At 41.6% G+C, this 57,671-nt stretch carries 47 protein-coding genes and 1 riboswitch (1 of these 48 running past the window's edge); of the genes, 21 read left to right on the forward strand and 26 right to left on the reverse strand.

Translation table 11 applies throughout. The features are described 5' to 3' along the window. Nucleotides 1–387 precede the first annotated feature (387 nt). Entirely contained in the window at nt 388–1,677 is a 1,290-nt protein-coding gene (locus G327_RS0109875) for a DEAD/DEAH box helicase (RefSeq protein WP_019614608.1), read from the forward strand. 81 nt (nt 1,678–1,758) lie between these two features. Here G327_RS0109875 and G327_RS0109880 read toward each other — a convergent pair whose 3' ends face one another. Continuing rightward, nucleotides 1,759–2,178 carry a VOC family protein gene (locus G327_RS0109880; protein WP_019614609.1) on the reverse strand — a complete coding sequence of 140 codons (420 nt, stop codon included), beginning with the start codon at nt 2,176–2,178 and terminating at the stop codon, nt 1,759–1,761. A 29-nt stretch (nt 2,179–2,207) separates the two neighbouring features. Next, nucleotides 2,208–2,813: an NADPH-dependent FMN reductase gene (locus G327_RS0109885; RefSeq protein WP_019614610.1), complete on the reverse strand. Its 606-nt coding sequence runs from the start codon at nt 2,811–2,813 to the stop codon at nt 2,208–2,210. Nucleotides 2,814–2,908: 95 nt separating this feature from the next. Here G327_RS0109885 and G327_RS0109890 point away from each other — a divergent pair, with 95 nt between their 5' ends. The 3 genes from G327_RS0109890 (at nt 2,909) to G327_RS24405 (ending at nt 5,976) form a co-directional block, all read left to right on the forward strand. Continuing rightward, nucleotides 2,909–3,550, forward strand: coding sequence for a helix-turn-helix transcriptional regulator (locus G327_RS0109890; RefSeq protein ID WP_026339290.1), 642 nt, complete (start codon nt 2,909–2,911; stop codon nt 3,548–3,550). A gap of 415 nt (nt 3,551–3,965) precedes the next feature. Continuing rightward, nucleotides 3,966–4,529, forward strand: coding sequence for a dihydrofolate reductase family protein (locus G327_RS0109895; RefSeq protein ID WP_019614612.1), 564 nt, complete (start codon nt 3,966–3,968; stop codon nt 4,527–4,529). 598 nt (nt 4,530–5,127) lie between these two features. Then, on the forward strand, nt 5,128–5,976 hold the full coding sequence (locus G327_RS24405) for an AraC family transcriptional regulator (protein ID WP_019614613.1): 849 nt from the start codon (nt 5,128–5,130) through the stop codon (nt 5,974–5,976). A gap of 55 nt (nt 5,977–6,031) precedes the next feature. Here the strand turns inward: G327_RS24405 and G327_RS26495 are convergent, their stop codons facing one another. Then, nucleotides 6,032–6,400: a LysR substrate-binding domain-containing protein gene (locus G327_RS26495; protein WP_083938483.1), complete on the reverse strand. Its 369-nt coding sequence runs from the start codon at nt 6,398–6,400 to the stop codon at nt 6,032–6,034. 232 nt (nt 6,401–6,632) lie between these two features. On the opposite strand from G327_RS26495, the gene G327_RS0109910 reads away from it, so the two are divergent. Next, nucleotides 6,633–6,926 (forward strand): putative quinol monooxygenase, encoded by a 294-nt coding sequence (locus G327_RS0109910; protein WP_026339291.1) that lies wholly within the window; start codon nt 6,633–6,635, stop codon nt 6,924–6,926. 73 nt (nt 6,927–6,999) lie between these two features. On the opposite strand, the gene G327_RS0109915 is transcribed toward G327_RS0109910, so the two are convergent. Beyond that, nucleotides 7,000–7,347 carry an Imm51 family immunity protein gene (locus G327_RS0109915; protein WP_019614616.1) on the reverse strand — a complete coding sequence of 116 codons (348 nt, stop codon included), beginning with the start codon at nt 7,345–7,347 and terminating at the stop codon, nt 7,000–7,002. Between the two features lie 270 nt (nt 7,348–7,617). Between G327_RS0109915 and G327_RS24415 the strand changes: the two genes are divergently transcribed. Both G327_RS24415 and G327_RS0109935 read left to right on the forward strand, forming a co-directional pair. Beyond that, entirely contained in the window at nt 7,618–8,127 is a 510-nt protein-coding gene (locus tag G327_RS24415) for a TFIIB-type zinc ribbon-containing protein (protein ID WP_019614617.1), read from the forward strand. 965 nt (nt 8,128–9,092) lie between these two features. After that, the gene (locus tag G327_RS0109935; protein WP_019614620.1) at nt 9,093–10,661 is read left to right on the forward strand and encodes an alanine/glycine:cation symporter family protein; all 1,569 of its coding nucleotides are present in this window, start codon (nt 9,093–9,095) and stop codon (nt 10,659–10,661) included. Nucleotides 10,662–10,717: 56 nt separating this feature from the next. Here the strand turns inward: G327_RS0109935 and asnC are convergent, their stop codons facing one another. Further along, nucleotides 10,718–11,179 (reverse strand): transcriptional regulator AsnC, encoded by a 462-nt coding sequence (gene asnC, locus G327_RS0109940; RefSeq protein WP_019614621.1) that lies wholly within the window; start codon nt 11,177–11,179, stop codon nt 10,718–10,720. Nucleotides 11,180–11,341: 162 nt separating this feature from the next. Between asnC and asnA the strand changes: the two genes are divergently transcribed. Beyond that, entirely contained in the window at nt 11,342–12,343 is a 1,002-nt protein-coding gene (gene asnA / locus G327_RS0109945) for an aspartate--ammonia ligase (RefSeq protein ID WP_019614622.1), read from the forward strand. A 65-nt stretch (nt 12,344–12,408) separates the two neighbouring features. Here asnA and G327_RS0109950 read toward each other — a convergent pair whose 3' ends face one another. After that, entirely contained in the window at nt 12,409–14,073 is a 1,665-nt protein-coding gene (locus G327_RS0109950; protein WP_019614623.1) for an ElyC/SanA/YdcF family protein, read from the reverse strand. Between the two features lie 311 nt (nt 14,074–14,384). Here G327_RS0109950 and G327_RS0109955 point away from each other — a divergent pair, with 311 nt between their 5' ends. Then, complete coding sequence (locus G327_RS0109955; RefSeq protein WP_019614624.1) at nt 14,385–14,609, forward strand: hypothetical protein; 225 nt, start codon at nt 14,385–14,387, stop codon at nt 14,607–14,609. Here G327_RS0109955 and G327_RS0109960 read toward each other — a convergent pair. The 5 genes from G327_RS0109960 to G327_RS0109985 all read right to left on the reverse strand — a co-directional run bounded on the left by G327_RS0109960 (nt 14,586) and on the right by G327_RS0109985 (nt 20,619). Next, the gene (locus G327_RS0109960; protein WP_019614625.1) at nt 14,586–15,836 is read right to left on the reverse strand and encodes an SGNH/GDSL hydrolase family protein; all 1,251 of its coding nucleotides are present in this window, start codon (nt 15,834–15,836) and stop codon (nt 14,586–14,588) included. The genes G327_RS0109955 and G327_RS0109960 overlap by 24 nt on opposite strands. An 81-nt stretch (nt 15,837–15,917) precedes the next feature. After that, nucleotides 15,918–17,714, reverse strand: a complete 1,797-nt coding sequence (locus G327_RS0109965) for a hypothetical protein (protein WP_019614626.1) — start codon at nt 17,712–17,714, stop codon at nt 15,918–15,920. Between the two features lie 478 nt (nt 17,715–18,192). Beyond that, the gene (locus G327_RS0109970) at nt 18,193–18,672 is read right to left on the reverse strand and encodes an aminoacyl-tRNA deacylase (protein WP_019614627.1); all 480 of its coding nucleotides are present in this window, start codon (nt 18,670–18,672) and stop codon (nt 18,193–18,195) included. A 472-nt stretch (nt 18,673–19,144) separates the two neighbouring features. Then, on the reverse strand, nt 19,145–19,735 hold the full coding sequence (locus G327_RS0109975) for an FMN-dependent NADH-azoreductase (protein WP_019614628.1): 591 nt from the start codon (nt 19,733–19,735) through the stop codon (nt 19,145–19,147). A gap of 200 nt (nt 19,736–19,935) precedes the next feature. Next, nucleotides 19,936–20,619, reverse strand: coding sequence for a DUF3334 family protein (locus tag G327_RS0109985; protein WP_019614630.1), 684 nt, complete (start codon nt 20,617–20,619; stop codon nt 19,936–19,938). A gap of 302 nt (nt 20,620–20,921) precedes the next feature. Between G327_RS0109985 and G327_RS0109990 the strand changes: the two genes are divergently transcribed. The 3 genes from G327_RS0109990 to G327_RS26025 all read left to right on the forward strand — a co-directional run bounded on the left by G327_RS0109990 (nt 20,922) and on the right by G327_RS26025 (nt 24,369). Continuing rightward, nucleotides 20,922–22,352, forward strand: coding sequence for an ATP-binding protein (locus tag G327_RS0109990; RefSeq protein WP_019614631.1), 1,431 nt, complete (start codon nt 20,922–20,924; stop codon nt 22,350–22,352). Nucleotides 22,353–22,355: 3 nt separating this feature from the next. Next, on the forward strand, nt 22,356–23,039 hold the full coding sequence (locus tag G327_RS0109995; RefSeq protein WP_019614632.1) for a response regulator: 684 nt from the start codon (nt 22,356–22,358) through the stop codon (nt 23,037–23,039). A 178-nt stretch (nt 23,040–23,217) separates the two neighbouring features. Beyond that, a complete protein-coding gene (locus G327_RS26025) occupies nt 23,218–24,369 on the forward strand; it encodes an EF-hand domain-containing protein (protein ID WP_169337232.1) in 1,152 nt (383 codons plus the stop codon). Nucleotides 24,370–24,474: 105 nt separating this feature from the next. Here the strand turns inward: G327_RS26025 and G327_RS0110005 are convergent, their stop codons facing one another. The 4 genes from G327_RS0110005 to gltS form a co-directional block, all read right to left on the reverse strand. After that, the gene (locus G327_RS0110005; RefSeq protein ID WP_019614634.1) at nt 24,475–24,906 is read right to left on the reverse strand and encodes a hypothetical protein; all 432 of its coding nucleotides are present in this window, start codon (nt 24,904–24,906) and stop codon (nt 24,475–24,477) included. Nucleotides 24,907–25,002: 96 nt separating this feature from the next. Further along, nucleotides 25,003–25,305 (reverse strand): MGMT family protein, encoded by a 303-nt coding sequence (locus G327_RS0110010; RefSeq protein WP_019614635.1) that lies wholly within the window; start codon nt 25,303–25,305, stop codon nt 25,003–25,005. A gap of 24 nt (nt 25,306–25,329) precedes the next feature. Then, nucleotides 25,330–26,076 (reverse strand): substrate-binding periplasmic protein, encoded by a 747-nt coding sequence (locus tag G327_RS0110015; protein WP_019614636.1) that lies wholly within the window; start codon nt 26,074–26,076, stop codon nt 25,330–25,332. Nucleotides 26,077–26,228: 152 nt separating this feature from the next. Next, entirely contained in the window at nt 26,229–27,452 is a 1,224-nt protein-coding gene (gene gltS, locus G327_RS0110020; protein WP_019614637.1) for a sodium/glutamate symporter, read from the reverse strand. A 421-nt stretch (nt 27,453–27,873) separates the two neighbouring features. On the opposite strand from gltS, the gene G327_RS0110025 reads away from it, so the two are divergent. From G327_RS0110025 to G327_RS0110045, 5 genes are all read left to right on the forward strand, one after another. After that, nucleotides 27,874–28,074, forward strand: coding sequence for a hypothetical protein (locus tag G327_RS0110025; protein ID WP_019614638.1), 201 nt, complete (start codon nt 27,874–27,876; stop codon nt 28,072–28,074). A gap of 493 nt (nt 28,075–28,567) precedes the next feature. Beyond that, the gene (gltB, locus tag G327_RS0110030) at nt 28,568–33,085 is read left to right on the forward strand and encodes a glutamate synthase large subunit (RefSeq protein ID WP_019614639.1); all 4,518 of its coding nucleotides are present in this window, start codon (nt 28,568–28,570) and stop codon (nt 33,083–33,085) included. Then, the gene (locus tag G327_RS0110035) at nt 33,085–34,554 is read left to right on the forward strand and encodes a glutamate synthase subunit beta (RefSeq protein WP_019614640.1); all 1,470 of its coding nucleotides are present in this window, start codon (nt 33,085–33,087) and stop codon (nt 34,552–34,554) included. Before gltB ends, G327_RS0110035 begins: the two co-directional genes overlap by 1 nt. Before the next feature lie 350 nt (nt 34,555–34,904). Further along, nucleotides 34,905–35,083: riboswitch (Lysine riboswitch) on the forward strand. Nucleotides 35,084–35,292: 209 nt separating this feature from the next. Further along, nucleotides 35,293–36,861, forward strand: coding sequence for a Na+/H+ antiporter NhaC family protein (locus tag G327_RS0110040; RefSeq protein ID WP_019614641.1), 1,569 nt, complete (start codon nt 35,293–35,295; stop codon nt 36,859–36,861). A gap of 175 nt (nt 36,862–37,036) precedes the next feature. Further along, nucleotides 37,037–38,647 carry an NAD(P)/FAD-dependent oxidoreductase gene (locus G327_RS0110045; protein ID WP_019614642.1) on the forward strand — a complete coding sequence of 537 codons (1,611 nt, stop codon included), beginning with the start codon at nt 37,037–37,039 and terminating at the stop codon, nt 38,645–38,647. Between the two features lie 217 nt (nt 38,648–38,864). On the opposite strand, the gene G327_RS0110050 is transcribed toward G327_RS0110045, so the two are convergent. After that, nucleotides 38,865–41,054, reverse strand: coding sequence for a sensor domain-containing diguanylate cyclase (locus G327_RS0110050; RefSeq protein WP_169337233.1), 2,190 nt, complete (start codon nt 41,052–41,054; stop codon nt 38,865–38,867). Nucleotides 41,055–41,336: 282 nt separating this feature from the next. Here G327_RS0110050 and G327_RS0110055 point away from each other — a divergent pair, with 282 nt between their 5' ends. After that, nucleotides 41,337–42,266: a D-2-hydroxyacid dehydrogenase gene (locus G327_RS0110055; RefSeq protein WP_019614644.1), complete on the forward strand. Its 930-nt coding sequence runs from the start codon at nt 41,337–41,339 to the stop codon at nt 42,264–42,266. A 77-nt stretch (nt 42,267–42,343) separates the two neighbouring features. Here the strand turns inward: G327_RS0110055 and G327_RS0110060 are convergent, their stop codons facing one another. The 6 genes from G327_RS0110060 to queF all read right to left on the reverse strand — a co-directional run bounded on the left by G327_RS0110060 (nt 42,344) and on the right by queF (nt 51,560). Next, a complete protein-coding gene (locus G327_RS0110060) occupies nt 42,344–44,074 on the reverse strand; it encodes a hypothetical protein (protein ID WP_026339293.1) in 1,731 nt (576 codons plus the stop codon). 160 nt (nt 44,075–44,234) lie between these two features. Continuing rightward, on the reverse strand, nt 44,235–45,023 hold the full coding sequence (gene xni / locus G327_RS0110065) for a flap endonuclease Xni (RefSeq protein WP_026339294.1): 789 nt from the start codon (nt 45,021–45,023) through the stop codon (nt 44,235–44,237). Between the two features lie 89 nt (nt 45,024–45,112). Continuing rightward, on the reverse strand, nt 45,113–46,465 hold the full coding sequence (gene ppnN, locus G327_RS0110070; RefSeq protein WP_019614647.1) for a nucleotide 5'-monophosphate nucleosidase PpnN: 1,353 nt from the start codon (nt 46,463–46,465) through the stop codon (nt 45,113–45,115). 435 nt (nt 46,466–46,900) lie between these two features. Next, nucleotides 46,901–48,358: a GGDEF domain-containing protein gene (locus G327_RS0110075; RefSeq protein ID WP_019614648.1), complete on the reverse strand. Its 1,458-nt coding sequence runs from the start codon at nt 48,356–48,358 to the stop codon at nt 46,901–46,903. A gap of 91 nt (nt 48,359–48,449) precedes the next feature. Then, nucleotides 48,450–50,690 (reverse strand): tetratricopeptide repeat protein, encoded by a 2,241-nt coding sequence (locus tag G327_RS0110080; protein ID WP_019614649.1) that lies wholly within the window; start codon nt 50,688–50,690, stop codon nt 48,450–48,452. A gap of 12 nt (nt 50,691–50,702) precedes the next feature. Further along, nucleotides 50,703–51,560, reverse strand: a complete 858-nt coding sequence (queF, locus tag G327_RS0110085; protein ID WP_019614650.1) for an NADPH-dependent 7-cyano-7-deazaguanine reductase QueF — start codon at nt 51,558–51,560, stop codon at nt 50,703–50,705. 103 nt (nt 51,561–51,663) lie between these two features. Here queF and syd point away from each other — a divergent pair, with 103 nt between their 5' ends. The 3 genes from syd to G327_RS0110100 all read left to right on the forward strand — a co-directional run bounded on the left by syd (nt 51,664) and on the right by G327_RS0110100 (nt 53,314). Further along, nucleotides 51,664–52,218 (forward strand): SecY-interacting protein, encoded by a 555-nt coding sequence (gene syd / locus G327_RS0110090; protein WP_019614651.1) that lies wholly within the window; start codon nt 51,664–51,666, stop codon nt 52,216–52,218. A 447-nt stretch (nt 52,219–52,665) separates the two neighbouring features. After that, nucleotides 52,666–52,929, forward strand: coding sequence for a ubiquinone biosynthesis accessory factor UbiK (gene ubiK, locus G327_RS0110095; protein ID WP_019614652.1), 264 nt, complete (start codon nt 52,666–52,668; stop codon nt 52,927–52,929). Between the two features lies 1 nt (nt 52,930). Then, on the forward strand, nt 52,931–53,314 hold the full coding sequence (locus tag G327_RS0110100) for a DUF2750 domain-containing protein (RefSeq protein ID WP_019614653.1): 384 nt from the start codon (nt 52,931–52,933) through the stop codon (nt 53,312–53,314). Between the two features lie 91 nt (nt 53,315–53,405). On the opposite strand, the gene rraB is transcribed toward G327_RS0110100, so the two are convergent. The 4 genes from rraB to G327_RS0110120 all read right to left on the reverse strand — a co-directional run. Continuing rightward, nucleotides 53,406–53,771 carry a ribonuclease E inhibitor RraB gene (gene rraB / locus G327_RS0110105; RefSeq protein WP_019614654.1) on the reverse strand — a complete coding sequence of 122 codons (366 nt, stop codon included), beginning with the start codon at nt 53,769–53,771 and terminating at the stop codon, nt 53,406–53,408. A 27-nt stretch (nt 53,772–53,798) separates the two neighbouring features. Next, complete coding sequence (locus G327_RS0110110) at nt 53,799–54,542, reverse strand: 1-acylglycerol-3-phosphate O-acyltransferase (protein ID WP_019614655.1); 744 nt, start codon at nt 54,540–54,542, stop codon at nt 53,799–53,801. 15 nt (nt 54,543–54,557) lie between these two features. Then, nucleotides 54,558–56,825 (reverse strand): DNA topoisomerase IV subunit A, encoded by a 2,268-nt coding sequence (gene parC, locus G327_RS0110115; protein ID WP_019614656.1) that lies wholly within the window; start codon nt 56,823–56,825, stop codon nt 54,558–54,560. Between the two features lie 189 nt (nt 56,826–57,014). Continuing rightward, a protein-coding gene (locus tag G327_RS0110120; RefSeq protein WP_019614657.1) for an SLC13 family permease crosses the window boundary here: on the reverse strand, nt 57,015–57,671 show its final stretch. Its footprint extends 732 nt past the window's final position; the window shows 657 of its 1,389 coding nt (coding positions 733–1,389); its start codon lies beyond the right edge, outside the window — the gene reads right to left on this strand; it ends in the stop codon at nt 57,015–57,017.

Raw genomic sequence — 57,671 nt, forward strand, 5'->3', positions numbered from 1 at the left:
CGCCTAAGTATCTGGTCATTTTTGCTGGTTAAAATAGCGAATGCCTGTGTTGCACTCAATCGCGCGCCTTGACCTTAACTATTTTTCCTGCGCAAACTCTGATCACTTTATTAAGCGGAATGGTATAACAGATATTCAACGCAAATGAACTAATTAGGTGAGCGGGCTAACAGAGAATTTTTTACTGAGAAAATACTGAAAAAAGTCTGATTTAGTTGTGTAAAACAGTTCAGAACTTGGCCCTGTTGGTTTTACACAGAAGTCCCATAGCGGGTTGTCATATGTAATTTGAACTGATTTGATGATTTGATCGATTTCACTAACTTAACGAGGTATAAATACGTTAAAATAGCGGGCTATTATCTTTGCTTTGAGCCCTTTATATTAATGACCTCTATCACAACGCCAGCCAACTTTACAGAACTTGGCCTTATTCCTCCCTTGTTAGCTCGATTAACTGAGCTGGAATATCTGCAGCCAACGCCTATTCAAGCACAAGCTATCCCAAGTATATTAGCGGGAGGTGACTTAATTGCAGGGGCAAATACCGGTTCGGGTAAAACGGCCGCCTTTGCACTGCCTATACTGCAGCACTTACACACTCAAAAGCCATTGAGTAGTAAAAGCAGTAAAGGTAACTATGTTACTGGTCTGATTTTGGTGCCTACCCGTGAGCTGGCCAAGCAAGTTGCAGACAGCATTAAATCTTATGCGGTGCATTTTAACGGCGAGGTTAAAACGACTGCTGTTTTTGGTGGTGTATCTGCGAATACTCAAATGCTCGCATTACGCGGCGGTACTGATATTCTGGTTGCAACGCCCGGCCGATTACTAGATTTGATTTCAAGTAATGCTATTAAGCTCGACAGGGTTAAAACCTTAGTGCTTGATGAAGCTGATCGGATGCTAAGCCTGGGCTTTACTGAAGAGCTGTCTGCGCTGCTCGCATTATTGCCGAAGAAAAAACAGATTTTACTGTTTTCAGCGACATTTCCTGAGGAAGTACAGGCTTTAACCCAGGAACTGCTCAACGACCCTGTTGAAATACAATTGCAAAGTGCTGATGCCAGCACCTTAGTTCAGCGCGTTTTTACCGTTAACAAGGGGCAGAAAACAGCCTTGTTAGCGTCTTTGATAAAACAACATCAATGGCGGCAGGCGCTAATTTTCGTTAATGCCAAAAACAGCTGTAATCACTTAGCTGAAAAACTCTCTAAACGCGGCATTAGCGCACAAGTGTTTCATGGCGATAAAGGTCAGGCTGCTCGAACTCGGGTACTTGATGCGTTTAAAGCAGGCGAAATTGAAGTGTTAATTGCAACTGATATTGCCGCCCGTGGTCTAGACATCGAAAAACTGCCCGTGGTGATCAATTTTGACTTACCAAGAAGTCCAGCAGACTATATGCACCGTATTGGCCGAAGTGGCCGTGCCGGTGAAGTTGGCTTAGCATTATCACTTATCGATGTTGATGATTACCATCATTTCAAAGTAATCGAAAAAAAGAACAAGATCTGGCTTGAACGTGAACAAGTTGCCGGTTTTGAAGTCGCTGAAGTTATCAGTGGAGCATCTTCTGCTGCAGATAAACCGATGGCAAAGCCTGAAGGTAGTGCTAAGAAAAAACACAAAAATAAAGTGCAGATCAATGCACATATCTGGCGGAGAAATTCTTAACCTGAATAAAAAGCAAACCTAGTAAACAAGGCCGGCGGCTGGATTTTCCCTTTTTCTTCGCCGCCTTTTTTTATAAAATTTTTAAACTGTAGAATTTCTTTGTGCAGTCAGATCACTGAAATACTGAACAAACTCCACTTCCAGGCCGTCAGGGTCTAAATAATAAATATTATGACGAAACGGATTATCATCTCCGTGCGTATGATGTTTAAAACCAGCATTTTCTAAACGAGCTTGTAACGCTTTAATATTACTGCTTTCAAAACCAAGGTGTGCAATTCCTGCTTGGTGAGCGCTGCGCTCTCTAGCTGGTGAATCAGCATCATCATTTAAGGTGATATAAGTGCTGTTATCTCCAAAGTGCAGCCAGTTACGCGGTACTCCATACCACTCTGATTGTCCAGAGTCTCTGACTTTCCAGTCGGGAAAAGCAGCTTGATAAAAGGTTAAACTGTTTTGTATGTCTTTTACTACGATATTAATGTGCTCTAATCTGATCATATGTTGTTCCTCTTTATCGTTAGTTTGGCTTACATACCATAAGCATATTTTTGTTGTAACTGTTTTTCCTGCTCGTTGAACTGCGTGCGTACCGCTAACATGGCTTGGGCATAGTTATTTAACATATCCAAACAATAACTAATGCGATCGCGTAAGTTCTGGTCGTGTTGATCAACCGCTTGCTGTTCATTTAGTACCTGGTCGATATAGCGCACAATCAAATAATCGGGTACCGGAATTAATTTGGTGTTTTTTAATGCATTCATACGCAGTTCTGCCACGGGATAAGTGCCGCTGATACCGCTACTGGTGCCTACTAACATCACGGGTTTATGTGCGGTATCGGCCAGGTCACTCATTAATAATAAATTTTTAATTAACGGCGAAGCCGTACCTGCCCACTCCGGTGTCATTAAGATCAGCGCATCCGCTTCCTTAATTTGTGCCGCTGCTGCCTGCCATACAGGGCTGCTGTTTTTGTAGTCGGAAAGCGCATCCCAAAACGGTAAATCTAATTCGCATAAATCAATGTGTCTGCTCTGTTTAAAAGCGTTTTTATTGTTGTTGATGTATTTTGCCGCTTTAGCGGTTTGTGAGTTTTTCCGATGACTGCCGCTGATCACTAATAATTTCATCTGGTTTTCCTGCTGCTTATTTGCTGTGTTGTACTGTTTACTTATTAAGTAAAGAAAAAACTTTACTTAATGTTCTGGCAGGTAATAATACGGCTATGAATAAACATGAAAAAAACCGCCGAAAAACCACTGAAAATCTTTTTCAATTACTGAAAGAGAACGGGGCAATGACCGCCAAACAGTTATCTGAAATATTGAAGATGACTACCATGGGGGTGCGCCAACACCTGCAGTTATTAGAAGAAAATGAAGAGCTTGCTTTTTTCGACCAAAAAGCGCCGAGAGGGCGGCCGACCCGTTTTTGGAAGCTTACAGAAAAAGCTAATAGCCGCTTTGAAGACAGGCATGAAGAGCTAACCGTGCAGCTGCTTATCTCGGTACGCGAAGTGTTTGGCGAGCAGGGCCTGGATAAACTCATTAGCCAGCGTGAACAGGCAATGCTAAGCAGTTATCAGCAAGCGATGCAGGGGGCAGAAAGTATTGAAGCGCGCCTTATTAAACTAGTGGAATTACGCAGTGCAGAAGGTTATATGGCCAGCGTTGAACAGCAGGACGGCAGCTGGTGGTTTTTAGAAAACCACTGTCCAATTTGTGCTGCCGCCGTCGCGTGTGTTGGTTTTTGTCGTTCTGAGCTGGAAATATTTCAACAGCTATTTACGGGGCTTGCTAGCATTTCTCGTGAAGAGCATATTGTCGAAGGGGCAAGGCGCTGTGCCTATCAGGTTAAGCCTTTGTAAGCTGAGGGGGCTAGTTGCATTTTAAAGGTGCCTGAAAGTGCATCCATGTGATGCTGTAAAATACCGATCTACTGTGGCGGTTTTAAAGTTTAAATTCAATTATTTTTGTCCATTGGATAACGAGAGAAAATATATGTCAGGCGAAAGAATTACTCTTGATGGTGAAAGGTGAAGGTACCTTAAATGCGCTAAGGACTGAAGATTGTCCAGAAGTGAAAGTGGAGAGATTCGTTGAGCTATAGATATAGCAAATTCGCAGGCACGTAGGAAATACATTACATCAAAAGATCCGCAAATCAGTATATTTAGTTGTAAATGCAGCTGCTTCGCAGTAAACGTAGAATAGCAGCTGATTCACTCCGGTAACTGCTGGCTGCGTTATATATAACCTAAAATTAAGAGTAAATAATTACATATGAAATGTTCCGTATATATTGCAGCAAGCGCTGATGGTTATATCGCAGCACTGGATGGTGGTGTTGACTGGCTGCATACTGCTGGAAAACAAGATGCCGATATGAGCAGTAATCCCGATATGGGTTTTGAAAAATTTATCAGATCGGTAGACTGCATGATCATGGGGCGTAAATGTATGGAAGTCATTTCTAATATGAATTTAGCGCCTGAACAATGGCCTTACGGTGACGCTAAGATCTATGTGTTAAGTAACTCAGTGAAGAACCCGCCAGAAAACTTGAAAGAGAAAATCGAAATGTATTCTGGTGACATTCAGAAACTAATTAATAAGCTGGAAGTCGATGGTTTTAATCATGCTTACATTGATGGTAGAGCAACCATTACCTCTTTTATTAACCTTAAACTTATCAATGAAATGACGATCACCAAAGCCCCTGTACTGCTAGGGCAGGGAATTCCACTTTTTGGTCAAATCAAACAGAGTATTAAGCTTGAAAATTCACAAGCCACGGCATTTCCTAATGACTTCATACAAGTTAAGTACAGTGTCAATTACCTATAAAAAATAAGAATGTGTGTCGATCAGTCGGCACTTATTTATCGTTTTGGCTGTTTATTACTATTGCCCTTTAGTTTGTCCTGCATTATTCAACTTCTCTAAGCTTTTCACTGAAGTTCCATTTTAAATTATTGTGATACGATAATTGCTGCAGGGGCGGGGATTCTTGAGCCGTTTGACTTACGCCTGAAAGCTGAAAAAACATGTATAACACCCAAATATCTTCGGTATTGAGAGCATTGAGGACAGGTCTTTAATTTTGAGTTCTCACTCAAGGTGGGAATGTAGAGCTGCTTAACCAGTTTGTACTGAACAAAATAATAATTGGGCCTGCCTTGCTTCTAAACTAAAAGTATAAAAAGCAAGGCTCCTGCATATTGAGTAAAAAACTTTATTACTCACCCGTAGTGAAACAAGGTGATGTTGAATTGAACAATTCCTGTATGTTTTGTAATTTTTGATGACAGGGTGTGGAAATGTGATCTGCTTCACGGAATGTGTTTTAACTGCTTAGATGTATAAGAGTTGTCGATGTATTACCTTAATTTGCTTTAAACTATTTTTGTTTAAATTTTTTACAGCAAAGCAGTGGTGAGTTGAAATGCAGTGGCCGGAGTTGTGTGAGATTTCCAGTAAATGTAAACAGCATATACTGGAGCGGGAAGATGAAGCAAAATTAGCGACACTGGGTTATGCCCAGCTTGGCTCATGTGATGCCCTTGAAGCCTTCAGTCTGTACCGTCAGGATCCTAAATATCATATGCTGTTATATACAACACACGGGGTCGGGCTTCTGCATACGCAGGATGAGTCGTTTCGCCTTGAAGCCGGATCATTAATTGTGGTGCCGAAGGGCTGCGCAAATGGTTTTGAGATGGGCTGCTCGCACTGGTCTGTAACCTGGGTAATGCTTGACGGTAGATTAAAGTGGCCGCTGCTGAAAAACTCCGGTGCTTATCTGCAGTCCACCACCTATGGCGCAGTACTGCGCCATACCATTGAGTCTTTAGTGCTCAGCGGCAAATATTGCGAGTTTGATGATCCCTGTCTGCATAATATGCTGGTGGAGCAGCTGCAGCATATTGTGTCATCCAGTCTGCAGAAAAAAACGCAGTTATCAGCGGTGCAGATGCGCCTGCAGCATTTCACTTATCTGCTTAGTCAGCAGCTTCATAAAGACTGGACGGTCGAGCAGATGGCTGCTCTTATTTATTGTTCGCCGGCACACTTATACCGTTTAACTAATCAGTGGTTAGCGAAAACACCCATGCAGCACCTGCAGGATCTGCGTATTGAGCAGGCTAAACAGTCTTTAGCGCTGCAGCACTGGTCTATTCAGGAGATCGCGCAGCAGGTAGGTTTTAAGGAGCTGGCCAATTTCAGCCGTCGTTTTAAAACACTGGTGGGCAAAACACCCACAGCCTATCGGGCTGAAAAACGTGCTGAATAGGCCTGTGTTTAGCTGCGGAATTGTTTAACTTGTACAGCTTAAAACCTGTGAAATTTTACTGCGCAGCATATCCCGCAGTACTAACAGATTTACGGTTAGGGCAGACCATAAACAACTCTGTCTGAGTCCGGTATGGCGATAAGATTTCTACTGCATGGCTGAGTTTAAGGTCCGTGCTCATATCCAGCTGGGATTTATATGCGATGCCTCTGCCGGCTGCCACCCAGCGTCTGATAATATCCCCGTCATTACATAAGCGGTTGCTGTTCACTTGTATTTTACAGAGTCGGTTTTTCTGCTGAAACTCCCAGTTATCATAAACCCGGTTTCCAAGACAGTAGATTAAGCAGTTATGGTTGAGCAGATCCAGAGGAACTTTCGGGGTGCCGAACTGCTTTAAGTGTGCGGGGGATGCGCAGGTTATTCAGTTTATTTTAGTAATAGAGAAAGCCGCCAGTGAAGAGTCCTGCGACTGTAATATCAAGCTGTTGTGCTGCCAGGGTGATGCTTTGATTCTCTATTATAGGGATAAAAAGTTCAAGATCAGCAGTGTTCATTATCAAAATTATTTTGAAAGTGTAAGGGAGTTACCCCTGTTTATGTTTATTTTAGCACTGGCTATAATCACTGCAACTCAACAACAGAAGGTAAGTAAAATGAAAAATGTATTAACGATTGTCGCGCGAATAGAAGCAAAAGCAGATAAGGTTGAATTAGTTAAGAGCGAATTATTAAAACTGATTGAGCCGACCCGTAAGGAAGAGGGATGTATTCAGTATGATCTGCATCAAGATAGACTTAACCCTAGTGTTTTTGTATTTTATGAAAACTGGGAAAGCAGAGAGTTATGGCAGACGCATATGAATAATTCGCATTTAGCTGAATATATGCAGGCAACTGAAGGTGCGGTTGCAGACTTTACCTTAAATGAAATGCGTGTTATTGCATAATTTTCATTACTCCTCGTTCCGGTGTTTTTGCGGGAACGAGGGGAAACAATTTGTTATGACTGACGTAAGCTGTTTAAGCTGCATTTGGTTCAAAATCGTATTGCGCATACCGTGTAATATGCGCATCTAATAAATCCTGATCCTGGTAAAATTCAAACACCATTTCTGCAATTTCATGTAATGCATCTTTATCTTCGCTGCGGATGCAAAACATCATAGTTTCATCACCAAAGGTGAGTTTTGACAGCAGTTGTGGGTTTTTTTCTGTCAGCAGGTTTTCTATCAGCAGGGCCCAGTCTTCTCCATCCCCCAGAAAGTCATGGCGCTCAAATGCCGTCCATTTCATATCACTTAAAGTAAGGGTATGGTTTCTTTGGAAAGTTGAAATCAAGAAAGGCTGGTAAACGTTTATCTGCTTCATAATGTCTCTCTGAGGTAAATTAATTAAATCCTTGTATTTACAAGGGCCGCTGCTTGCTGTTCATCCTACTCAGGCATCATTTTTTTAATGGTGCATATATCAAGCTTTTGAATTTAAAAAGTAAAGTCTGTTAAATTAAGCTTCAATTTACTCAATTATGTGAACACCGCTGCTGGATATAAAAAGTGCTCGGGAGCTGATCCTTTGAATAAAAATCTATAAGTGACATAATTGAATTTTAAATGCTTTAATTTTGTAAAAGGAAGTCACATGAAATGTCCTAGAACAGGCGTCGACCTGAAACCCGTAAACATAGGGGGGATTACCGTCGATATTTCTGAAAAATGCGGCGGTGTTTTTTTTGATCATGATGAAATAGAAAAGTTCGATGAAAAAACCAAAATACGCGGCGGTTTATTAGTCCAGCATCTAAAACAGTTTACTCCACCACCATTGAATTTAAATAAACATGTTAATTGCCCCAAGTGTACGGGTACAGTGATGGATAGAAGTTTTTACAGCTCGAAAAATAAAATTGAAGTCGATAAGTGTCCGTCTTGTGCCGGTATCTGGTTTGATTTTGGCGAATTAGAAAAACTGCGGAATTTAATCCCGGTATCAAACGGCAGTTATAAAAGCGGCAGGCAGTTTGAAGAGCAGTTGTTAAACAGCCCTGCTTATCAAGAGTATAAATCAGCCCTTGATGATAATGCGGATGATACCGCTCGTCGTGAAAAAGCAGATCAACTGCATCTGTTTTTATTTAACTGTATTTATTAAAAAAATAGAGCTGATTTTTAAACTCCCTTTGTTTCAGATTCTCTAAACCCCTTATGCGGCACTGCTCTCCTGTTGTTTTATAAATAAGGCGCTGTTTACCACAAACAGCGCCTTTCTTTTTTAAGCGCATAGAAATAGATGACCCAAAATAGTGCGTCATGCACTTGTGTGGTGCGTTGCTTTGTATTTTTTGCATAAAATACGCTGTTTTTAAAATCTACTGCAGCTACAAAAAAGCATTCTAGGTGTTGATAATAGAGGCTTTTCTTACTCATTAATGAGTATTTGTTTTTGCTGGCATATAAATTGCTCTAAACAACAGTCTGCTGTGTCGAGATTGAATGATTTATAAATAAGAATGAGATTTAAACCGCTAATTTTTATCTTTATTTATTTTTCTGGCATGCAGTTTGTTAAAACTAAAGTCGGGATGGATATTTGTCATGCAGACTGGTTTTATCTGCAGGTACTGCCTGCGTATGCTCGTAAGGCTTTGTAAATGTTTGTTTGCATTTCGTATGTGATTGTTTATTAAATGTATTTTGTGTGGTTGTAGGTGTGCCTGATGCTTGGTTGTATGTAAAACGGCAAGTTATATCATGCTGTTTGTACTGAGGAAATCTGGCTGTTGTTACGCGGTTGTAAGATTATTGTTATTTTTGTCTAAAAAGTGACCTGCTCTGCAGTATGAAAAATAAACAATGACAAGCATCACTATTTGTATCTGCACGCTTATTTTTCTTGAAAATTCATCTGTATAAACAATTACCAGCAATTGCAGTGGGCATAAAATTTACTTTCAGTGACGTCTTTAGCCGAGTTTAATACGGATAAATGCGTGCCTGAAGCGGTTACAAAACGATTACATTATTAAGCAAGACGGCTTATCCGGCGTCTGTTTTCATACTAGTTAGTGGCTTTAGAAGCGTCAAAGCTTAGTCAATAAATAAATTATAAGGGTTTATATGCAGGAATTTGTTGGGTTTTTAAACGGTATAATCTGGAGTCCGGTGCTTATCTACCTTTGTTTAGGTGCTGGGTTATTTTATTCAATCATGACGCGGTTTGTACAGCTTCGACTTTTTAAAGAGATGCTGCGCTTACTGTTTTCTGGAAAAAGCTCCAGCAGCGGGATCAGTTCATTTCAGGCTCTAGCAGTATCTTTATCCGGCCGTGTTGGTACGGGTAATATTGCCGGTGTTGCCGCTGCTATTGGTTTCGGTGGGCCTGGTGCTGTTTTCTGGATGTGGGTGGTTGCCTTTTTAGGCGCATCAACAGCTTATGCAGAATCAACGCTTGCACAAATCTATAAAGAAAAAGAAGATGGACAGTTCCGAGGCGGGCCTGCTTATTATATTGAAAAAGCGATGGGACAGAAATGGTATGCATGGATTTTTGCCATTGCCACTATTCTAGCCTGCGGTGTGCTGCTTCCTGGTGTACAGTCAAACAGTATCGGTAATGCTGTTGAGAATGCTTTTGGTACAGGCGGCATGATTGAAACCGGTATTGGCGTATTTAGTTTTGCTAAAATTGTAACCGGTGCAGGTACAGCAATCATTCTTGGGTTTATTGTTTTTGGCGGTGTTAAACGTATTGCTAATTTCACTCAGGTTGTTGTTCCGTTTATGGCACTTGCTTATATCATTGTTGCTTTTATCATTATTTTACTGAATATCAGTGAAGTTCCCGGCATATTTAAACTGATCGTTTCTGATGCCTTTACACCAATGGCTGGTTTTGGTGCCGCTATTGGTTGGGGAGTGATGCGTGGTATCTATTCAAATGAAGCAGGGCAGGGAAGTGGTCCTCACGCAGCGGCTGCCGCCAACGTTGACCATCCAGCACAGCAGGGCTTAGTACAGGCATTTTCTATCTATATTGATACGTTACTGGTTTGTTCTGCAACTGCATTTATGATTCTTCTTACCGGTGCATACAATGTTCACGGCGCTGCTCCTGACACCTTTGTTGTTCAGAATATCGCCGCTGAGGTCAGTGCAAATGGTCCGATCTTTACCCAGATGGCTATTGAGCAGACATTCCCGGGTATAGGGAAAATGTTTATTGCACTTGCTTTGTTTTTCTTCGCTTTTACAACGATTCTGGCTTATTACTATATCGCCGAAACTAACATCGCATATTTACGCCGTACGATAAAAGTGCCGGGCATGGTGTTTGTGCTTAAGCTGGTCCTGATGTCAGCGGTGTTTTACGGTACTGTGAGAACAGCCAATTTAGCCTGGGCAATGGGGGATGTTGGTGTTGGTTTAATGGCATGGTTAAATATTGTCGGTATTTTAATTATCTTCTTTATGGCAAAACCGGCAATCGTCACCTTAAAAGATTATGAAGCGCAGATGAAAGCCGGTGTTAAAAAGTACAGCTTTAACCCTGTTGCGCTGGGTATTAAAGGTGCTGACTACTGGGAGGGCCGCTATAAGAAACAACGCGGCCAGTTAGGTACTCAACCAGAGAACTCAGAAACAGATAAGAATGAACAGCCCGATCTGGCGCTTAACTCTGTTAAGTAGGTTGCACTAAGTCAGGTTATTAAAGCCCGATGCAGGTAACTGTTTCGGGCTTTTTATTAGGGCAGTACATCTCGATTAATCGGGTTTTGTAATGAGATTAAGGTTTCCGTTGACTGAATCGCATCAATGGCCTGTACTTTATTAATCAGGGTCATCTGCAGGTGGTCAATCGAACGTGTCATCAGCTTGATAAAAATACTGTAGTTTCCCGTGGTATAATAAGCCTCAACCACTTCTTCAAGCGCTTCTAATCTTTTAATAGTATCCGGGTAATCTTTCGCATTCTTCAGGTTAATACCAATAAAACAGCATACATCGTAACCCAGTGCTTTTGCATTAATTGACACTTTGGTGCCTTCAATAATGCCTGCCTGCTTCATTTTTTCTATTCTTACATGAATAGTACCGGCACTAACTGAACAGTTTTTAGCCAGTTCCGCATAGGGAATACGTGCATTTTCAGATAATGCGTTAAGTATCTCTTTATCGAGATTATCGATCTCATAATTTGTCGTCATATTTTCTACCCGTAATTATTGATTCCTCGGTTAATTGCTTATTTTATTGATGATTCTTTTTGTGTAAAGCTATTTTTGCTGGTGGATGTTGAGCTTTGTGGCTGGTTAGGTAATTATATTCCCAACTTCTTAAGCAAAAACTATTTATAGAGAAATAAAATTATGACTAGCCAATACATTCAAAGCCAGCAGCAAATTAGTAAAGCCAAACAGATCTTTTCATCTCAGCTAGAGCAGAAATTAGGACTCATTGAGGTACAGGCACCAATTCTGGCGAAAGTAGGGGACGGCATTCAAGACAACCTAAGCGGTTATGAAAAAGCGGTGTCAGTTAAAGTAAAATCGTTACCTGAACATGCACAAGATTATGAAGTGGTGCACTCGCTTGCTAAATGGAAGCGTAAAACGTTAGGTGAGCATGGTTTCAGTATTGGTCAGGGTATCTACACGCATATGAAAGCACTGCGCCCCGATGAAGAAGAATTAAGCCCGATTCATTCTGTTTATGTGGATCAGTGGGACTGGGAGAAAGTGATTTGCGAAAGCACGGAACGTTCTTTAGAGTTTTTAAAAGAGACGGTCGGCACGCTGTATAGTGCAATTAAAGCAACAGAATCTCAACTGGATGAAATGTACGCTCTGAAGCCGTTTTTACCGGAAACGATTACTTTTATCCATGCGCAGCAGCTTGCTGAGCAGCATCCTGAACTATCATCTAAAGACCGTGAAAGAGCTGCCGTAAAAGAGTTCGGCGCGGTATTTTTAATAGGTATCGGCGGGCTGTTGTCAGATGGGAAGATTCATGATGTACGTGCACCGGATTACGATGACTGGTCAAGTGCAACCTGTGATAAATATGCCGGACTAAACGGTGATATTTTAGTATGGAACCCAGTTTTACAAGATGTATTTGAAATATCTTCAATGGGTATCCGAGTCAGCCCGGAAGCATTACAGAAGCAGCTTAAAATCACCGGTGATGTTGACCGTTTAGAACTTGACTGGCATAAGATGTTATTAGAATCTAAATTACCGCAGACTATCGGCGGAGGTATCGGCCAGTCGCGTCTGGCTATGCTGTTATTACAAAAAGAGCACATTGGGCAGGTACAAGTTGGTGTCTGGTCAGATTGTCTGAAACAAAAAGTAGAAGCGATTCTTTAAAATAAAGCAGTACTCCGGCTGCAGTTATATTATGCCGGAGTGCTGCTGATTAAGGTGTACGGATTTTAATGAGCAACTGAGATAGCGGTATAAACATTATCTTCATAGAAGCCGATTAAATCAGGAATGCCGCTGCCGGTAACATCTGCAAATACCCGCACTGAGTTAGTACCACTCCAGCCTACATTTTTTGTAAACTGATGCCAGCCGAGATCATTTTCATCATTATGACGGTTTTCAGTCGTGTAAGACCAGACGCCGTTTAAATGCTCAAAGCGTTCACCGGTGGAGTGTGCGATTACCACATCTTTATTGCCGATAGTGACAATATCAGATCTGCCGTTACCGTTCATATCAGCCAGACCTCGATAATGATCAGCATTGTCCCAGCCGTCGATAAAGCTGGCATGATTACCTTCTTCGTCTGTTTCCGGCCCTAACCAGGCTTTTGCTTCAGAAAATTCAGTGCCGTTGTTTTCTGCTACATAGATGGCATCAGCACCGAAAATAACTGCATCAGGGTAACCGTTACCTGTTACATCTCCGGCTAAGCGCAGGTATTGAGTCAGGCTGGAAGCAAAGTCATGGCCGTCTTCACTACCGTTAACAATAGCCGTTGCGCCGAACTGCTCCGAGTATTTGTGCATCGGGCCGAATTTTCCGTCTTCAGCATACGCAACATAAACCCCGTCTTCACCAAAAGCGACAATATCGGCTTTACCGTTATCATTCATATCCTGCATCTGATAGACGTGACGTTCTGCCGTCCAGCCGTCATCAGAAGCGAAATCAGCTGTCCATAGTTCAGCCTGGTAATTATTGGCCGCGCTGGCGACGTACACGCCGTCACCTGCAAAGCCGATTAACTCTGCTTTACCGTCGCCGTTAATGTCGGCGGTAGTGCGGTAATCTGCAGCGGTCCATGAACCGGCGGCTGGTAAGAAGTTGTCTGTCAGCAGTACCTTATCTTCAAACTGACTGGAGCCGTTACTGTAATCTGCATATACGCTGCCGGCCTGAAAACCGACAGCATCTGCTTTGCCGTCACCGTTTATATCAGCTGCTGTTCTAACATCCTGATTTACCACCCAGCCTGCGCTGTTGGTAAACTGCTGTGTCCATACGCTTTCATTATCAATAATGGTGGACTCGAAGGTGTTTTCTCCTTCAACAAAAGTGTCCGCTCCAAACTCATTGTTGAAATAATAAGGAGCTGATGAGTCATTGCCTGCACCGCCGCGGTGCATATGGTAATTACTCGTTACCAGGGTGTATGACTGGACAATAAATTCTCTATTGCGTACTTTTTCATCTAACAGTTCTTTGACATACGCTGCATTGGTGACAGTATCTGTTGACTCCTCTTCTAGTAGAATCTGATCTTCAGGCACGCTGTATTTACTCATTAGAATATCACGCATTGCACCCGCTTCAGTTTTATCTGTAGCGACTTCACCTTCTACACAGAGCGGCACAGAAGTTGGGTTACCTTTACCCGAAACCACATAGAGAGGGTTTTCTTTTTTGCTGCCCTCTAAGTAAAGTCTGTCAACACGGCTTTCCAGTAAAAGTCTTGGAGAGCAGCTGGCATAGTTTACCTGCAGACCTAAGCCGATAACGATATCTGCGTCGGCAATGGTTTCTTCATTGATAATGGTTTCGTCATTATTACAGGCTGAAAGTAGAGATATGGTGATTAGAGACAGGCTTAGCGCTCTGATTTTTTTCATAATTAATACCATCCTCTCAAGTTCAGTTCCAAATTAGACTGAAGAGGATATAAAGGAGTTGATAACCTTGTTCCGTGGTGCGAATAAAGTAACGCTGCTGTAATATTTCAACAATGTGGCAGTTTCTGAACTGTGATGTCGTGCGGCTATTCTTTAATCAAAAAATTATGTGAATAAACTCTGTTTTTTTTAATTTTAATATGATGATAAATGCGCTTTTATTGCCTGCTTTTTTTCTTGGCTGCTTATTCTCTGATTATTTATTTAACATGTTTAGTGTATAAGTTTTAGGAGGATTACAAGTGGTTACAATGTTACAGGTAGATATTGACGGTATCAGTAGCTGTGGAGGATTTGTTTTGTTGCTAAGTTTTTTATTACAATTGTTTTGGGCCACTTACAGCACCGATATTATCTTTTTGCCTGCCGCTGACGAGTCGTTCTATAAGTCGTTTGGTAAAAGTGAAGGTGCCCGATTATTTCAGGCACCTGTTTTATTAAAGTTAAACTGCTTATTTAAAAGAAAAACCGCTTAATGATAAACGGGTAATTTCCTCTGCCATTACTTTGTGCGTTTGTGTTGACGGGTGGGTAATGCCCCAGAACACATAACTATCCGCACCATCAGCAGCGCAGTCATTAGTTAAAGAATGGCTTAATAGGTAATCGATGGAATTACTGCGGTTAATATCTAAACATGCATCGGTTGTATTTTTAAAACCATATTTGTCAGGGTTCTGGATGGCATCATTAAATAAGGTATAAGTATCAAACAAAGAAATATTGACGCCTTGTACCGCGTAGTAATTAACCTGCTGCGCAATAAACAGGTTAAAGGTTTCAATCTTTTGTTTAATCTTCAAGGCGTCGGCAGGATCACTGTATTTAAATTGTGGTGCTTTAGTTGCATCCGGCAGGTTAAGCACCAGAATATTCTGTGCACCGTTTTCAGTCAGTGTTTTCATCGCGGCGCTAAAGTCAGCCGACACATCGGCTACTGAACGATCGTAATTTACAAAATCATTTAATCCGATTTCTAGTGTGAACAGGCTGTTTTTGGGCTGATAGTTTTTCGCCATTTTCATATACACTAAATAGGAGTCGATCTGATCATTAACACCCGATAAAGCCAGGTATTTAGTCTCTCCGGCTGCGCCGCCGACCGCCCAGTTGTATAAAGGAAGATCGTGTTTTTTAGCCAGGTATTCAGTCCATACCAAACCATTACTGAAATGACCTAGGAACCATGAGTTACTGTTTGGAAACCTCCATTGTGAAGCGTTAAACATATTTCCAGTGTCTGAGATACTGTCACCGATACTAATAATTTTATTAATGACCGGTGCTTGGTAACTGCTGTCATTTGTCCAGATTGAATGGTTATAGGAGAAGCGGTTATCGGATGCAAAATAGGTAATATCAGCCGCTTCATGGTTTACGTCTAAGGTTTTATCACAACGTGTTTTTATTTCATCCTGAGACCTGTCGGTATAGAACATATTTTTAAACGAGACAGAAGAGTACCAGTAGCCGGGCAGTTTATAATAACTGCCGTCGTCATTCAGCGCCCATTCCCAGTCTGTTGCCGGATCATTGTGATTGTAATGCGGGCGGTACCAGCATCTTACATAAGTATAAGTGTCTGATGACTGTACACTTTTTACCTCAGCGGCAGTTATGCTTTCAGAAGTGACTGTTTCAGCTGCTGAAGCAAACGGGGACAGTGAAAGTAATAATGTTGTAACCAGTAAATTCTTTTTCATGTATAAATCCATATAATTTTTGAGTAAAGAGTATTGCTGTGAATAAAATCCCGGGCAGTTTATTCCGCCCGGAAAGTGTTGTTACGGTTTAACTGTACTGAAATCGGTAAAGCGGCTTGTATAAAGAATACTGTCCGGTTTTTCTTGATCGTCAGCTAAAGTGATTACTTGTGGTACCTGGCTGGATGCATCGATGGCATTGATAGTTCTGTCGTAGTTGACGGTATAAAGTACGTCGTTGGCAAAACCGTTAGGCTCCTGCCAGTACCAGACCTGCGTATTTCGTGCGTAATCAGCTGAACAGTCGGAGCTTAATATCAGACCGCTGTGTGATGTTTCCAGACACTGGTTAATATTGGCGACACTTCTGTATCTCTGTTCCTGGTCGTAGACAAATGACTGTGACTTAGCACCGTCAACACAGTCCTGAAATGCCAGAGTATTATCGTCAAGAACGGTTAAACACTGTGCGCTTTCCTGGCTTAAATAAGTTGATTTGATGGTGACGGAATCGGTGCCCAGAAACCACGGACTGTCCCAGTTAACCGTGACAGAAAACTGATCTGAATAGCTTAACTTTTCAAAATCCCTGTCGGTTTTCCAGTCAGAATCAGAACCTGTATTGCTGGTCCATAACTGGCTTCCTGATGCATAGCGGCGTCCGAGTATCCAGCGGTTATGACCGAATAGCGCCAAACTGCTTATTTGAGTTTTAACACTGATATCCGAGGAACCTGAAACACTTTCTCTGGCTGCAATTTTGGCAACAAAGTCGGGGCGCAGGCCACTGATCGCCAGTGAATTGTTATCTCTTAATTTGTCAAAATTCCACGGGTTGCCGCGGCGCTCATCATAATCCCAGCACCAGCCGTCAGCTGTACCTAAATTACAGAACCCGTTTACCGCTTTGACTGCTGATCCGTATTTGTTGTTTACATATTTGATAGTGTAACCATCCGGATTAGTCGTACTGACCAGGCCGAACTGCTTTTTATTAGTGATGCTGTATTTATCAGTAAACTTATATTCAATATCTTTGATGGGTATTTTCGGAGAAAAACCTAAACCGACTTTGATGCTGGTGCTGGTTTCTTTTTCAATTTTAGATTCAACCTGGTCCTGCATTCTCGGATAGAGGTCATTGAGGTAGATCTGTCCTGAGTCTAATTTTGCTGCGTCATTCACTTTTATATCAACGCTGATATCATCCAGGTATTCGTTATAAACATAGCTGGTGTTACTGTTGCTGTTCCAGCGCCTATAAATATCAGACCAGTTATCTGCCATGCCCATATCAACCCCTGAGCCCTCGGCAAGTACGATTTCTACATATTTATCTTTATCACCTGATCGGGCATAAAACGGAGATTTACTGTAGAAGCGCAGTTTATATTTTAAAGTTACATTGCCCTTATTTTGTCTTTCTACATTAAAGCGTTTGTGTATCACCTGCTCCATAACACTGCCGTTATCTGCTGTTGTTGATCTTCGGCTGCGGCTTAACCTGCTTAAGTCGGTAGTTAAGTTTTCTGCAATATAATCCAGCTCGATCTCATCGAGCAGATAAATTTCTCTTTTCTTAAGACTGCCGGGTTTAGTGACTAGTATGTAGTTACTGTGCATGCCTAAACCCAACAGGCGGTAGGTGAAGTCTTTTCTGTCAGTTAAATTCTGCTCTTTTAAGTTCAGCAGGTAATACTCACAATCACCCGGCAGCTCCGTTTCCGTGCCGTAAAGATGACACTGCTCCTGAAAGAAGGGGGTTGCGGTTTGAATAAAGTCAGATATTGAATCTGTCTGTGCCGGGTTTGACGCGTAAGCCACTGAGCTGAATGCCGCCAGTAAACTCATGCTGGTAATAGAACTCGGTATTTTCACTATGCTCTTCCTTGTATAAAAATGGGGTATTGTTAAATCCGCGCGAATATTAACCGGGCATATTCTAGGACTGCTTTTAATCATTAACTGTGATGTGTATATATGTATGTGACTTTTTTGTTGTGAAAACAGGCGGTTTTTTTATGGTTTAGAGTAAAAGTGTTACTAAGATCAACTCTTGATTTTAGATGGCCAGATCTACATGCACTTGGCTTGGTAAGTCTTTGTTAATGCGTAATTATTACCTATATTTGTTGAGGTGGTAATTTGCAGGTAAACAGTGTTATTGATCTGTTTTGAACTGCGCCGGTATTTTTTTAGTCTTGTGTCCTGTGTTTTTTGGTGATTTTGTTTTTATGTTGCCATGCTTTTTTGAAAGGCTAGGCAAGAGCTGCTGGAAGGGGGGAACTAAGAATACTCAACATACATATTAATTGTGTATGTTGAGCATTAATTCGCTTCTTGAGTGCACCTGTTATTAATGAAAGACTCTATGGCTGAAGTGTAGATGTTTTGTATTGTGCATCAGGCGGCTGAATTCATTCTGAGTCAGTTGTATTAAGGAAGTATGATCGCCGCCTTCCAGATATAACTGTTCCTGCAGCAGTAAATTATCGTCGTAGACTTTATCTATGTCGGACGCCTGTACCAGAGGTGGCACTGCGCCGAGACTGCAGTCATCAAACAGATCATAAACAGCAGATTCTTTAATCAGATGAAATTTTCGATTTAACTGTTCGTTGAGTGCGGTTAAGCTGATTTTATGGCTGGCCGGTAAAATTGCCATCAGCTTGTTTCCCGCATGATCTTCCAGCATTACTGCTTTAGCAACTTGAGATGCAGGAACATTCGAACGAATAGCTGAGCTGAGAGAATTTTTACTTGGTGCATGCTCGACTAACCGATAGTGGACAGACGTTTTATCAAGGTATGTGCTCACTCTTTCTACAATGCTCATAAGTAGATCTCCTTTAGTGATTGTTATACCCATGATATTTCAAGATGCAAAGTCAGCAGGACAAATTGTGCCGAGATGCTAGGCATAAAATTGAACCTTTCGAGCAATTAACTGCGTTAATTCTCTTTCGGTAGAATTAAAATAAACACTTTAATTCTTTTATAGTTATTCTACATAGAGATTTTATAACAACGCAGGTTGGTGCAAGTTGTCTTGCCCTGCGGGGCATTAGCTCGAAAACCAGCCCTGCGTTGCAACAATCGAAAAGTGAATAACAATTACCTCATGTTGCGCCTTGCTCTGGAGTCCGAGCTAGCGCCTGACAAAGCATCTTGAAGTAACATGGGTATATACTAAAGTATAGTTCAAAGCACTTATTTATATACAGATGTGCAGATGAGATCAGCAGGGAAAAGGGCTTTTAAGGGACATTAAAAAATCCCAGCTGATCTCTTATAAAAGGAAGAAGGAATTAGGCCACAACAGCGAGTCGTTCTCGTGCCTGATCAAGGTTAAGTACAGCGGCTTCAGGTCCCATCGCTAATGATTCTGCATAAACAACTTCAACATCTGTTATGCCGATAAAGGCAAGCACATTTTTTAAATAGGGGATCATCTGGTCACTGGCCTGATCTTTATGCATGCCGCCGCGGGTAGTGACGATAATAGCGCGGGTACCTGTGATTAACCCCTCGGGCCCCTGTTCGGTATAAGTAAATGTTTTACCTGCACGTGCAACCAGGTCTATCCAGATTTTTAACTGTGTCGGGATCATAAAGTTATACATAGGAGCGCCAATCACTAATAGGTCGGCAGATTCCAGTTCATTGATCAGCTGGTCTGAAAGGTTTAATGCGTGCTGCTGTTTATCATTCAGCTGTTCGGCTGATCTCATTGCTGATGCAATTTCGCCATCTAAAACAGGCAGAGGCCGCTCCGCAAGGTCGTGCAGTGTAACTGACGCCTGCTGCTTTTCATACTGAGCTAGTAATTCATCAATTAATTTTGATGAGCTGGAGTAATCTCCTAAAATGCTCGATTTTAACGCTAATACATTAGTCATGACTTTATCCTTTTCTGTTGGCTTGTTACAAAGTATACGGATTAGAAATGATTAAAACAGAGGATTATACAGCGCAATTTGTTCAGTTTTTTTGAAGTATTATTTCAGCTGCAAACGGTTATTCACTGCGGGAATAAAAAAACGCTTAACTGCGGCAGGCAGTTAAACGTTTCTTATTGTGATGGCTGGAAAAATAGTTGTTAGAAACCCAGCTGATCGAGCAAGTCTTGATCAACGAGGTTGGTGATTTCATCTTTAGGCTCAGGCTTATTGTCTTTTTTGCCGTTTTCCTGCTCAAGAATTGAATCAGCATCAAAGGCTTCTCTTTCTTCAAAATTAGCCAGCTTGATAAACTCAGTTTTATCCATTGCTAATTCTAAATAGAATATGCTGTTTTTTTGGGTTGTGAAAGTCACTCGCCTTGCCTGCGGGCGGTCCAGGTTTGTATCAATTGATAGATTCACCTGCTTATTAATGGTTAACATTTTAGGCTGATTTTGCGTAATTGAAGTATGCAGTTCATGACCGATCACGCCGGTAAAATCCCCGACAATCTGATTCATCAGTTCGCCCATCACATCACCAACATCATCAGCGGTATGCGACTGTGCCAGTTCATTTTTTGGAATTCCCATATGAGTCATGTAGTTTTGATAGATTTCGATGGCGGCTTCAGCTGTAAAGTTGATAATAACTAATCCGGAGAAACCACCGTCAAATAGTACAAAACAGCCGAGATCCGGTTTGAGGCAGGTTTTATTGATCTTCTGCACCATCGAAGAGTAGTTAATCGGATGATCGGTAGCAGTACTGAGTACTGATTTTACTGAATTACATAAGACCAGAAGAATATCATCTGTTGTTATTGTTTTAATTTTAGCCATGGAAGTCCCTGTTAAATATTTTTGTATATCATTCTGATAGTTGAAATTAACGCTAGAAAAATTTTAATTCATTTACAGCAATAATAATCTATTCATTTTATTACGCGCTATCACAATGCACAGTTTTGACAAAAGGCTAACCTGCATAGCTTTTTACAATCAGAATAGTATTTTCTACTGAACGATCTGCTGATAAATGCACGCCTCAATTGTGAATGCTTCTGTAAATAATTGTAGACAGCATAAAGTGCTTTGTTTAATTTAAAGCTAGTCATTTAATCTGTCATTGCAAGGTCACCCGAATGCGCTTAACTATTTTTCATAAACTGTTTGTTTCTCTGCTGCTTATCAGCGCAATAATGATGGCTGGTATGGCACTGCTGATTAATAATAGTTTTCAAAGCGGGCTGCAGACCTACCTTAATCAACGCGAGGTGGAAAAACTTGAAGTGATTGCAGTGCAGATAAGCCAGTATTATTCAACGCAGTACGGCTGGAATAAAATCAAAGCTAAGCCGCAGTTATGGAATAATTTACTGAAACATATTGCTGAGCGTCCAAAAAGAGATAAACACTCATCTAGAGATAAACGGGCGCGGGGGCATCGTTCTGCTGAGGAGGTGTCGCTGCTGCATAACCGAGTTTTTCTGCTTGATGAACAGGAAAATCCGGTTCTTTACGGTCCTAAACAACATAAACATCAAAAAGTAGAGCTGCAGTTTATTAAAGTGCCTATTCTGGTGAATGATAAAACCGTCGGCTGGATCTCTATTATTCAGAAAAATCAGATTTCTGGTCCGCTTGCCGAGAGCTTTTTTGAGCAGCAGTTAAACAACTTTTATCTGATTGCCGCCTGGGCTGCTTTGTTTTCATTTGTTGTGGCCGCTCTGCTGGTGCGGCATTTTCTTAAGCCCCTTAAAGATCTGCATCGCAGTGCCGAAGCACTGGAAAATGGTGATTTTCAGCAGCAGATTCCGGTTCATGGAAATGATGAGTTAGCTGAGCTGTCAGTAACCTTTAACAGTTTAACTAATACACTAAAAGAGCAGAAGCAGACTCGAGAGCAGTGGCTGGCGGATATCTCTCATGAGCTGCGGACACCGATTGCTGTTTTACTCAGTGAAATAGAAGCAATACAGGACGGTATTCGTAAAGCAGAGCCTAAATATATAAAATCACTGCATGATCAAGTCATGAATCTTCGCTGCCTGGTTGATGACCTTTACCAGTTATCACTTTCTGATGCAGGTGTAAATATTGACCGGTCCCAGCAGGTTAATTTAACGCAGCTCCTGCAGAGGGTTGCGGACCAGAATGAAGCCCGCTTAGCTGAAAAAAATATACAGCTGAAACGTAATTATGAAAACAGCCGCGTGCTGATCTTAAAGGCCGATCAGAAATCATTAATACAGCTGATTTTAAATATTTTTGAAAACAGCTACCGCTATACAGATCCCGGCGGGCAGATGCAGATAACTTTACTGCACAACGAACAGAGTATTGACCTGATTATCGAAGACAGTGCCCCTGCGGTGCCGAATGACTCATTAGAAAAGCTGTTTAACCGTTTATATCGTGTTGACAAGTCCCGCAGCAGAGCCAGCGGTGGTTCCGGGCTTGGTTTATCTATCTGTCGCAATATTGTTAACGCACACGGCGGCAGTATTTGTGCCGAACATTCATCTTTGGGCGGGCTGCAGATAAAAATATCACTGCCGATTAAGGAAATTTAAGTTATGAATTATCAGAAAAAAACGATTCTTGTGGTTGAAGATGAACCCTCACTGGCTGCTGTTTTATGTGAATATTTTTCTCAGTCTGGATTTCAGACTCATATTATCGATAACGGTTTAGAAGTTATCGACTGGGTGAAGCTGCACCAGCCGGATCTGTTGATCCTGGATTTAATGCTGCCGCAGCGTAACGGCCTTGATATTTTTCGCGAACTGCGTACTTTTAGTCAGGTTCCAGTGGTGATGGCGACCGCTAGAATCGATGAGATAGACCGTTTAGTCGGACTTGAGCTGGGAGCTGATGATTACATCTGCAAGCCTTACAGTCCAAGAGAAGTGGTGGTGCGGGTAAAAAATATATTACGCCGTTCCGGTGACGAAAATACTGCTCAGCAGCAAAGTTCAGGGCTCTGCATAGATGACAAAAAAATGCAGGCCGTGATTAATGAACAGCCTGTACCGCTAACCCCTGCAGAGTTTCGTCTGCTTTCTTTTTTTAATAAACATCCTGAACAGGTATTCAGCCGTGAGCAGCTGATGACCCAGATTTATGACGATAACCGCATTGTGACGGATCGCACCATTGATAGTCATATCAAAAACTTACGCCGTAAACTGCAGGATATTTCGGCTGATAGTGAATATATAAAGTCAATTTATGGCGTGGGTTATAAATTAGCATTATAAATCTCCTTATTTTCTCCACATTTCCTGCTCATTTGCATCTTATAGTGTATTCATCAAGTTAATAGGACGCTTTGTAGAGATGCCTGGCTTAGACCGGCACTGCATAGCATCAAGCACATTCGCCTTAGTTAAAACGAATGATATGAACAGCACGTTATATGAAATAAGTGAGATAATTATGAAAAAATACACATTGATTACAGCCGCAATATTAATGGGCACCGCAACTTATACCTTTGCTAATCTGGTAAATGAAAACGTGGTTTTTTCTCAGGAAAATAACAGTTCTTTCCAGTCTGATAAACAGCATAAAGGCCCGACATTTGCACAGCTTGATAAGGACGGTGACGGCGAGATAAGTAAAAGCGAAGCGCGTGGCCGTTTATTGGTACATTTCGATGACGCTGACACAAGCGGCAGCGGTACGCTTTCAGCCGCTGAGTTTGATGCCTTTAAAATGAATTACACAGGAAAAAGCAGTAAGCAGCACAAGCAGCGTCCTACCTTTGCACAGCTTGACAGTAATGATGACGGCCAGTTAAGCAGAGATGATCTGCAGGGACGTTTATTAGCGGACTTTGATAAAATAGATACAGACGGCAGCGGTATGATTTCGCAGGCTGAATTTGAGGCCTTCAAATCAGAGCGTAAAGGCAAAAGCGGTAAACACCATAAGCGTCAAACTTTTGCACAGCTTGACAGCAATAATGACGGGCAGTTAAGCAGAGATGATGTGCAGGGACGTCTACTTGCGAACTTTGATCAAATTGATACAGACGGCAGCGGTATGATTTCGCAGGCTGAATTTGAGACCTTCAAATCAGAGCGTAAAGGCAAAGGCGGTAAACACCACAAACGTCAGACTTTCGCACAGCTGGACAGCAATAATGACGGTCAGTTAAGTAAAGATGATCTGCAGGGACGTCTACTCGCGAACTTTGATCAAATTGATACAGACGGCAGCGGTATGATTTCCCAAGCTGAATTTGAAGCCTTCAAATCAGAGTGCAAAGGCAAAGGCGGTAAACACCATAAACGTCAGACTTTTGCGCAGCTGGACAGCAACAGTGACGGTCAGTTAAGTAAAGATGATCTGCAGGGGCGTTTATTAGCGGACTTTGATAACATTGATACAGACGGCAGTGGTATGATTTCCCAAGCTGAATTTGAAGCCTTTAAGTCAGAGCGTAAAGGCAAAGGCGGTAAACATCATAAAGGTGGTAATTTTACACTGCAGGACAGTAATAATGAGGGGCAGTTAAGCAGAGATGAGGGCAGTGTTAGTAACTGGCAGTTAAGCAGAGAAGGGACATTTATCAGCAGAGCTTGATCAAACAGATGCAAGCTGCTGTTAACTTACTTCATAAGGCGCTTTTTAGCGCCTTTTTGTTTCTGATGCTAAAAAATGCTGACAAATGAAAACAAAGCCTAGGGCTTACTTATCGATATTAATAATATTTTTAAAGTGCTTTTTCTTAGTCAGCAGAAAATCCACATCGGGCGGGAAATCTTTGTTGGACTTGGCATGTTTCATCATATCGAATATTTTAAATTCGGTTAATACGGCAAACTGATAGCTTTTAAAATCACCGTTAGCCTGTAGAGTAGGATCAAAATATAAATCCCCTTTTTTGATAATTGCATGATCTACCAGAGGATCTTCACAGCGGTACCCCAGCACATATCTTTCTCCGTGGCGAAAGATTACGTTCATATAACTGTTGTAGAAGCTTTCACCTTCTTTACTGGTACTCTTTTCTAATGCTTCATTTTCCATTGCACTAACTGTCACAATGCGAATGTTCTGTGCTTTAAAATTTAAATCTGTCAGCTGCTGCTGAATCTGTTCTGGGGTTAGCTGGATCACTTTTTATACCATTTATTCAATAAAATCACGCATATTATACATCGAAGCGCCTAAAAAGCATCGCTGTTCATTTTCGGTAGTTATAGTGGATTTCAACTATTCGATCAGTAAGGTGCGAAACTGCTGAATTTTTCCTTCTACGGAAACGCAGATCCCTTCATTTTCCAGCAGGTTTTTCTGACGAAGAAACGCCTCTCCAGTGAGTGAGATCTGCCCCTGCGAGTTAACGACCCTAAACCAGGGCAGCTTAGTATCTTTAGGCAGACGGGCAAGTACTTTACCAACGTGGCGGGAATGATTGGGGTAACCGGCCGCTTTAGAAAGGCGGCCGTAGGTGGTTAACTTTCCCGCAGGGACGTAATAAAGAATAGTAAATATACTTTGTTCAAATTCATTCATTTGAATTTCCAACCATTGTAAGAATTAAAAACCGTACTCTTTTAATATTTTATCATAGGTGCCGTCTTGTTTAATCGCTGCCAGCCCTCGGTTAAATGCATTAATTACCTTTTCTTTGTCTGGATTCTGCCTGGAGGTCATCAGATGAAGCGCTGCAATCTGCAGGGGCGGTTCAATAAATACAACTTCATCAAGTGTATGTGTCGCCATGGCGGCAACTTCGTAACGAAAAACATCATAAGAAATTGATATCATATCAACCCGTTTCTTAAACAGTTTACGTACATTTAATATCTGGTTGGTTGCGCCTTTTTTATTGAGGTAATCAGCCTGGTCAAATTCATCACTATTAGCCCAGCCCCGGCCTACCCCTATTGTGTAAGGGGTTAAATCCTGGAGTTTTGTGTAGTGCCCTAACCCTAATGATTTAAGGGCGACTAGCCCGACACGGATATCATAAATAGGTTCGCTGTATAAATAAGTTTTGCTCCGTTCGTCGGTGTAATAAGCGCCCATTAATATGTCGGACTTGCCGCTTTCAACCTCTTTCAACGCGCGTTTCCAGGGAATAAATTTTACTGATGACTGAATACCCGAACGTTGAAATGCGGCTTTTACTATGACGGTAATAACACCGTTATTGGTCATTTCTGAGCCGTAATAGGGGGCCCAGTCAACGGTTACCATTCTCAGTTCTTTAGCGTGAAGCGTTGCTAAGCAGGAGCAGAATATGAAAATAACCAGCTGTAATGTACAGAATCTGTGTTTCATGGTTATTTCTCCGCGATACTTGAAATGTATTACTGATTATAGAACATAGGTTTTATTTTGATGCCGGGTGGAGAAAATAGAGGTCGTTTTAAAGTGAGTTTAGAGAAACTAAAAAGGTGTATTAAGCACCTTTTTAGTTGAGAAAAACTGTATTAAGCAATAAAAGCGATATAACCCTGCAGGATAATTAAGTTTGTCATATCAATAAAGAACGCCCCGACAATAGGAACCACCATAAAGGCCTGTGGTGAAGGACCATTTCGTGAGACTAATGCGCCCATATTCATTACTGCTGTAGGTGTTGCCCCCATACCAAAACCGCAATGGCCGCCGGCAATAACTGCTGAATTGTAGTTACTGCCCATTACTTTAAAGGTAATAAAATAAGTGAAAGCCCCAAGGACAATTGTCTGACAGATTAAAATGGCCAGCAGCGGCAGTGCTAGTTCAAATATCTCCCAGAGTTTTAAGCTCATTAAAGCCATTGATAAAAATAGCGATAATGAAACAGTACCTAAAATATCCACGGTTTCTGCATTTACTTTATAGGTTTTAGTGGTTTCGGTAAGATTGGTAATAATGACCCCGATAAATAAAGCATAAACAAAGTCAGGGATCTTCAGGAATTTAATATCAAAGCTATCAACAAGTTCTTTGAAATATTGTGCTCCAACGATACAAATCAACATAATAAACAGTGTCTCTGTGATTTTTTTCGCACAGACTTTATCTTCTTCTAACTGATTATAGGTAACCAGTTCAGGGTGCGTTTCATGGTGATTTGCTCCTTTACCAAACTCAGACTCTAAGCCTTTTTTATTAATTAAACGCTGTGCGACCGGGCCGCCGATAATGCCGCCCATTACTAAACCAAAGGTTGCCGCAGCCATTGCAAATTCTAAGGTTTGTAAACCGTAGTCTTCGGAAAAAGTCTGCGACCAGGCCACCCCCGTTCCGTGACCGCCGGACAAAGTAATCGAGCCGGCAATTAATCCCATTAGAGGATCCAGCCCTAAACTACTGGCCAGAGTAACACCGACACCGTTCTGAATAATGATGTACAGCGAGGCGATGCCTAAAAATAGAAAAACTTTTGTACCGCCTTGAGCTAATAACTTGAAGCTGGCGGCTAAGCCGATGGTGCTGAAAAATAACAGCATAAAGGTATTTTGTAAGGGCAGATGAAAGGCAATTGTTGTGCCCTGCTGATGAAGGATCGTTATTAGTACGGCTACAACTAATCCGCCCAGAATGGGTTCCGGGATATTAAACTGGGCTAGTTTTGGTGAGCAGGCATTGATTAAGCGCCCTATAAAAAGCACCAGGATGGCTATTATTAAAGATTCGATAGCCCCGACTTCTATTATATTTTCCATATTATTATATCTCTATCTGCTGTGAGATGAGTCTCTTATGTTGTATTAATTTCAGCTGCTATTGTATGCATTTTATCTGCATATCTCATAGAAATAATTTGCAAGTGATTATTTGTTAAGCAATAAATGCTTACTTTTGATTGTTATTTGAATTTTTAATGTGGTTTTTGGCTGTGTTTTTCAGATTTTCCTAGGGGGGGGCTGGGCATTATAAACTATATCAATAGTGCTGGTAGAGGAGAGTGGGGATATGTTTTTTGCTGCTATTAGCCAAACGGGGCTTTTTTTTAGCTCTTGCGCGCTATTTTGCGGCGTTTTTTAGCTCATTATTTCCTGAACTTGGTATTAATTATGCAACTTATAAATTGTGACTTAAAAACGGCAGAAAACCGCCGTTTTTTAATCGTTAGCGGAGGTAGCTATGTTAAGAAATCATAAAGTGCATCAGATTGATCGTGTGGTGATTGCCGCCATAGGGTTATTAAGTATCTTAAGTGAAGGCTGGTTATCCGATGTTTTAGTCATGCTTTCTATGCTGCTTTGGTTATGGCTGCCGGAATGGGAAAGTGTGTTATTAAAAGCCTATATCAAAGAGAATAAAACCTCGGATAAAACGAATTAATATTCATATTTTCAATGGTTAATACCCCTAATATCCCTTCTTTTGTATCAAATTTATCTCTTTTTGCGTCATTATTCGTTTCATACACATCAATCTGTGTCTGTTTTTTGAACAGAAAAGTGATGTTAAAACATATGAGTAGCAGGTTCTTCGGGTGTTACAAGCTATTAACAACTATCAGCAGCCGGTCAAATTAAGAAAATTGGATTTTATGCGCCTTAGGCGGTAGAATACGCATAAAATTACGCCTGTTATCTGGAAGAAATAGTGTATAAGCCTCGTGCTTATAAGGATGCTATGCGCGTCATTTCTTGCTAAGGAAGTTTTCTAAAAGTGCATTTTTGCCCCAAAAGGTAGTTTCCTTTACAAAAAAAGTAAAACTTAATTGCCTGTTTTTTTGTTTATGCAAATTTACAGGTCGTGTATAGCACTTCGAAAACGTAGATCTAAAGCAGTAACCCTTTTTTACTGTTTTATCTTGAAGGACATGTTTATGACTAATAAAGAGCAAAACGCTCACGGCCTATATGTGCCAGAGATGGAACATGATGCCTGTGGTATCGGCTTCGTGGCACACTTAAAGAACAGCAAGTCACATCAAATTGTGACCCAGGCATTAGATATGCTTGCTCGAATGGAACACCGAGGCGGTCAAGGCTGCGATCCGTGCAGTGGTGACGGTGCTGGTATTCTGCTGCAGAAACCGCATGAGTTTTTAGTGACCGAAGCATTAAAAGTAGGGATAACCTTACCAAAATTTGATCAATATGGTGTAGGTACCGTCCTTTTTCCTAAAGATTCGAATCAGCGTAAAGAATGTCGTGATATTTTAGCGCGTACAGCTGATCGTTTAGGTCTTGAAGTTATTGGTTACCGTGTTCTTCCTACCGACAATTCAATGATCGGTGCAGATCCGTTAAGCAGCGAACCGCAGTTTGAACATATGTTTGTAACCGGCGGTCCGGATATGGACCCGGCTGTATTAGAGCGTAAATTATTTATATTACGTAACTACTCTACGCGTATCTGTCTACAGTCTGTTTCTGGTATCGAAGACAACTTCTATATCAATACCTTTTCGTACAAAACTATTGTATACAAAGGTCAACTGACTACTGAACAAGTGCCGCAGTATTTCCTCGATTTACAAAATCCGAGTATGGTAACGGCACTTGCACTTGTGCATTCGCGCTTCTCTACCAATACTTTCCCGCGCTGGCGTTTAGCACAGCCTTTCCGCTACATTGCGCATAACGGCGAAATCAATACTGTTCGCGGTAATATCAACTGGATGAAGGCGCGTGAAGCGCTTCTGGAAGCTGAGTTCTTTACCCGCGGCGAACTTGATATGTTGATGCCTATCTGTACTGAAGGTATGTCTGATTCAGCAAGCTTTGATATGGCACTGGAACTGCTGGTTCTTTCCGGCCGTAGTCTGCCGCATGCATTAATGATGATGATTCCTGAAGCCTGGCAGGAAAATCACAACATGGATAAAACCCGTCGTGCTTTTTATCAATATCATGCAAACCTTATGGAACCTTGGGACGGCCCGGCTTCTGTCTGTTTCACTGATGGTGTACAGGTTGGTGCAACGCTTGACCGTAACGGTCTGCGTCCTTCTCGTTACTGTGTAACCAAAGATGACTTCCTGATCATGGCATCAGAAAGCGGCGTGGTTAAAATCGAGCCGGAAAATATTAAACTTCGCGGCCGTCTGCAGCCGGGACGTATCTTTGTTGCGGATCTGGAACAGGGCCGCATCATTTCTGATGATGAAGTCAAAGACTCTATTGCAGCACAGCAGCCGTACGAAACCTGGTTAGCTGATAACTTAGTTAAGCTGGAAGATCAGCCGGCTGCCTTAGAGCGTAATCTGCAGCCTAATGACGGTCACTTTTTAAGACGTCTGCAGGCATTCGGCGTGAGCTCGGAAGAAGTGAGTGAAATTTTACTGCCGATGTTTAGAGACGCGAAAGAGCCGTTAGGCGCAATGGGGGCCGACTGGCCGCTTGCTGTACTTTCTCATCAGTCGCAGCATCTTTCTCATTACTTTAAACAGTTGTTTGCGCAGGTAACTAATCCGCCGATCGATCCGATTCGTGAACGTATGGTTATGTCGCTGAAGACTTATTTAGGTAAAGATCAGAATTTATTATCTGAAACGCCTGAGCACTGTCATAAAGTAGAACTTGAGTCTCCGGTATTAAGTAATGCGGAACTGGAGAAAATCAATGCTTTAGATGATAAACACCTGCAGGCTAAAACATTAGATACCATGTTCCTGGGGACGGGTGAAAAAGGCAAATTAGCCAAATCACTGGATCGTATCTGTCGCTATGCTGAAGATGCAATTCATGACGGTTACTCGATCATTATTCTTTCTGACCGTAACGCAACTTCAGATCATGCTCCGATCCCGGCTATGCTGGTAACGGGCGCGGTTCACCATTACTTAATTAAACGCGGCCTTCGTGCTATGTGTGATTTAGTGGTAGAAACAGGTGACGTACGGGAAACACATCACTTTGCAACGGTAATCGGTTACGGCGCATCTGCTGTTAACGCTTATTTAATCGAAGAGATGATTGTTGACTTAAAAGCGAAAAACCGTCTGCCGGCTGAAAAATCAGTCGCTGATGTTTTTGCTTCTTACAAAGCCGCAATCGATGCGGGTCTGTTAAAAATATTCTCAAAAATGGGGATATCAACGATTCAGTCATATCAGGGCGCACAGATTTTTGAAGCGCTGGGTATTAGTAAAGCCGTTGTTGATAAGTACTTCAAAGGTACTGTGACACGTATTCAAGGTTTAACCATTGATGATATCGCCACTGAGATTCTAGTACGTCATCGCTTTGCTTACCCGTTACGGGAAGTGCCGGTTACGCGTTTAGATGTCGGTGGTGTTTACCAGTGGAAACAACGCGGCGAAAAACATCTGTTTAACCCGACAACAATTTCCTTACTGCAGGAATCTACGCGTAATAAAAATTACCAGCAGTTCAAAGAATATGCGGCTACAGTTGATGCACAAGGTGATGATGCGGCAACACTGCGTAGTCAGTTTGAATTTGTGCCGAGTGCTGAAGGACCTATCTCCATTGATGAGGTTGAATCTGCTGAAAATATTTTAAAACGTTTTGCTACAGGTGCGATGAGCTTTGGTTCTATTTCGCATGAAGCGCACTCTACGTTAGCTATCGCCATGAACCGTATCGGTGCGAAATCTAACTCCGGAGAAGGTGGTGAAGATCCTGCACGTTTCTTACCAAAAGATAACGGTGACTGGGAACGCTCGGCAATCAAGCAGGTTGCATCGGGTCGTTTCGGTGTTACCTCTTACTACCTGACCAATGCTGCTGAAATTCAGATAAAAATGGCTCAGGGTGCTAAACCTGGTGAAGGTGGTCAGTTACCTGGTCATAAAGTTGATGACTGGATCGGTCGTACTCGTCACTCGACTCCGGGCGTAGGTCTAATTTCACCGCCGCCGCACCACGATATCTATTCAATCGAAGATTTAGCGCAGCTGATCTACGATCTGAAAAACGCCAACCGTCAAGGCCGTGTTAACGTTAAGTTAGTATCTGAAGCAGGTGTCGGTACAATCGCCTCTGGTGTTTGTAAAGCAAAAGCAGACGTTGTATTAATCGCCGGTTTTGACGGCGGTACAGGTGCATCACCAATCTCTTCAATTCGTCATGCAGGTTTACCTTGGGAACTAGGTTTGGCTGAGACGCATCAGACACTGCTGAAAAATGGTTTACGTAACCGTATCGTTGTTCAGGCAGACGGTCAGATGAAAACGCCGCGTGACTTAACAGTAGCCGCATTATTAGGTGCTGAAGAGTGGGGCGTTGCAACGGCCGCGCTGGTTGTTGAGGGCTGTATCATGATGCGTAAGTGTCATTTAAATACTTGTCCTGTTGGTATCGCAACACAAAACAAAACATTACGTGAACGTTTTGACGGTCGTGTTGAAGATGTTGTGACATTATTCCAGTACTTGGTAGAAGGCATGCGTGAAAATATGGCGATGCTGGGTTACAAGACAATTACAGAAATGGTGGGGCAGACACAAAGTCTGAAAGTGCGTGAAGATATCAAACATTGGAAATACAAAAACTTAGACTTGAGTACAGTATTATTCAAAGAAGCGCCTAAAGCTGAAGACGGATTGTTTAATCAGACCGGCCAGAACCATAACCTGGAAGCTGTATTAGACAGAAAACTGATTGAAATTGCTAAACCTGCTCTTGAAAAGGGTGAAACGGTTTCTGCTGAGTTTGACATTGTTAATACCGACCGAAGCTGCGGTACTATGCTGTCCAATGAAATTTCTAAGGTTTATAACGATCAAGGTTTGCCTCTGCCGATGCAGGTTAAATTTAACGGCAGCGCGGGTCAGTCATTCGGCTGTTTCCTTGCAAAAGGTGTTGAATTTACCGTTGAAGGTGATGCAAACGATTACTGGGGTAAAGGTTTATCCGGTGGTCAGATTGTTGTTTATCCGCATAGAAACTCAGATATCGTTGCTAAAGACAATATCATCGTAGGTAACGTATGTTTCTACGGGGCAACATCCGGTCAGTCATATATTAACGGCATGGCGGGTGAACGTTTCTGTGTACGTAACTCCGGTGCAGAAGTAGTTGTTGAAGGTGTTGGTGACCACGGTTGTGAATATATGACCGGCGGTATTACTATTGTCTTAGGTACAACGGGGCGTAACTTTGCTGCCGGCATGAGCGGCGGTACTGCTTATGTATGGAACAGAGACGGCTCATTCGAAAGTAATTGTAATATGGAACTGGTTGACCTGGATCCGCTTGAGCAGGAAGATAAAGATTTTCTTGTTGCTAAGGTGAACAAACATTTAGCCTTAACCGAGTCAAACGTTGCTGCTGCATTCTTAGCGGATGTTGAAACAAGCCTGGCGCAAATGGTTAAAGTCATGCCGCGTGATTACAAAGCGGTATTAGCTGCGCGTAAGAAAGGAGATATCTAATGGGTAAGCCAACGGGATTTTTAGAGTTAGGTCGTGAACTGCCGGGTAAACTTCCGGTAAGTGAGCGTCTGAAAAATAACAAAGAGTTTGTACAAAACGATGAGTTTGGTCAGAAAATTAGTGACCAGGCTTCACGCTGTATGGACTGTGGTGTACCTTTCTGTCACAACGGTTGTCCGATTGGTAATATCATTCCTGAATTTAATGATGCGGTTTACCGTGAAAGCTGGTTAGAAGCCTGGGAAATACTAAGCTCTACTAATAACTTTCCAGAGTTCACCGGGCGTGTTTGTCCGGCTCCCTGTGAAAGCTCATGTGTGCTGGGTATTAATCAGGATCCGATTACGATATGTAATATTGAAAAAACTATCGTCGAAAAAGCTTATGAGCTGGGTTATGTACAGCCTAAAATACCAACTGCACGTACCGGTAAAACCATTGCCGTTATCGGCAGTGGTCCTGCTGGTCTAGCGGCTGCTGAGCAGCTGAACAGTGCCGGTCATACGGTCACTGTTTACGAGCGGGATGAAAAAATCGGCGGCTTATTACGCTTTGGTATTCCTGATTTTAAACTGGGTATGGACGTTATCGATCGTAAAGTTGCGGTAATGGAAGCCGCCGGTATTAAGATGGTTGTGAATGCGCATATCGGTGTTGATTTTGATGCAAAAGAACTGCGCAAGCAGTTTGATGTTGTGCTGCTGACCGGCGGCTCTACTGTGCCGCGTGATCTGCCTATTCCCGGGCGGGATCTTAAAGGTGTTCATTTTGCGATGGAGTTCCTGAGTCAGAATAACCGCCGTGCTAATGATATGGATCTTAAAACTGAAGAAATTCATGCTCAAGATGACCATGTTATTGTTATCGGCGGCGGTGATACCGGTTCTGACTGTGTAGGCACTTCAAACCGTCATGGCGCAGCCAGCGTGACCCAGGTGGAAATCATGCCGATTCCACCAGAGCAGCGTACAGTGAATATGCCTTGGCCTTCATATCCGATGATCTTAAAAACGACCACTTCCCATGAAGAAGGCGTAGATCGTCACTGGTCTATTTTAACTAAAGAGTTCATCGGTGATGAAAACGGCTGTGTTAAAGAGTTAGTGATTGCTGATATCGAATGGGAAAAAGCGCAGCCTGGACAGCGTCCTGGTTTTAAAGAGATTGAAGGCAGTGTACGTACTGTGCCTTGTACAAAAGCATTTTTAGCAATGGGCTTTTTACACCCGGAACCAACCGGTGTATTAGCACAGCTTGAAATTGCTTTAGATGAGCGCGGCAACGTGGAAACAGATGATTTCCAGACCAGCCAGAAAGGTGTATTTGCCGCTGGTGATATGCGTACCGGGCAGTCTCTGATTGTTCGTTGTATTAATGAAGGTCGTGAAGCGTCTCGTGCTATTGATGCGTACTTGATGGGAAGCTCGAATCTTGAAGCAATGGCTGACTCTTTAATGTTAGCTGACTAACCGCTTAATTTACGCTTAAGTCTCGGCCGAAATATCTTTTTCGGTCGAGACTATTTTAATTAACTCCCTTGTATAAACTCCCCTGTATAAACTCCACTCTAAGTTACTTTTCAAATATTTTAAGATTAAAATAATAAGTATAAAACGCCAAAATGTTTTCCTAAAGGTTCACCTCAAGGCAATTTTTTTAAAAATATCGTGAGGCTAAGCTAGCAAATAAAAAACACTTTCCCGCCTTATTTTTAGGCCTTCCCACCCTAATTTATTTGATGCTTTACAGATAAAGATTAGATTACTCGATTTGAAAATTGCGTGATATACTGCGCCGCAAGAAGATGGGCAACCATTTTTCTTGAAGTAGAGGCGCATTACCTATCAGTAACTTAGAGAAGATCGACAATCTGTGATCCTAAGTGAAAGGAGTTAATGCCGAAGTAGTATTAGGCTGTCAACCTAGCTATTGGTGTCGTTTTTAATAAAGGCGATATTGTCATGCCAGACCATGTCTGGGTGGAGAGCTACAATACGTTGAATATAAATAATGAAATTATTTATATCACCTTAACTTGCTTCCCTTTGAATGCCTCATTTATCTATATAACATTCAATATTTTGATCAATATTGGTTATTTAGTTTCATATAATAAATTTTTTTGTTTTACAGCATTACGTTGAAAACAATCCCCTCTCTTGTGTAAAGAGTCAGGGTTTTTCTATGATTGAGAAAGGTAAAAATAAATGACGTTAGTTGATTTCGCAACTTCCTCGCTGTCGGTATTACCGGCAATAATTGCACTGGGTTTAGCCATTATTACCCGTCGAGTATTAATCTCGTTGGGTTTAGGTATTATCTTCGGTGCGCTGCTGTTAACGGATTTCTCTCTGTTAGAGTCAGGTAAATATATCTTCAATACGGTGAAAGGTGTTGTTATTGAAGATGGGGGCATTAACACCTGGAATATGAGTATTGTTGCATTCTTAGTGTTACTGGGAATGATGACTGCACTGCTGACACTTTCCGGCGGTACACGTGCATTTGCTAACTGGGCGCTGGAGCATATTAAAGATAAACGCGGCGCGTCTTACCTGGCTGCATTTTTAGGTGTATTTATCTTTATTGATGATTACTTTAACAGTTTAGCTGTCGGCTCTATTTCCCGTCCTGTGACTGACAGGTTCGGTGTGTCTCGTTCAAAACTTGCCTATATTCTAGATTCTACGGCCGCACCTATGTGTATTTTAATGCCGGTTTCAAGCTGGGGCGCATACATCATGACTATTATCGGCGGTATTCTGCTTAGTCATGGTATTGCAGATTACTCTGCGCTGGGTGCTTATGTGCGTCTTATCCCGATGAACTTTTATGCGCTGTTTACTTTGTTAATGGTATTTGCGGTTATCTGGTTTAAGTTAGATATCGGTCTGATGAAAGAGCACGAAATAAATGCTGAAGCACGCCTTAATGAGTCTCACAAAGAAGATGAAGATCATGTTGATTTACATGATGAGTTTGGTGTTGAAGAAAGTGAGCACGGTAAAGTAAGTGATCTTATTTTTCCGATTACCACTCTGATTCTGGCTACGCTGTTTTTCATGCTGTATACGGGTAACCAGGCGCTGAGCAGCAGCGAACTGCCGTTTTCTGTGCTAGGTGCTTTTGAAAATACTGATGTAGGTGCATCGCTTTGTTACGGCGCTCTGGTCGGACTGATGTTTTCTTTAATCACTGTATTCAAGCAGAAACTGGCGCCGAAGTTAATCGGCAAAGCGTTATGGATTGGTGCCCGCTCTATGTTCGGTGCGATCATTATCCTGTTCTTTGCATGGTCAATCGGTAGTGTTATCGGCGATATGAAAACCGGCGCATATCTGTCTTCACTAGTACAGGGTAATATCGGCTTACACTGGCTGCCGGTAATATTATTTATATTGTCTGGTTTAATGGCGTTTTCAACGGGTACCTCATGGGGTACATTCGGTATTATGCTTCCGATTGCAGGTGATATGGCGGCTGCTTCTGATATCAGTTTAATGCTGCCTGTATTAAGTGCGGTATTAGCAGGTTCAGTATTCGGCGATCACTGTTCACCAATTTCAGATACAACTATTCTGTCATCAACGGGCGCACGCTGTAAGCATATTGATCACGTTGCCACGCAGCTTCCGTATGCATTATCTATGGCCGCAGTTTCTAGTGTTGGTTTTATAGTGTTAGGCTTTACTGCTTCTGTGCTTATGTCATTAGCTGCTTCTTTCGCCGTATTTAGTATGGTGATTGCTATTATGAAGATGCTGTCCAAAAGATAATTCGGATAAAACTATCTTTTCAAAAAACCAGCCTTGTGCTGGTTTTTTTATGCCTGGCAGCATTCTGGATAACTAAGTGAGCAGTATAAAAGGTATTAAATAGCTAATATCAATTTCACTTCAGATCACGTAAACTACGCGCTTAATTTTTGACCCCTTATTTTTCAGGTGAACCATGATACGTCTTAACCAAGTTAAATTACCACTAGATCACAGCGATGATGCATTACAGAAATTTGTCTTAGATAAATTATCCGTTTCTGAGCAGCAGTTAGTGGATATCCATGTATTTAAACGTGGTTATGATGCGCGTAAACGTAATGTTATTACTTTGATTTATACGCTGGATATCACACTTGAAAATGTAGATGAGCAGCAGATATTAAAGCGTTTTGAAAAAGATCAGAATGTGCGGGTTTCTCCCGACACTGAGTATAAATATGTAACTCAGGCACCTGCGGATTTAAGTGAGCGTCCAGTTGTGATCGGCATGGGACCGTGCGGTTTATTTACCGGTTTGATTCTTGCGCAGATGGGCTTTAAACCGATTATTTTAGAGCGTGGTAAATCGGTTCATGAACGTGCCAAAGATACCTTCCGTTTCTGGCGTACAGGTGAATTAAACACTGAATCCAACGTACAGTTCGGAGAAGGCGGCGCGGGTACTTTTTCCGATGGTAAATTATACAGTCAGGTGAAAGATCCGGGTTTCTTAGGCCTGAAAGTTAAACAGGAATTTGTTGCTGCCGGCGCACCTGCGGAAATAATCTACGTTAGTAAACCACATATCGGTACTTATAAACTGGTCACTATGGTTGAACGCATGCGCAGTAAAATCATCGAGCTAGGCGGCGAGATTCGTTTTGAAACGCGGGTTGATGAGATCAATATAGAAGATAATCAGGTGACCGGCGTGACCTTAAGCGACGGAGAAGTGATTGACTCTAAGTACGTTACATTAGCGATTGGTCATAGCGCACGTGATACCGTGCAGATGCTTCACGATAAAGGTGTTCATCTGCAGGCGCAGTCTTTCTCTGTCGGTTTCAGAATTGAACATAAACAGGAAATGATTGATAAATGCCGCTTTGGCATTAATGCCGGGCATCCTATTTTAGGTGCTGCTGATTATAAACTTGTGCATCACTGTAAAAACGGGCGCAGTGTTTATAGCTTCTGTATGTGTCCGGGTGGTGTAGTGGTGGCTGCTACCTCGGAAAAAGAGGCGGTGGTAACTAACGGTATGAGCCAGTATTCGCGCAGCGAACGTAATGCTAACAGTGCGATTGTAGTGGGCATCTCGCCAAGTGATTTTGATAACGATCCGCTCCAGGGCATTGCGCTGCAGCGTCAGTTAGAGCGTAATGCTTATATTTTAGGCGGTAGTAACTACGATGCTCCTGCGCAGCGTGTAGGTGATTTCTTAGCAGCTCAAGACGCTAAACCGTTCGGTCCTATTGAACCTTCCTATAAACCGAATGTTAAAATGACCGATTTAAGCACCAGTCTGCCTGATTTTGCCATTGATGCGATCCGCGAAGCGCTGCCGGCTTTTGATAAAAAGATCCGTGGTTTTACGACTGCCGATGCAATGCTTACCGGCGTAGAAACGCGTACCTCGTCACCCGTACAGATAAAGCGCGGTCAGGATTACCAGAGCATCAATACCAAAGGTTTATACCCGGGCGGAGAAGGTGCCGGCTATGCGGGTGGTATTTTATCTGCCGGAATCGACGGTATTAAAATTGCTGAAGCAGTTGCACTGGATATGCTTAAAGCTCAATAAAACAGTTAATACCAAACTGATTAAGTAAATGGTCATTTTTAGGCGCAGGAAAAATCAATACTAGCAAGGCATTAATTGATGTAACTAGTCATTCTAATTACGAAATTAATAACGAAGATAGAATTTATTTTAACCAGCATAAAAGATCAGAGGCTTATTCAGATTGGTATAACAGCCTTCATTAATAAAAAATCCGAAAAGAATTTCGGCTTTTTTATTACTTACTCTTCACCCCTGTTTTTTCTTCAGTGGTTAGATCCTGATAAGAGAAAAAGCGGCCTTTGCCTAAATTTTTCGCTTTATAGAGGGCGGTATCTGCATGGTGAATAAAGTCTTCTAAACTCAGCGCATCCTGCGGCGAGATTGAAATACCGATTGTTACACTAATATTGATCCGTTCTCCGTCAATAAACATAGGTTTTGCTATTGTATCAATTATTTTTTGTGCCGGAGTCAGTGCATCAAACTTACCGTTCACACTGTTAACGATGACGGCAAATTCATCACCTCCTAAACGTGCTGTCAAGTCAGAACTACGTACCGTACTGCGCAGACGTTGAGCCACTTTCTGCAGTACTTTATCACCCATATTATGACCAAAAGTATCGTTGACCGGTTTAAAGTTATCTAAATCCAGCAGTAACAAACCAACACTTAACTGCAGCCTCTGCTTCACAGCTAATGCATGCTGCAGCTCCCGGTTAAAATGACGCCGGTTAGCAAGATCCGTCAGCGGGTCGGTGAGTACTAAGTGCTGGATTGCTTCTTCATCTTTTTTACGTTGAGTTATATCGCGGATAACGGCGGTGTATTTTATTTCACCTTGAAACTCAGACTGACCTAAAAATATTTCAACCGGGAATGTTGTGCCGTTGGCACGTTTAAGCACCTGTTCACGTCCGCCGACCTCTACTGAGTCCCGGCTTTTTGCAAAATGTTCGCTGATGATATGTTTACCTTGAGGGTCATGAGCTTCCTGCATCAACATTGTAATACTTTGATTAAACAGTTCATCTTCACTGTAACCGAGCATCATTTCAGCCGCGGTATTAATGCTTTCAATATAACCATAGCGGCTGGTAGTGATGATGGCATCATGCACTGTATTCAAAATGGTATTAATTCTGCGCTGGCTTTCTAATGCACTTTTTCTATCATTATCGGCATTTTTTTGTAATTCAATTAAATGATTCGCCAGTGTTAAAGCCTGATCGGTTTTTTGTTCACTTTTAGCCTGCAGCTCTTTAATCTCTTCAAGCTGCCTTAATGTTGTTAAGTTCATTTCTGTTAGTGATTTCTGGCTGCTGCGGCGTTTTCTTTCATAGTGTTTAAAAATACGGATTGAGCGGATCATCTGTTTAATTTCAAAAATCTGATCTGGGTGAAATACAATCTGCTTACTGTGGTGATAGCGGGCCTGTGAAACCATGGACTGGGTAACTTTCTGTATCGGCAGGATCACTTTTTTAAACATGATATAACTGAAAAACAATAAGGTAATAATGCATAAAAGCATAACGGCCTGGATTCGCTCTTTGATACCGTCCTGTATTAAATGAATTTGTTCACCGACATTAAAAATTTTGCTTTTCAGCTCTATTTCAATGTGCTGATCCAATATCCCTAGCGCTTTTAACGCTTTATTATCTAAGCTTTGGGAGTGACTAAGATCAATTGTTTTACGTGTAGTAAGAGGTCTCTTGAGGTTGTTTAACAGCCCCTGATAATGGTTAATGGTCTGCTGAAAAGTCCTTAATGCCAGTTTTTCTTCGGCAGCAAGGTCCATTTTAAAATATTTTTCAATGTTAATAAGCAGTAAATTAATCTTCTCTTGAGCTTTAACTGCATAAGCGCTATCGCCTCGTATTTGTAAATTTTTTATATGATGGATCATGCCCCCGTAACCTAACTGAGCAACTATTTCTGTATACAAGCTAAACTTATCAGTTCGAATAGAAAGATTTTTTTCCTCCTGATGGTTAAATTTCCGGTTGTTCTGCTCAAGCACAGTTAAGCCGCGCAGTGCGGGCTGATCATTAGTTTGTAGAAAGGAGTCTATTTTTTTTATTGAGCTGCTCCCCTGAAATAAATGCGGAAGCTGGTTTACTTTAGTCTGATAGTTTTTTATTACAGCCTGGATATCGTTAAGTGCATAACGTTCTGCATTGCTTAGCTGAAAAGAAAGGTAGAGTTTGATAATGGCTTCGACCTGATGAATATCTTCTTTAATGCTCGAGAGCTGTTCTGGATTATTATTAATAATGGAATTTTTTAATTTATGGATCATTCCTCCATAACCGAGAAAAGAGCGAATGGAATTTTCTAAATTAATTTTTTCTGATTGCTCAACTTGTACTTCATCCCATAAAATCTGAATTTTAAATACCTTATCACTAATTGTCTGCATGCTTGCCACCTGAATCAACGTCATTATCAGGATTAGTGAAATAAGCAGAAAACTAATTAATTTGAGAGTAATATGACGAGATAATATATTCATGAAAATCCCTTTATGGTATACCCGTTTAATATATATAAGAGATATGCAGACATGATGTTTAATTAGACTGGTATAAGTATTAAAAGTAGTTGCTTGTATAATTTTTGTAAAATACACAAAGGGAAGATCATGCTAAAAACGGCGGTTAGCTAACACTCTATTCTTTTTAATTTTAATTTAGGAATAAATATGAAAATTGTATTACTAGATGCACTGACTCTTGGGGATACAGATTTATCTGCTTTGGATCATCTTGGCCAACTGACAACGTACGCAACGACATCCAGTGAACAAAGGTTAGCCCATATTGCAGACAGTGATGTGATTATTACTAACAAAGTTTTAATCGATAAAGCTGTTATACAGGCAAGTCCGCAGCTTAAATTAATCTGTATTGCTGCTACCGGGACGAATAATGTTGATCTGAGTGCTGCTGTCGATGCGGGAGTGGCTGTGAAAAATGTATCGGGTTATTCCACAGAGAGTGTGGCGCAGTCAACTTTTGCAATGCTTTTTCAGTTGATACACCAAAGCCGTTATTATGATAATTACACACAGTCCAAAGCCTGGTGTGAAAGTCCTGTTTTTACCCATATCAGCAGTCCATTTTCAGAAATAAAAGGAAAACGCTGGGGCATTATCGGTATGGGAGCAATTGGTCAGCGGGTTGCTGAAATCGCCGCTGTGTTCGGCTGTGAGCTTTGTTATTATTCAACATCCGGCAAAAACAGTCAGCAGGCCTATCAGCAGGTTAGTTTATCTGAATTAATAACAAGCTGCGATATTATTACCATCCACGCTCCGCTTAATGGACAAACAGAAAACTTAATTGATCAGCAGGTCTTAAAGTCTGTCAGGCAGGGCGCTGTTATTCTTAATTTAGGACGCGGTGGTATTATTGATGAGACCGCTATGGCAAAAGCGATTGATGAGTATGAGGTTTACCATGGTACGGATGTATTAGCTGTCGAGCCGATGGAGAGCAGTCATCCCTATTTCTCAGTTAAGCAGCAGTCACGTTTATTAATAACACCGCATACAGCCTGGGCTAGCTCTCAAGCACGGCAGACACTTGTGAATGCCATTGTTAATAATATAAACAGTTTTAATATTTCGTGATAAAGAAGTAAAAAAGCCCTTCAGTAAGCTGAAGGGCTTTTTTACTCTACTCAGCATTAAGCCGAAAAATCAGTTTGTTATTTTTCAGATACTTTACTATTTATATAGTAATCAAACACTAAGCCCTGATCGCTTATATCAAAGCCCATTTTCATTCGAGCATCGTAATCCATTAGGAACATCGCTTCTTCCGGTAAAGGTTCACCGGTTAATTCAGCTGCCGTGACAATTGGTGCAAACATTTTCTTAAAATCAAATGAAAAGTTATAAACACCATTCTTACTCAATTTCTCAGAGCTTAGGTTTTCTACTGCTTTTTGGCCTTTCTCTCCATTATAGATAACTAAATGATTACCTTTTATGGCTAGTTTCGGTGCAATATTTAACTGTGCAGGAATAGGGAATATGCCGCCAAGTTCGATCGGCTGGCTGGTGCTGCTTAATTGAATATGCTGGAATTCAGGACTGAACATCTTCATTGAATTAAACAACAGTTCAGGGTTGTCCGAGGAGACGCTAAACAGGGCATCTAAGTTTTCAATCATGGGGTCACCATTGATCTGACTTATGGTGTAATCAAGCACTGCTGTACTAATCCCTTTAACGCCGTTAGCTACATTAGCCCCCATACTGAGCATACCGATTGACTCGCCGGACTGGCTTATTTCTGCCTGCAGCTCAGCTAAAGGTGCACAGGTATAAGTCGGGGTCTGCAGATCGCTCCAGATATCGGTCAGAGAGCCGGCTAACAGGCTGACATCGATTCCCAGTCCCATAGCAAATACATTGTTTTCAACATCTGCAGTGTATTCTGGAATATAACCACGAATTGTTTTTAATGCATCTAAGACTGCCTGGTTTTTACTTTCAATTATGGTATCCATTTCCAGGGTTGATTCTTTCTTATTAATATCTAAGTTAGTATAACCAAACACCGTGCGCGGCCAGTTTTCTGCTATAGAGTTGAAGTCACTGGCGCATTCCGCCGTCTGAATTGCTGCCAGCGGTCTTTCTTCACCGAAGTAAGCTGCTAGAGAGTCAAGCTGACGAGCCAGCTGGTTACCGTCACTGGTGGTTAAGGCTTTGATGATTTCAATATGATTGATAAAACCGACACTTGCGCTGTCAAAGTTATATTTTTTAATTGTTTGTTCAATAACACCTGATTTTGCCAGCGAATCTTCAACTGGTGTTAATCCCAGTGCAGTGCTCAATAATGCTTGGTTGTTGAAAGAAGTGTTCAGAGTTAGGGTCAGCAGTCCTCTATCCTGAGCAATGATCAGTTCAACTTTCTGCTCATCTGAATCATCACTTAGCTGATATGCGCGGTAATTTACTGTCTGCAGTGTACCTTTAGTGTGAGTGAAACCTGATTCTAATTCACTTTTGTCCAGTAAATCCCAGACAGCCTGCGGATTTTCTACCTCAATCTTCATGACCGGCATTAAACCTAAAGTATAAAAATAGGCGCGCAGTTCTTCAGGAAAACCGAATGTTTTTATCAGCAGGTCAGCATCTTTAATACTGTTTTGATAGGTTTTAAAAATATTCAGGAAAAAGTTAACTTTTTCTGTGCTTTCTGCATATAGCTCATCGAACATTTCATCACTGTTCGGAGTGGACATAACGGGAGCGGATGCAAGGTAGTCTTTGAGCGGAAAAGGTTCAAGCTGGCCGGTAAAAATCGGTGTATCAGCAGGAACGTAGTCGAGTACGTTATACGCTGTAGATGCACTTTGCTGATTGATAAAATAGGCTCCGGCTGCTCCGGCTGCCGCTACGGCTGCGATGATTAGTACTTTTTTCAAGTGATTCCCTCCAGTAGGTAATATAATGCCGGCCTTATTTTTTATTAGCCTCTCTGCGAGCAGGGCTTTATTACACTGCTGCAGAATTATTTTACCTAAAAGGCAGGTAATGGCCATTTAAAAGTTATGTTTTTATGATTTAATGTTGTGCCGTCACTGTTTAAGGCTTTTTGGGAGTATAACGCAGATCCTTAAGATTAAACCCCAGTTGGATATGTTTTTTTAATGTCACCAGCTGTTTGGCTAGTAATGCTGGTTTTTGTGATGTCAGCAGCTTAGTTAAACGCTTATCCTGCAGATTCTCCGGCTGTTTGAACATATTGTCTAAGCAGTTAAACTGCTGCAGTAGTGTTAATGCTCCTTTGGCCCCTATTCCTTCTACGCCTTTGATAGCACTGCTGGAAATTCCGGTAATAGCCCAGTAGTCGCATAGCTGCCCGGCAGATAAGCCCATTTTATTTAATACTCTGTGCTGATCCGTATAACTGTTGGTAAAGTAGTCATAAATAATAATTTGTGAATTAAGCAGCTGATAGAAACCTTTGTCAGTAGAAACGATAATACAGCGTTGTTTTTTCTGAGCGACTTTATCAGCAAGGGTGGCGATTAAATCATCTGCTTCGTCAGTTTCTGTTACTAAGGAATCTACGCCTAATTCAAAAAACAGATCTTGAATCTGATTTAAGCTTTGTTTTAACAGTTCTGGAACGGGTTTTCGTCCCTGTTTATATTCAGGGTAAATCTGATGGCGCCAGCTTGGGGCATGATTATCAAAAACACAGATAACATGGCTGGGCTGATGTATCTGCAGTAATTTTTTCAGTGCATTACATGCTGTTGTCTGCGCGGCAATCACTGCCGCCTGTGTCTGGCCAAGCTGTTTTTCCTGCACAGCATAGATACGGCGGATAAGGTTCATCGCATCGATAATTAAGAGGGTAGATGTCATGTCAGCAGATAATATTATTAATAAAGAAAAGAAAGTATTATATGCCTAAACGGTCTGAAGTGTTATGTTCAGACCGTATATAGTTTGTTTTAACTGATAATTTTATAGCAGGGGGTATAAACGGTGCCGGGAAGTTTCATGCGCCCCTGTTCAATAAAGCTTTCTAATAAACGGTCAACTTTTTCCATTAGTACTTTCTCTCCTTTTATCTCAAAGGGGCCGAATTCTTCAATGGACTTGATACCGTCATCTTTTACATTACCGCCGACAATACCGGAAAAAACACGGCGCAAATTAGAAGCGAGTTCCTCAGTCGGCTGCTCACTGTGCAGTACTAAGTTAGACATGTTTTCATGGTTAGGAATGAACGGCTGCTGAAAGGGCTCATCAATTTTCAAAGACCAGTTATATGAAAAAGCATCACCGATTGCCCGCCGGTATTCAGTCACTTTTGTCATTGATTTTTTAACGGTCTGCGCCACTAAAGGGGCATTCGCAATAATAATTTGATAGTGCTGGCGCGCCTCTTCACCAAGGGTATCGCTGATAAACTGATCGATTGCCTGGAAATAGGCTCTGCTGTTTTCCGGGCCGGTTAAAATAATAGGTAACGGCTGACGTTTATTTTCTGGGTGCATCATGATTCCCAGAATATAAAGCAGTTCTTCCGCAGTTCCCGGACCGCCTGGAAAAATAACCACACTGTGTGCAATACGTACAAAACCTTCAAGACGTTTTTCAATATCGGGTAAGATAACTAATTCATTAACAATAGGATTCGGCGGTTCGGCTGCTATGATGCCTGGCTCGGTAAGGCCGATATAACGCCCGCCGCTTACCCGCTGTTTAGCGTGTCCGATTGTCGCTCCTTTCATCGGCCCTTCCATGGCTCCCGGGCCACAGCCTGTACATATATTGAGTGCCCTGAGCCCTAGCTGGCTGCCGACTTCACGTGTATAGTAAAATTCCTCATTATCAATTGAGTGTCCGCCCCAGCAGACCACCACATTAGGCTCTCCGCCTGGTTTGAGAATATTAGCATTGCGCAGAATTGAAAAAACTAAACTGGTGATCTGGTCGCTGTCATTCTCATTATACTCTGGAATACGCAGCTGCGAGTTTACATAAAGCAGATCGCGTAAAACGGAAAAAAGATGCTCTTGAATGCCTGTGATCAGCTCTCCGTCAATAAATGCTTCCTCCGGGGGGTTATGCAGCTCAATTTTTACACCTCTTTCCTGATGTAATACATTAATGTCAAATGTTTTGTATTTTTCTAGAATCTCTTTACTGCTGTCGGTATGGCTGCCGCAGTTAAGCACAGCCAGTGAGCAGTTACGAAACAGGTGGTAAATATCGGAGGTTGCGCTTTCTTTTAACTGATTGACTTCGAGTTGAGATAATAAAGCCATACTACCGACCGGATTAATGCTGGTTATCATAGGCTCTCCTTGCCGTGAGTTTGAAATAAAAAGATGCCGAATTGAGTGTTTAAAAGCTTTACAGCCTGGAAAGTGGCTTATAGAGAGGTAAATAGCAACACAGCATTTCTAACTTATTAGTATACCCATATTACTTCAATATGCTTTGTCAGGCACTAGCTCGGACAGCAGAACAAGGAGCAGCATGAGATAATGGTATTCCCTTTTTGATTGTTGCAACGCAGATCTGGTTTTCGAGCTAGCGCCCCGTAGGGCAAGACAAACTGCACCAGTCTGCGTTGTTATAAAATTTCTATGTAGAATAACTATACTTCAATTTTATGCCTAGCATCTCGGCACAGTTTCCCTTGCTGACTTTGCATCTTGAAGTATTATGGGTATATATAAGCATAATATAGATATACAGAGTTGCCATTTTATTTTATGGCTGCAGGGCTATTGTTTTTCAAAACAGACAACTTGATTGCGGCCGCTGCTCTTGGCGTGGTATAGCGCCTGGTCTGCTCGTTCAAATGCACTGTCTATATCATCTGCAGGAGTAAAAGTCGTGCAGCCGACAGAAATAGAAATACTGATATTGTTCTTTTTAAATTTAAACGGAATCGTTTTTATTATTTTACACAGTTTTTCAAGAGTGATTTGTGCTTGTTCTTTGTTTATTTCCGGCAGTAGAAGCGCAAACTCTTCGCCGCCGTAGCGGGCTATAAAGTCGGTATTGCGCAGTGATTTTTGTAATGTCTGGGCAATCACATTCAAGACTTTGTCTCCAGCTAAATGCCCGAAACTGTCATTGATTGATTTAAATTTATCAATATCAATAATGGCAATATTAAGCGGGTGCTGATAACGCTGGTAGCGGGTAAACTCAATCTGAATGCGTTCGCTCCAAGCTGCTCGGTTAGGAATTTTTGTTAAGAAATCCACATGCAGCTGCTTGCTCTGCTGCTTAAGGGTCTGCTGATAATTTTTAGTTTCGCTCTGCAGCTCTTTTATCTCTCTTACCATTCCTTGAAAACGCTGTCTGACCTGTGTTTCTTTCTGCTCTTCTTTAGCATTAATCATCTGCTCGACATTCTCGACATATGAGAAAATATGCTTTCTTAGTGCATCCAGATCTGTTGCGTTTTCAGTTTCTTTTTTAAGCTGGGCAGACTTTTTCTGAATCGATTTAACACAGTTATCCTGCTCGGCAAAGGTTATTTCAGCCTGTTTGATATTGTTGGAGAAATTTAGATAAAACTGGGTAAGGCTGTCATTCAGCGTGTATAGAAAGTGACGGGACGAGCGTCGTTCTTCTCGTGTGCTGTCGATAATAATCGCAATAATCGTTAAACAGTACTGCGGTAGTTCAAGGGGGTTCGTTTCATCGGCTATTTTTCTACGAATGACATCGAGTTGTTTAACATGGGGCTGTGCAATATCTAGATCAAGAATCAGCTGCTGTAATTCATCACAAACATCTTCAAATTCCGGGGGAACACCAGTACTGTTAGTGTTTTTATTCTTATCTAACTCAATAACAACCCGCTGGTATATCTTAATGATATTGGTGAGTTCAGCGTGGTGCTCAGATATTGTATAAGGCTGCTGAATATGTTTTGACTGTTCAATTTTATCATTAATTGAGTCTGATAAAGTAGACAGCTTCTGCAGCTGCAGCTGCGATTGAGTCACAATTAAACGGCCTTCAGGCAGACTCTCTTCAATAAAAGGATCACTTTCCTGTAACTGATCCAGACACTCTTCATACAACTCACTGACAGCTTTATCGGAAGGAGTATTGTGCAGTTTTTTTAAGAAGCTTAACTGATACTTGTCAAATGCTTTATCTTGTCTGGCAGTTCTTTTTAATAACTGTTGCAGCAGCTTTAAAACAGCTATCGGGGCGGTCATATTGTTATTCCATTTTAATTTTTATGTTCTGAATTATCATTAACTTTAGTCAGGAGTGCAAGCCTGCCTTTGAAAAGATCACAAAAATGGGTTATTTATCGAGTTCTGGCCATTTTATTAGATGATCATTATGGCTGCTGTTAATTTTGACTATACCTTTCTTGATAGCGGTCTGACCTAATACCCATAAATCTCCATCAAAAAATGCCGGCTGTAAATTATCGATGGCGAACAGCTCAACCCAGCTGCTTTGCTTTTTAGACTCACGAATCTGACTTGCTCCGAAAAGCGCCAGGCTGCTTAAATTTAAAATGCGGGTCGGGTTGATGGCACGGCTCGCATTATTTAAGAACGGGAAAGCCACCAGTCCGATTGAAATAGATTTCTGCAGATTATGCCTTTCGGCAAAAGAGTTAAAAAACTGTTCTATTTTCTGTGCAAACAGGGCCGCGTTCTGATGTACTTTCTGTTCACTGATAAAGAGTATCTGATTATCTCTAATTTGAAAAATCCCTACACTGCTGCCGAAATATATCTGCAGTGCTTCACCGAGTTTCTGTTCAATTTTATCAGCCGCCAGGATACCAAACAGTTCGTTCAAGCTGTTTAAAAAAGGTACATTTACTAAAGCATAAAAGAGCGGATTGCCACGGTAAAAGTAATTAAAATGATTAGTATCAGTTTGTTGTGACGGAAGTTTGGTACGAATATGAGATGCCAGTTTTTGTCGGGACAATTCATTCTGCTTCTGAAGCTTTTTATTATTAATTAAAGTATAAAAAAGAGCACATGCGGCCAGGATAAATAATGCAAACAAACTGTAAGTAAAGGCCCGAAAACGGTTGCTGTTTTTTTGTAATTCTGTATTTTCATTTTCTAACTGCTTCTGCTGCTGCGTTTGTTCAAACAGCTGCAGCTGCTCGGTGATCTGCAGCTGCTGCAATCTAAATAAACGTTCTTTTATGCGGTTCTGCAGTGAATGGAAATTTTTAAAGTGCAGAATAGCTTGTTCATGATTGCCGGTTATTTCATAACTTAATGCCAGCTTTTCAAAGGCTTTTACGCGTAGAGAGTGATACTTTTCAGTTGACAGATATAATACCTTTTCCAGCTGTAAAATAGCTAATGCAGGATCATCATTAACTATATTTAACTGCGCAAGCATAAGCAGGCTTTCTATCTGCTGGCGGGGTTTATTAAGCTGGGTAAAGTGGTAACGGGCATTTTGTAAATATTTTTGTGCTAACTCTAAGTCTTTCTGTTTTGTCTGTTCATTATTATTAGTGGCATAAGTCTGCCCTAATTCAAGAAAGACATGCGCGAGTAAATCACTTTTACTTTTGTTTTGAACTAATTCCAGGGCATTAAAGAGGTAGATTAAAGCCTGATTATTTTCTTTGTTTTTACGTTTTAAAATCGCTATTTGAATTAAGCTGTCTGCCTGTTTGATGGTGTTTTTGGTGTTCATATACAGTTCAACACGCTGACTGGCAAAATCTATGGCTCTGCTGAAGCGGTGTTTTTGCTGATACATATCCGCAATGCGGGTTTTTACCTCTCCGCTTAACTTTGTAAAGCCTTGTTTGTCGGAGAGTTTGTTCGCAGACATTAAAGATGAAATTGCCAGACGCTGCTGATTGATCTGTTCATAATAAATACCGTAATAATATGCCAGCCAGGCCTGCAGTCTGCTGTTCGGATTATTTTTTAATAATTCCTTGGCTTGTTCCAGCGCAATATTAGCATCACGATACTGATTGCTTTCTATAGATAATTTACTAATGGTAAACAGCAGGTTGATAGACAGATCTGTAGAGCCGTTAAAAGGTGACTGCTGAATTTTCTGCAGTGCTTCGTGCAGTGCAGACAGTAAAAATTGATTACTAAACTGCGGCCGTTCCTCTTCAGGGATTTCAAGTGCAAGGATATTTAATGTTCTTATCCGCGCAGTGAACAGATTCGAACTGCTGAGCAGAGGGGTCAATAACTGCAGAACCTGCGGATACTCTTCAATTTGGGCATAACAGTATGCCATTAATTGAGTAGGGAAAACGTAGTTTATCTGCAGACCGCTGCTTTTCTGCGAAGCCGCTTCTGTCTGTCCTTCAAGTAAATTCAGTGCGTCGGTCGGTTTATTATCAGGGTTCTTTACTTTGAGGTAGAGACTGGTTTTTTCAATACAATAATTTGGTGCGCTGAAACGCGCCTGAAAAGCATCTTTCAATGATACGGGAACTTTTGCATTACTCAGCTGCTGTGCTAAACCAGCATGGCTGAACAGCACGGCTGCAGAGATTAGCGCCGCGCGAATGTATAAACCAATATATTTCATAAAATCCGATTGTTACTGTCGAAGCAGGCGAACATTATTAATCGTGTTACTTTCTTGTGTTGCGCGCAGCGGGTTGATATCCAAACCGCCTCGGCGAGTATAACGCGCGTATACAGAAAGCGAATCTATTTGTGCGAATTTCATGAGGTCACAATAGATCCGTTCTACACACTGCTCATGAAATTCATTATGCTGGCGGAAGGAAATGAGATAGCGCAGCAGTTTTTCTCTGTCTAATTTTTTACCTGTGTAGGTGATTTCAACACTTCCCCAGTCCGGCTGACTGGTAATCAAGCAGTTAGACTTTAGCAGGTGTGAATATAATGTCTCGCTAACCGTTTCTGCTGAGCTGATATCCTGTAGATAACTGGTGGTAAACTGATAGTTATCGATTTCAATATCCAGATCATCAATACAGCTGCCGTTAAAAGTACCAAGTTTATCGGCAAACTGATCTAAATTACCGTTCAGCTCAACACAAACCGGTTTGTTCGCACATTTAGAAAGGTCTGCTGCTAATACTTTCTGTACTTCATCTATCGAGGCAAACTTAGTCTGATTAAAGCTGTTTAAATATAATTTAAATGACTTTGATTCGATTAAGTTATCGCTGTCGTGCGGAACTTTCACTACACCGACAGCAACAACCGGTTTTCCTTTGCTGTTTAACCAGGAAAGTTCGTAAATATTCCATAAATCAAAACCGACAAAAGGCAGATTATCGGCACTAAGCTGTAATTCATTGCGGTTTAAACTGCGCGGAACACCTTGAAGTAATGTGCCGTCGTATAAACTTTTGTATTCAGTTTTTTGACCAAGAGAAAGGTTTTTAAGTGCATCATGCTGATCGTAGAGTGGTTTATTATTCATATTTTTAACTTTTCATTTTATTTAAACAAGACAAGTGTTTTTGAGTCAGTACAATAAGAGTATCATGGATGTATTGTAACCAAACTATAGAAATATTCGAGCAATGAATCATACTACGCAAACACAATTATTCGATCTTTTTGAACGACATCAGGCGCTCTGGCAGGAAAAAAAACAGTCATTACCGCAGCTGGACTATGATCCGCAGTGGATTTCTCCATGTCAGGTAGGCGAAGTGCACGGAGATAAAATTGCATGGAGTGCATTAAAACATTCGGGCGCTGCTGATCTTAATAATATTGAACTGGCATTAGAAATAAAGCTTCATCCGAGTATTGTTGACTTGTTCTGCTCTGCTTACAGCGACTGTTTACCCTGTATGTTTCAGGAACACCCGATTGAGCTGATCCAGGTGTGGAATGAAGATGACTTTAAACTGCTGCAGGAAAATATGATTGCACACTTTATGATGCAGAAACGCTTAAATAAACCTGCTTCTATGTTTATTGCCAGCTGCAGCGATGAGATGCAGATTATTTCTATATTAAATGACACGGGGCAGGTACAGTTAGAAACCTTAGGTAAGGGGCAGGAAGCTGTTTTAGCGGAAAATCTGGCTGATTTCTTAACGCAGCTGCAGCCGGTTATTGTTGAGTGATATCTGCCAGCCGGCGGTTAATACCCGTTACCAATCAAAATGCATTTATCAGTCGCTAGCTCGGACACTAAGACAAGGCGCAACATGGTGACCTTTCGAGCGATTAACTACGTTAATCCTCTGTCGGTAAGATTAAAATAAAGACTTTAATCTTTAAATGGCTAGTCCTTATCAAATGTTGCAACGCAGTATTGGTTTTCGAGCTAGCGACCCGCAGGGCAAGCCGTAAGGCAAACATTTTCGTTGTTGTGAAGTCTCGATTTAACCCGTTAGATCTTCACCTTCACGCCTAGAACCTGTTCACCTCACGACTTGCTGATTTTTGCATCTTGAATGATAACGGGTATATAAGTTTAATGTTATCTTTATCGCTAATAACTTTTATTTAACATAGAAATTAACCGATGGCAGGTTTACAATACGCCCTCAAATTTAAGGAGCCTAATCATGTTTAACCCTCAAAAATTAGAAGAGATCGCCAAACAGATCAGTGATGCGATGCCGCCTGGTGTTAAAAGTTTCGGTGAAGAAGCAGATCGTAAAATCAAACAAATATTACAGGCGCAACTGGGTAAACTAGATATGGTCAGCCGTGAAGAGTTTGATGTACAGACACATGTGCTGCTGCGTACACGTGAAAAGCTAGCTGAAATGGAAGCTAAGTTCGCTGAACTGGAAAAGAAATTAGATCAAAAGAGTATTGAGAAATAGTATGAAAGAACAGTATTTAAAAAATGCAGAAATGTTTGTTGATCAGGTAACCAAGCAAGATGAGCTGTTTGGTTTATTTGATGAGAATGAAGGCTGGGCAAACTGCCATGCCCACGATAATAAAGATGCAGCCGCAGTCTATCTTTTCTGGTCTGAGCCTGCGCTGGCAAAAAAACTGCAGAATGAAGAGTGGGCTGATTATAAAGTTGAAGCGATTTCGCTTTCTGTATTTTTAGAATCCTGGTTAGACGGTATGCAGAAAGAACAGGTTTTTGCCGGTGTTAACTGGGATGAGAATCTATACGGTTTAGAAATTGAAGCGATGGTATTAAAGAACTCTTTAATTGAAAAAGATCTGGAATTAAGTAAACAAGATTCTGAATAATTTTATTGAGTCTGTAATTAGCGCTACAAAAAAGCCCGCTAAGTATACCTAGCGGGCTTTTTTGTTTGATATAAATAATCAATATGAGTATTTACTCTTCCGGGTAAGTTCCCCAGCCGTCATAATCGATAGAAAAAGACTGCGCTAAAGTAAGCAGTTTTTCAACATCTTCCATAATCGCTTCTTCATCTAAGTTCATTTCGATAACCACATCAAAACTTAAAATAATTTCCCCGTCTTCCAGCTCTAATTCTTCAGGGTCTGTTACTTCATAGCCCTTTTTAAAACAGGCTACCGCTGCTTTTTCTAAGACATCAAAATCGGTGCAGGAAAGGTGATGCTCAATCATATAAACAGCATCCGGATTACTGCCGTCTTCTAAAATAGCTTCAACGATTTCTTCTGTTTCTTCACGAAACTCTTCTAATAATTCTTTTAAATCTACTGTTTGTTCCATTATATATTCCTATTTCGTAAAGCAGTGTTAACCGCAGCAGTCAGTATTGTTATCAGGACGTTTTGCTTCTTTATTCAGTTGTTCAAATTTTTCCAGCATAATCGCACGTGAGTCATTCATTAAACGACGGATTTCACGTTTTTTATATAAGGTGATATCAATCGGCTCTAACATCTCAACAATGACTTCGCCGTTATCCCAGCGGTTTAGTTTTATCTGGCCATGGGTATCAGAAACAACTACAGGTACGACATTAACACCGGCTTGTAATGCGGTATGAAATGCGCCCATTTTAAAAGGCATTAACCCGCGTCCGCGGCTGCGAGTGCCTTCTGGAAATATCCATACACCGATATTTTTAGCGCGCATCTGTTCAACAACATCAGTAATAGTATTTTTGGACTTACTTTTATTATCGCGGTCGATCAGAATGTTACCGGTTAACCAGTAAATAATGCCGAAAAACGGTATCCATACCAGGCTTTTTTTACCGATCGTTACTGAGCCAGGCTGCACTGAAGCCGTTGTTGTAACCATGTCGTAATTATTCTGATGGTTGGCAATATACACAACTGAACCGTTATTTTTAGCACTTTCTGGAACACGCAGGGTGACCTTTAAACCCAAAATACGCGACATCTTGCTGAACAGCATAGCAAAGTGGTAGGTGTTCTTCGGGTTGCGCGGACTGAGCAGGCAGTAAAAAATAGAATACACACTCATCAGGATAACGCAGGCAATCACTAAGACTGCACGAATAATAAATAACATAATGTTAAGTTCTCTTTAGTTTTCTTGTTCTGGAATGATTACTTCAACTTTATCAACCCGCTGCAGTCCACGCGGCAGTTTGTTACCGCGGCGGCCCCGTTCAGCCTGATAATGTGCTAAATCACTCGATTTTAAAGTTAATTTTCGCTTACCTGCATGCAGTGTTACAGAGGCTGCTGCCGGTACAATGCGCAGCATAGTAACAAACTCTTCACGTTTAGTCGCTTTTGCCGTCATTATGTTGATCATTTTATTACCTTTACCTTTGCTCAGGTTGGGTAGACTGTTCACCGGGAACAGCAGCATGCGGCCTTCATTGCTGATGGTTAAACATAAGTCATCATCATTTTCACTGACTTTTTGCGGTGCCATTAACAGTGCATTTTCAGTCAGGTTGATCAGGGCCTTACCGTTTTTATTACGGCTGTTGATGTCACTGAATTTGGCGATAAAGCCGTAACCATGGTCGCTGCTGATAATATACTGGTCATTGTCCTCACCCATCAGTGTGCACACAAAAGGCACGTTTTCATTTTGATTAAACCGTCCGGTTAAAGGCTCTCCTTGAGAACGGGCTGACGGCAGTGAATGCGCATCTAATGAATAAGCGCGCCCTGAACTGTCGATAAAGATACAGCTTTGATTGCTTCTGCCCTGTGTACTGGTGAGGAATTCATCTCCCGCTTTGTAACTTAACGTCTGCGCGTCAATATCATGGCCTTTGGCTGATCGCACCCAGCCCTGACTTGATAATACAATAGTGACGGCTTCACTGGGCATCAGCTCTTTTTCTGTTAAGGCTTTTGCTTCAATACGTTCGATCAGCGGTGAACGCCTGTCATCACCATATTTTTCTGCATCCGCTTTAAGTTCTTTTTTCACCAGTGTTTTTAAACGCCGCTCTGAGCCTAATAACTGTTCCAGTTTCTTTTGTTCGGCACTTAATTCATCCATTTCGCCACGGATTTGAATTTCTTCTAATTTGGCTAACTGACGCAGTTTAATTTCTAAAATGGCATGCGCTTGTGTATCTGAAAGCTCAAAACGCGACATAAGCTCGGCTTTAGCATTGTCATAGGTACGGATTATCTCAATGACTTCATCGATGTTCAGGTAAGCGGCTAATAGACCCTCTAAGATATGCAGGCGTGCTAAAATTTTATCCAGGCGGAACTGCAGACGACGGCGTACGGTTTCAGTACGATAAATTAACCATTCATTTAATATTTTAACTAACCCTTTTACCTGCGGACGTTTATCAAGGCCGAGCATATTGAGGTTAACTTTATGATTTACTTCTAAATCGGTTGAAGCAAACAGGTGATGCATTAGTGCTTCAATATCAATGCGGTTGGAACGTGGAATAATAACCAGACGGGTTGGATTGTCTCGATCTGATTCATCGCGCAGATCCGCAACCATCGGCAGTTTTTTATCCTGCATCTGTTTGGCGATTTCTTTTAATATTTTACCGCCGGAAACACGGTGAGGCAGGGCATTAATCACTATTTCGCCGTTTTCAACCTGGTATACCGCACGGCTCTTAAAACTGCCGCGTCCAGTTTCATAAATCTTTTTAATCTCACGATTCGGTGTGATGATTTCAGCCTCTGTTGGGTAGTCCGGTCCCTGTACAAATTCCATTAAATCCTTAAGCTCTGCTTTTGGATGGTCCAGCAGGTGGATACAGGCATTAGCAACTTCGCGGGCATTGTGCGGCGGAATATCCGTGGCCATACCAACAGCAATACCGGTGATACCGTTTAATAGAATATGCGGTAACCGTGCCGGTAATAACTCAGGCTCTTTCATGGTACCGTCAAAGTTGGGTTTCCAGTCAATGGTTCCTTGACCGATTTCTGAAAGCAATACTTCTGAAAAGGCTGATAAGCGGGATTCTGTATAACGCATCGCCGCGAATGACTTTGGATCGTCCGGTGCGCCCCAGTTACCCTGACCGTCAATTAACGGGTAGCGGTAGGAGAACGGCTGCGCCATTAATACCATCGCTTCATAACAGGCGCTGTCACCGTGTGGGTGATATTTACCTAATACGTCACCGACGGTACGGGCTGATTTTTTGTGTTTGGATAATGCAGATAAACCAAGTTCTGACATCGCATAAACAATACGGCGCTGTACGGGTTTCAGACCATCACTAATATGCGGCAGCGCGCGGTCCATGATGACATACATGGAATAGTTGAGGTAAGCGTCTTCGGTAAATTTAGCCAGGGGCAGTTGTTCTATGCCCTCTAAGCTTAAATCTAGTACATCACTCATGTTTAATGACCTTGTTTATCTTGTGATAGAAAAGGGGAGGAGTATAACGTAATTAACGGGTTACGAAAAATTGCGAAATCAATTTTGAGGGGGATACAGCCGGAATATGCTGAAATCTTTATATTCCGACTGTTTTATCAAAATCTCAGCATTTTCGGCGTGCGGCTGAGTCGTCTGAAGAAGCTGTATTTAGGCCCAGAATAACCAGGAAAACAGAGTTAACACTGCAATACAGGAAAGATTCAGGTATATACCTATGCGCATCATCTCTGACTGTTTTATATGACCGCTGGCAAAGACAATCGCATTCGGCGGCGTCGCAACGGGCAGCATAAAGGCGCATGATGCACTGATACCGATAACAACGGATAAAACAATCGGCGAGACACCGAGTACTTCAGCCACACTGGCAAATACAGGAATAAGCAGAGCCGCACTTGCTGTATTACTGGCAAATTCAGTTAAAAACACCACAAAAGCAACCACAGCCAGAATAGTCAGCAGTATGCCGACATGTGATAAAACTATGCTGAGACTTTCAGCCAGGAAGATACTGGTACCTGTTACTTTTAAAATATTACTTAAACAGATGCCGCCGCCGAACAGCAGCAGCACACCCCAGTCAGTGGTTTTTTCAATATCTTTCCAGTGTACGACTCGAGCAAAGCTCACCAGCACAATCGCCAGCAGAGCCACTAACGTATCAAACTTGGCTAATCCGCCGAGCATTTTATTAATCGGTACACTGAATATCCATAAAAATACAGTTAATGCGAAAATAGCCAGTGTGACAACTTTACCCTTATCCCATTTAATCGGCTCATGGGTTAATTCAAAGACTTCATT

The sequence above is a fragment of the Psychromonas ossibalaenae ATCC BAA-1528 genome (assembly GCF_000381745.1).
Lineage (GTDB): Bacteria > Pseudomonadota > Gammaproteobacteria > Enterobacterales > Psychromonadaceae > Psychromonas > Psychromonas ossibalaenae.

Coding starts and splice junctions, on each gene's coding strand:
- G327_RS0110080 (WP_019614649.1), bottom strand. CDS start 50,690: ATGAAATATATTGGTTTATACATTCGCGCGGCGCTAATCTCTGCAGCC.
- G327_RS0110015 (WP_019614636.1), bottom strand. CDS start 26,076: ATGAAACACAGATTCTGTACATTACAGCTGGTTATTTTCATATTCTGC.
- G327_RS0110010 (WP_019614635.1), bottom strand. CDS start 25,305: ATGAATGAATTTGAACAAAGTATATTTACTATTCTTTATTACGTCCCT.
- G327_RS0109910 (WP_026339291.1), top strand. CDS start 6,633: ATGAAAAATGTATTAACGATTGTCGCGCGAATAGAAGCAAAAGCAGAT.
- G327_RS0109990 (WP_019614631.1), top strand. CDS start 20,922: ATGCGCTTAACTATTTTTCATAAACTGTTTGTTTCTCTGCTGCTTATC.
- G327_RS0110035 (WP_019614640.1), top strand. CDS start 33,085: ATGGGTAAGCCAACGGGATTTTTAGAGTTAGGTCGTGAACTGCCGGGT.
- asnA (WP_019614622.1), top strand. CDS start 11,342: ATGACTAGCCAATACATTCAAAGCCAGCAGCAAATTAGTAAAGCCAAA.
- gltS (WP_019614637.1), bottom strand. CDS start 27,452: ATGGAAAATATAATAGAAGTCGGGGCTATCGAATCTTTAATAATAGCC.
- G327_RS0109890 (WP_026339290.1), top strand. CDS start 2,909: ATGAATAAACATGAAAAAAACCGCCGAAAAACCACTGAAAATCTTTTT.
- G327_RS0110045 (WP_019614642.1), top strand. CDS start 37,037: ATGATACGTCTTAACCAAGTTAAATTACCACTAGATCACAGCGATGAT.
- G327_RS0109975 (WP_019614628.1), bottom strand. CDS start 19,735: ATGACTAATGTATTAGCGTTAAAATCGAGCATTTTAGGAGATTACTCC.
- G327_RS24415 (WP_019614617.1), top strand. CDS start 7,618: ATGAAATGTCCTAGAACAGGCGTCGACCTGAAACCCGTAAACATAGGG.
- G327_RS0109885 (WP_019614610.1), bottom strand. CDS start 2,813: ATGAAATTATTAGTGATCAGCGGCAGTCATCGGAAAAACTCACAAACC.
- G327_RS0110025 (WP_019614638.1), top strand. CDS start 27,874: ATGTTAAGAAATCATAAAGTGCATCAGATTGATCGTGTGGTGATTGCC.
- G327_RS0109955 (WP_019614624.1), top strand. CDS start 14,385: ATGTTACAGGTAGATATTGACGGTATCAGTAGCTGTGGAGGATTTGTT.
- gltB (WP_019614639.1), top strand. CDS start 28,568: ATGACTAATAAAGAGCAAAACGCTCACGGCCTATATGTGCCAGAGATG.
- G327_RS0109985 (WP_019614630.1), bottom strand. CDS start 20,619: ATGGCTAAAATTAAAACAATAACAACAGATGATATTCTTCTGGTCTTA.
- G327_RS24405 (WP_019614613.1), top strand. CDS start 5,128: ATGCAGTGGCCGGAGTTGTGTGAGATTTCCAGTAAATGTAAACAGCAT.
- G327_RS0109970 (WP_019614627.1), bottom strand. CDS start 18,672: ATGAGCATTGTAGAAAGAGTGAGCACATACCTTGATAAAACGTCTGTC.
- G327_RS0110075 (WP_019614648.1), bottom strand. CDS start 48,358: ATGACCGCCCCGATAGCTGTTTTAAAGCTGCTGCAACAGTTATTAAAA.
- G327_RS0109950 (WP_019614623.1), bottom strand. CDS start 14,073: ATGAAAAAAATCAGAGCGCTAAGCCTGTCTCTAATCACCATATCTCTA.
- G327_RS0109995 (WP_019614632.1), top strand. CDS start 22,356: ATGAATTATCAGAAAAAAACGATTCTTGTGGTTGAAGATGAACCCTCA.
- G327_RS0109935 (WP_019614620.1), top strand. CDS start 9,093: ATGCAGGAATTTGTTGGGTTTTTAAACGGTATAATCTGGAGTCCGGTG.
- queF (WP_019614650.1), bottom strand. CDS start 51,560: ATGAATAATAAACCACTCTACGATCAGCATGATGCACTTAAAAACCTT.
- asnC (WP_019614621.1), bottom strand. CDS start 11,179: ATGACGACAAATTATGAGATCGATAATCTCGATAAAGAGATACTTAAC.
- G327_RS0110055 (WP_019614644.1), top strand. CDS start 41,337: ATGAAAATTGTATTACTAGATGCACTGACTCTTGGGGATACAGATTTA.
- xni (WP_026339294.1), bottom strand. CDS start 45,023: ATGACATCTACCCTCTTAATTATCGATGCGATGAACCTTATCCGCCGT.
- G327_RS0109915 (WP_019614616.1), bottom strand. CDS start 7,347: ATGAAGCAGATAAACGTTTACCAGCCTTTCTTGATTTCAACTTTCCAA.
- parC (WP_019614656.1), bottom strand. CDS start 56,825: ATGAGTGATGTACTAGATTTAAGCTTAGAGGGCATAGAACAACTGCCC.
- G327_RS0109895 (WP_019614612.1), top strand. CDS start 3,966: ATGAAATGTTCCGTATATATTGCAGCAAGCGCTGATGGTTATATCGCA.
- ppnN (WP_019614647.1), bottom strand. CDS start 46,465: ATGATAACCAGCATTAATCCGGTCGGTAGTATGGCTTTATTATCTCAA.
- ubiK (WP_019614652.1), top strand. CDS start 52,666: ATGTTTAACCCTCAAAAATTAGAAGAGATCGCCAAACAGATCAGTGAT.
- G327_RS0110110 (WP_019614655.1), bottom strand. CDS start 54,542: ATGTTATTTATTATTCGTGCAGTCTTAGTGATTGCCTGCGTTATCCTG.
- G327_RS0109960 (WP_019614625.1), bottom strand. CDS start 15,836: ATGAAAAAGAATTTACTGGTTACAACATTATTACTTTCACTGTCCCCG.
- rraB (WP_019614654.1), bottom strand. CDS start 53,771: ATGGAACAAACAGTAGATTTAAAAGAATTATTAGAAGAGTTTCGTGAA.
- G327_RS0110100 (WP_019614653.1), top strand. CDS start 52,931: ATGAAAGAACAGTATTTAAAAAATGCAGAAATGTTTGTTGATCAGGTA.
- syd (WP_019614651.1), top strand. CDS start 51,664: ATGAATCATACTACGCAAACACAATTATTCGATCTTTTTGAACGACAT.
- G327_RS0110040 (WP_019614641.1), top strand. CDS start 35,293: ATGACGTTAGTTGATTTCGCAACTTCCTCGCTGTCGGTATTACCGGCA.
- G327_RS26025 (WP_169337232.1), top strand. CDS start 23,218: ATGAAAAAATACACATTGATTACAGCCGCAATATTAATGGGCACCGCA.
- G327_RS0109875 (WP_019614608.1), top strand. CDS start 388: ATGACCTCTATCACAACGCCAGCCAACTTTACAGAACTTGGCCTTATT.
- G327_RS0110050 (WP_169337233.1), bottom strand. CDS start 41,054: ATGCAGACAATTAGTGATAAGGTATTTAAAATTCAGATTTTATGGGAT.
- G327_RS0109880 (WP_019614609.1), bottom strand. CDS start 2,178: ATGATCAGATTAGAGCACATTAATATCGTAGTAAAAGACATACAAAAC.